The organism is Pseudotamlana haliotis (assembly GCF_008806375.1).
GTDB lineage: Bacteria > Bacteroidota > Bacteroidia > Flavobacteriales > Flavobacteriaceae > Pseudotamlana > Pseudotamlana haliotis.
Genome location: NZ_WAAT01000050.1, coordinates 265,378 through 323,048 on the forward strand (window position 1 = coordinate 265,378; position 57,671 = coordinate 323,048).

56 protein-coding genes and 1 tRNA gene (1 of these 57 running past the window's edge) are annotated in these 57,671 nt (G+C 34.3%); 29 read left to right on the forward strand and 28 right to left on the reverse strand.

The window, feature by feature from the left end; genetic code table 11:
* Window positions 1-59 precede the first annotated feature (59 nt).
* Window positions 60-326 (reverse strand): DUF1456 family protein, encoded by a 267-nt coding sequence (locus tag F6U93_RS12465; RefSeq protein ID WP_150940308.1) that lies wholly within the window; start codon window positions 324-326, stop codon window positions 60-62.
* A 359-nt stretch (window positions 327-685) separates the two neighbouring features.
* Between F6U93_RS12465 and F6U93_RS12470 the strand changes: the two genes are divergently transcribed.
* On the forward strand, window positions 686-1,099 hold the full coding sequence (locus tag F6U93_RS12470) for a TerB family tellurite resistance protein (protein ID WP_150940311.1): 414 nt from the start codon (window positions 686-688) through the stop codon (window positions 1,097-1,099).
* A 57-nt stretch (window positions 1,100-1,156) separates the two neighbouring features.
* Here the strand turns inward: F6U93_RS12470 and uvrB are convergent, their stop codons facing one another.
* The 5 genes from uvrB to F6U93_RS12495 form a co-directional block, all read right to left on the reverse strand.
* On the reverse strand, window positions 1,157-3,160 hold the full coding sequence (gene uvrB, locus F6U93_RS12475) for an excinuclease ABC subunit UvrB (RefSeq protein WP_150940313.1): 2,004 nt from the start codon (window positions 3,158-3,160) through the stop codon (window positions 1,157-1,159).
* 77 nt (window positions 3,161-3,237) lie between these two features.
* Window positions 3,238-8,139, reverse strand: a complete 4,902-nt coding sequence (locus tag F6U93_RS12480; protein ID WP_150940315.1) for a T9SS type B sorting domain-containing protein — start codon at window positions 8,137-8,139, stop codon at window positions 3,238-3,240.
* Window positions 8,140-8,273: 134 nt separating this feature from the next.
* A complete protein-coding gene (locus tag F6U93_RS12485) occupies window positions 8,274-10,973 on the reverse strand; it encodes a T9SS type B sorting domain-containing protein (protein ID WP_150940317.1) in 2,700 nt (899 codons plus the stop codon).
* Between the two features lie 28 nt (window positions 10,974-11,001).
* Window positions 11,002-11,826: an ABC transporter permease gene (locus F6U93_RS12490; RefSeq protein ID WP_150940319.1), complete on the reverse strand. Its 825-nt coding sequence runs from the start codon at window positions 11,824-11,826 to the stop codon at window positions 11,002-11,004.
* Between the two features lie 20 nt (window positions 11,827-11,846).
* A complete protein-coding gene (locus F6U93_RS12495; RefSeq protein ID WP_150940321.1) occupies window positions 11,847-12,743 on the reverse strand; it encodes an ABC transporter ATP-binding protein in 897 nt (298 codons plus the stop codon).
* Window positions 12,744-12,867: 124 nt separating this feature from the next.
* Here F6U93_RS12495 and F6U93_RS12500 point away from each other — a divergent pair, with 124 nt between their 5' ends.
* On the forward strand, window positions 12,868-13,941 hold the full coding sequence (locus tag F6U93_RS12500) for a hypothetical protein (RefSeq protein WP_150940323.1): 1,074 nt from the start codon (window positions 12,868-12,870) through the stop codon (window positions 13,939-13,941).
* On the opposite strand, the gene F6U93_RS12505 is transcribed toward F6U93_RS12500, so the two are convergent.
* From F6U93_RS12505 to F6U93_RS12525, 5 genes are all read right to left on the reverse strand, one after another.
* Window positions 13,938-14,453 carry an IS1096 element passenger TnpR family protein gene (locus F6U93_RS12505; protein ID WP_150940325.1) on the reverse strand — a complete coding sequence of 172 codons (516 nt, stop codon included), beginning with the start codon at window positions 14,451-14,453 and terminating at the stop codon, window positions 13,938-13,940. The genes F6U93_RS12500 and F6U93_RS12505 overlap by 4 nt on opposite strands.
* Window positions 14,454-14,492: 39 nt before the next feature.
* Window positions 14,493-15,506, reverse strand: a complete 1,014-nt coding sequence (locus tag F6U93_RS12510) for a COX15/CtaA family protein (RefSeq protein WP_150940327.1) — start codon at window positions 15,504-15,506, stop codon at window positions 14,493-14,495.
* A gap of 243 nt (window positions 15,507-15,749) precedes the next feature.
* Entirely contained in the window at window positions 15,750-17,171 is a 1,422-nt protein-coding gene (locus F6U93_RS12515; protein ID WP_150940330.1) for a CCA tRNA nucleotidyltransferase, read from the reverse strand.
* 111 nt (window positions 17,172-17,282) lie between these two features.
* Window positions 17,283-17,843 (reverse strand): L-threonylcarbamoyladenylate synthase, encoded by a 561-nt coding sequence (locus F6U93_RS12520; RefSeq protein WP_150940332.1) that lies wholly within the window; start codon window positions 17,841-17,843, stop codon window positions 17,283-17,285.
* 4 nt (window positions 17,844-17,847) lie between these two features.
* Entirely contained in the window at window positions 17,848-18,804 is a 957-nt protein-coding gene (locus F6U93_RS12525) for a hypothetical protein (RefSeq protein WP_150940334.1), read from the reverse strand.
* 118 nt (window positions 18,805-18,922) lie between these two features.
* On the opposite strand from F6U93_RS12525, the gene F6U93_RS12530 reads away from it, so the two are divergent.
* Window positions 18,923-19,675, forward strand: coding sequence for a glycosyltransferase domain-containing protein (locus F6U93_RS12530; RefSeq protein ID WP_150940336.1), 753 nt, complete (start codon window positions 18,923-18,925; stop codon window positions 19,673-19,675).
* Window positions 19,676-20,079: 404 nt separating this feature from the next.
* Complete coding sequence (locus F6U93_RS12535) at window positions 20,080-20,955, forward strand: hypothetical protein (protein ID WP_150940338.1); 876 nt, start codon at window positions 20,080-20,082, stop codon at window positions 20,953-20,955.
* A 128-nt stretch (window positions 20,956-21,083) separates the two neighbouring features.
* Here F6U93_RS12535 and F6U93_RS12540 read toward each other — a convergent pair whose 3' ends face one another.
* On the reverse strand, window positions 21,084-22,199 hold the full coding sequence (locus F6U93_RS12540) for a glycosyltransferase family 4 protein (protein ID WP_150940340.1): 1,116 nt from the start codon (window positions 22,197-22,199) through the stop codon (window positions 21,084-21,086).
* 94 nt (window positions 22,200-22,293) lie between these two features.
* Here F6U93_RS12540 and F6U93_RS12545 point away from each other — a divergent pair, with 94 nt between their 5' ends.
* The gene (locus F6U93_RS12545) at window positions 22,294-23,058 is read left to right on the forward strand and encodes a Kdo domain containing protein (protein WP_150940342.1); all 765 of its coding nucleotides are present in this window, start codon (window positions 22,294-22,296) and stop codon (window positions 23,056-23,058) included.
* On the opposite strand, the gene F6U93_RS12550 is transcribed toward F6U93_RS12545, so the two are convergent.
* The 3 genes from F6U93_RS12550 to F6U93_RS12560 are packed head-to-tail and all read right to left on the reverse strand — an operon-like array spanning window position 23,055 to window position 25,714.
* A complete protein-coding gene (locus tag F6U93_RS12550) occupies window positions 23,055-23,813 on the reverse strand; it encodes a glycosyltransferase family 2 protein (RefSeq protein ID WP_150940344.1) in 759 nt (252 codons plus the stop codon). The two genes, F6U93_RS12545 and F6U93_RS12550, sit on opposite strands and share 4 nt — an antisense overlap.
* 28 nt (window positions 23,814-23,841) lie before the next feature.
* Window positions 23,842-24,885, reverse strand: coding sequence for a glycosyltransferase family 9 protein (locus F6U93_RS12555; RefSeq protein WP_150940346.1), 1,044 nt, complete (start codon window positions 24,883-24,885; stop codon window positions 23,842-23,844).
* A 13-nt stretch (window positions 24,886-24,898) separates the two neighbouring features.
* Window positions 24,899-25,714, reverse strand: a complete 816-nt coding sequence (locus F6U93_RS12560; protein WP_150940348.1) for a 2,3,4,5-tetrahydropyridine-2,6-dicarboxylate N-succinyltransferase — start codon at window positions 25,712-25,714, stop codon at window positions 24,899-24,901.
* A 333-nt stretch (window positions 25,715-26,047) separates the two neighbouring features.
* Here F6U93_RS12560 and F6U93_RS12565 point away from each other — a divergent pair, with 333 nt between their 5' ends.
* The 5 genes from F6U93_RS12565 to F6U93_RS12585 all read left to right on the forward strand — a co-directional run bounded on the left by F6U93_RS12565 (window position 26,048) and on the right by F6U93_RS12585 (window position 28,888).
* On the forward strand, window positions 26,048-26,359 hold the full coding sequence (locus tag F6U93_RS12565) for a hypothetical protein (RefSeq protein WP_150940351.1): 312 nt from the start codon (window positions 26,048-26,050) through the stop codon (window positions 26,357-26,359).
* Between the two features lie 87 nt (window positions 26,360-26,446).
* Window positions 26,447-26,857 (forward strand): Holliday junction resolvase RuvX, encoded by a 411-nt coding sequence (ruvX, locus tag F6U93_RS12570; protein ID WP_150940353.1) that lies wholly within the window; start codon window positions 26,447-26,449, stop codon window positions 26,855-26,857.
* A gap of 122 nt (window positions 26,858-26,979) precedes the next feature.
* Window positions 26,980-27,570, forward strand: coding sequence for a peptide deformylase (gene def / locus F6U93_RS12575; protein WP_150940355.1), 591 nt, complete (start codon window positions 26,980-26,982; stop codon window positions 27,568-27,570).
* 54 nt (window positions 27,571-27,624) lie between these two features.
* Entirely contained in the window at window positions 27,625-28,053 is a 429-nt protein-coding gene (locus tag F6U93_RS12580; protein ID WP_150940357.1) for a DUF5606 family protein, read from the forward strand.
* Between the two features lie 268 nt (window positions 28,054-28,321).
* Window positions 28,322-28,888 carry a TlpA family protein disulfide reductase gene (locus F6U93_RS12585; protein WP_225312692.1) on the forward strand — a complete coding sequence of 189 codons (567 nt, stop codon included), beginning with the start codon at window positions 28,322-28,324 and terminating at the stop codon, window positions 28,886-28,888.
* Between the two features lie 15 nt (window positions 28,889-28,903).
* Here the strand turns inward: F6U93_RS12585 and F6U93_RS12590 are convergent.
* The 4 genes from F6U93_RS12590 to F6U93_RS12605 all read right to left on the reverse strand — a co-directional run bounded on the left by F6U93_RS12590 (window position 28,904) and on the right by F6U93_RS12605 (window position 33,037).
* Window positions 28,904-28,988: transfer RNA gene (locus tag F6U93_RS12590), tRNA-Leu, on the reverse strand.
* Between the two features lie 320 nt (window positions 28,989-29,308).
* Window positions 29,309-29,911 carry a tRNA (guanine-N1)-methyltransferase gene (locus F6U93_RS12595; protein WP_150940359.1) on the reverse strand — a complete coding sequence of 201 codons (603 nt, stop codon included), beginning with the start codon at window positions 29,909-29,911 and terminating at the stop codon, window positions 29,309-29,311.
* A 141-nt stretch (window positions 29,912-30,052) separates the two neighbouring features.
* Window positions 30,053-31,501 carry a glyceraldehyde-3-phosphate dehydrogenase gene (locus tag F6U93_RS12600; RefSeq protein ID WP_150940361.1) on the reverse strand — a complete coding sequence of 483 codons (1,449 nt, stop codon included), beginning with the start codon at window positions 31,499-31,501 and terminating at the stop codon, window positions 30,053-30,055.
* 132 nt (window positions 31,502-31,633) lie between these two features.
* Window positions 31,634-33,037 carry a trypsin-like peptidase domain-containing protein gene (locus F6U93_RS12605; RefSeq protein WP_150940363.1) on the reverse strand — a complete coding sequence of 468 codons (1,404 nt, stop codon included), beginning with the start codon at window positions 33,035-33,037 and terminating at the stop codon, window positions 31,634-31,636.
* A gap of 194 nt (window positions 33,038-33,231) precedes the next feature.
* Between F6U93_RS12605 and dapF the strand changes: the two genes are divergently transcribed.
* The 4 genes from dapF to F6U93_RS12625 all read left to right on the forward strand — a co-directional run bounded on the left by dapF (window position 33,232) and on the right by F6U93_RS12625 (window position 36,849).
* Entirely contained in the window at window positions 33,232-34,005 is a 774-nt protein-coding gene (dapF, locus tag F6U93_RS12610) for a diaminopimelate epimerase (protein WP_150940365.1), read from the forward strand.
* The gene (locus F6U93_RS12615; RefSeq protein WP_150940367.1) at window positions 34,002-34,526 is read left to right on the forward strand and encodes a GNAT family N-acetyltransferase; all 525 of its coding nucleotides are present in this window, start codon (window positions 34,002-34,004) and stop codon (window positions 34,524-34,526) included. The genes dapF and F6U93_RS12615 overlap by 4 nt, the downstream gene beginning before the upstream one ends.
* Window positions 34,527-35,570, forward strand: coding sequence for an endolytic transglycosylase MltG (mltG, locus tag F6U93_RS12620; protein ID WP_150940369.1), 1,044 nt, complete (start codon window positions 34,527-34,529; stop codon window positions 35,568-35,570).
* A gap of 622 nt (window positions 35,571-36,192) precedes the next feature.
* The gene (locus tag F6U93_RS12625; protein ID WP_150940371.1) at window positions 36,193-36,849 is read left to right on the forward strand and encodes a peptidoglycan-binding protein LysM; all 657 of its coding nucleotides are present in this window, start codon (window positions 36,193-36,195) and stop codon (window positions 36,847-36,849) included.
* 7 nt (window positions 36,850-36,856) lie between these two features.
* Here the strand turns inward: F6U93_RS12625 and F6U93_RS12630 are convergent, their stop codons facing one another.
* The 3 genes from F6U93_RS12630 to dnaA form a co-directional block, all read right to left on the reverse strand.
* Window positions 36,857-37,567 (reverse strand): SAM-dependent methyltransferase, encoded by a 711-nt coding sequence (locus F6U93_RS12630; protein WP_150940373.1) that lies wholly within the window; start codon window positions 37,565-37,567, stop codon window positions 36,857-36,859.
* A gap of 104 nt (window positions 37,568-37,671) precedes the next feature.
* Entirely contained in the window at window positions 37,672-38,130 is a 459-nt protein-coding gene (locus F6U93_RS12635) for a low molecular weight protein-tyrosine-phosphatase (RefSeq protein WP_225312693.1), read from the reverse strand.
* A gap of 12 nt (window positions 38,131-38,142) precedes the next feature.
* Window positions 38,143-39,570, reverse strand: a complete 1,428-nt coding sequence (gene dnaA, locus F6U93_RS12640) for a chromosomal replication initiator protein DnaA (protein ID WP_150940375.1) — start codon at window positions 39,568-39,570, stop codon at window positions 38,143-38,145.
* 191 nt (window positions 39,571-39,761) lie between these two features.
* Between dnaA and F6U93_RS12645 the strand changes: the two genes are divergently transcribed.
* Window positions 39,762-40,163, forward strand: a complete 402-nt coding sequence (locus F6U93_RS12645) for an acyl-CoA thioesterase (protein WP_150940496.1) — start codon at window positions 39,762-39,764, stop codon at window positions 40,161-40,163.
* Window positions 40,164-40,290: 127 nt separating this feature from the next.
* Here F6U93_RS12645 and F6U93_RS12650 read toward each other — a convergent pair whose 3' ends face one another.
* The 4 genes from F6U93_RS12650 to F6U93_RS12665 are packed head-to-tail and all read right to left on the reverse strand — an operon-like array spanning window position 40,291 to window position 42,987.
* Entirely contained in the window at window positions 40,291-40,911 is a 621-nt protein-coding gene (locus tag F6U93_RS12650; protein ID WP_150940377.1) for an IMPACT family protein, read from the reverse strand.
* 9 nt (window positions 40,912-40,920) lie between these two features.
* Window positions 40,921-41,532: an HAD family hydrolase gene (locus tag F6U93_RS12655; protein WP_150940379.1), complete on the reverse strand. Its 612-nt coding sequence runs from the start codon at window positions 41,530-41,532 to the stop codon at window positions 40,921-40,923.
* A complete protein-coding gene (ribD, locus tag F6U93_RS12660; RefSeq protein WP_150940381.1) occupies window positions 41,525-42,529 on the reverse strand; it encodes a bifunctional diaminohydroxyphosphoribosylaminopyrimidine deaminase/5-amino-6-(5-phosphoribosylamino)uracil reductase RibD in 1,005 nt (334 codons plus the stop codon). The genes F6U93_RS12655 and ribD overlap by 8 nt, the downstream gene beginning before the upstream one ends.
* A gap of 2 nt (window positions 42,530-42,531) precedes the next feature.
* Window positions 42,532-42,987: a hypothetical protein gene (locus F6U93_RS12665; RefSeq protein ID WP_150940383.1), complete on the reverse strand. Its 456-nt coding sequence runs from the start codon at window positions 42,985-42,987 to the stop codon at window positions 42,532-42,534.
* A gap of 53 nt (window positions 42,988-43,040) precedes the next feature.
* Between F6U93_RS12665 and F6U93_RS12670 the strand changes: the two genes are divergently transcribed.
* The 4 genes from F6U93_RS12670 to F6U93_RS12685 all read left to right on the forward strand — a co-directional run bounded on the left by F6U93_RS12670 (window position 43,041) and on the right by F6U93_RS12685 (window position 47,175).
* A complete protein-coding gene (locus tag F6U93_RS12670; protein WP_150940385.1) occupies window positions 43,041-43,532 on the forward strand; it encodes a GNAT family N-acetyltransferase in 492 nt (163 codons plus the stop codon).
* Window positions 43,529-44,374, forward strand: a complete 846-nt coding sequence (prmC, locus tag F6U93_RS12675) for a peptide chain release factor N(5)-glutamine methyltransferase (protein ID WP_150940387.1) — start codon at window positions 43,529-43,531, stop codon at window positions 44,372-44,374. Before F6U93_RS12670 ends, prmC begins: the two co-directional genes overlap by 4 nt.
* Complete coding sequence (gene ligA / locus F6U93_RS12680; protein WP_150940389.1) at window positions 44,374-46,374, forward strand: NAD-dependent DNA ligase LigA; 2,001 nt, start codon at window positions 44,374-44,376, stop codon at window positions 46,372-46,374. The genes prmC and ligA overlap by 1 nt, the downstream gene beginning before the upstream one ends.
* An 84-nt stretch (window positions 46,375-46,458) precedes the next feature.
* Window positions 46,459-47,175, forward strand: a complete 717-nt coding sequence (locus F6U93_RS12685) for a hypothetical protein (RefSeq protein WP_150940391.1) — start codon at window positions 46,459-46,461, stop codon at window positions 47,173-47,175.
* Between the two features lie 31 nt (window positions 47,176-47,206).
* Here the strand turns inward: F6U93_RS12685 and F6U93_RS12690 are convergent, their stop codons facing one another.
* On the reverse strand, window positions 47,207-48,124 hold the full coding sequence (locus tag F6U93_RS12690; RefSeq protein WP_150940393.1) for a bifunctional metallophosphatase/5'-nucleotidase: 918 nt from the start codon (window positions 48,122-48,124) through the stop codon (window positions 47,207-47,209).
* Window positions 48,125-48,127: 3 nt separating this feature from the next.
* Window positions 48,128-48,754 carry a 5'-nucleotidase C-terminal domain-containing protein gene (locus tag F6U93_RS12695; RefSeq protein WP_225312694.1) on the reverse strand — a complete coding sequence of 209 codons (627 nt, stop codon included), beginning with the start codon at window positions 48,752-48,754 and terminating at the stop codon, window positions 48,128-48,130.
* Between the two features lie 190 nt (window positions 48,755-48,944).
* Here F6U93_RS12695 and F6U93_RS12700 point away from each other — a divergent pair, with 190 nt between their 5' ends.
* The 10 genes from F6U93_RS12700 to F6U93_RS12745 form a co-directional block, all read left to right on the forward strand.
* Window positions 48,945-49,466: a DUF6913 domain-containing protein gene (locus tag F6U93_RS12700; protein ID WP_150940397.1), complete on the forward strand. Its 522-nt coding sequence runs from the start codon at window positions 48,945-48,947 to the stop codon at window positions 49,464-49,466.
* Between the two features lie 3 nt (window positions 49,467-49,469).
* Window positions 49,470-50,348, forward strand: a complete 879-nt coding sequence (gene dapA / locus F6U93_RS12705; RefSeq protein ID WP_150940399.1) for a 4-hydroxy-tetrahydrodipicolinate synthase — start codon at window positions 49,470-49,472, stop codon at window positions 50,346-50,348.
* Window positions 50,349-50,466: 118 nt separating this feature from the next.
* Window positions 50,467-51,267: an outer membrane protein assembly factor BamD gene (locus tag F6U93_RS12710; RefSeq protein ID WP_150940401.1), complete on the forward strand. Its 801-nt coding sequence runs from the start codon at window positions 50,467-50,469 to the stop codon at window positions 51,265-51,267.
* Between the two features lie 12 nt (window positions 51,268-51,279).
* Window positions 51,280-51,609, forward strand: a complete 330-nt coding sequence (locus F6U93_RS12715) for a DNA-directed RNA polymerase subunit omega (protein WP_150940403.1) — start codon at window positions 51,280-51,282, stop codon at window positions 51,607-51,609.
* 9 nt (window positions 51,610-51,618) lie between these two features.
* Window positions 51,619-52,824 carry a bifunctional phosphopantothenoylcysteine decarboxylase/phosphopantothenate--cysteine ligase CoaBC gene (gene coaBC / locus F6U93_RS12720; protein WP_150940404.1) on the forward strand — a complete coding sequence of 402 codons (1,206 nt, stop codon included), beginning with the start codon at window positions 51,619-51,621 and terminating at the stop codon, window positions 52,822-52,824.
* A complete protein-coding gene (porD, locus tag F6U93_RS12725; protein ID WP_150940407.1) occupies window positions 52,824-53,711 on the forward strand; it encodes a type IX secretion system protein PorD in 888 nt (295 codons plus the stop codon). Before coaBC ends, porD begins: the two co-directional genes overlap by 1 nt.
* Window positions 53,712-53,776: 65 nt before the next feature.
* Entirely contained in the window at window positions 53,777-55,429 is a 1,653-nt protein-coding gene (gene recN, locus F6U93_RS12730; RefSeq protein WP_150940408.1) for a DNA repair protein RecN, read from the forward strand.
* 60 nt (window positions 55,430-55,489) lie between these two features.
* Window positions 55,490-56,311: an enoyl-ACP reductase FabI gene (locus F6U93_RS12735; protein WP_150940411.1), complete on the forward strand. Its 822-nt coding sequence runs from the start codon at window positions 55,490-55,492 to the stop codon at window positions 56,309-56,311.
* A gap of 146 nt (window positions 56,312-56,457) precedes the next feature.
* Window positions 56,458-57,459, forward strand: coding sequence for a glycosyltransferase (locus tag F6U93_RS12740; protein WP_150940413.1), 1,002 nt, complete (start codon window positions 56,458-56,460; stop codon window positions 57,457-57,459).
* A 2-nt stretch (window positions 57,460-57,461) separates the two neighbouring features.
* Window positions 57,462-57,671 carry the beginning of a YbbR-like domain-containing protein gene (locus F6U93_RS12745; protein ID WP_150940415.1) on the forward strand. Its footprint extends 750 nt past the window's final position, so the window shows 210 of its 960 coding nt (coding positions 1-210); it begins with the start codon at window positions 57,462-57,464; the stop codon falls past the right edge of the window.

Consider the following 57,671-nt stretch of genomic DNA (forward strand, 5'->3'; position numbering starts at 1 on the left):
ACCTGAAATAAATTCAGAATGACGAATTTCAACACTTTTTAGACAGCCAATTTTTTTTTTTATTTCGATACTTTAGGGTTTTTAGGATTTGGTTTTTCGCCTTTTTTAGGCATAGGACCACGCATATGAATGACTAAACCATTTAAAAAATTACGTAGTATTTGGTCTCCACATTCCATATATTTTGGGTGATCCTCTCTTCTGAAAAATGCACCGAGTTCGCTTTTAGAAATTCTAAAATCAACTAACTCTAAAATCTTTACAATGTCATCATCTCTAAGTTTAAGGGCTACACGTAATTTCTTAAGGACATCGTTATTGGTCATGTTTATGAGGTTTTAATTGCTTTTTCGATGTATTTCATCGATTTTACTGTAAAAAAATGAGTTTTTCGCATTTTAATGATGCTGTAAAGATACTTTATTTATTTATGGTTTAGAATTTAAATTAAAACACATGTAAACACCTGTTTGTTAACGTGTTATGGTTTTTGTTTTTTGTGGTTTTTAAGTGTGTTAGTAAGATAAGATGCAAAAATAATAGATGTATTAATTGCTATCATTGATGAAACCATAATTTTAACGATTAAATACAATTCATTTTTCGATAAGTGGTGCTAAAACCACGATTAATTTTAAGTTTTTCTGCTTAAATTTATAATGTAACGCTTTAACTCCCTCAAAATATGATTAATAAGCTCGAAAAGTTAAGCCTTCTCTCTGAGATGATTGCTTTTGCTAAGTACGATAATGACATCAAAAGAATTGAATATAATTTTTTATTAGGTGTTGCCAAGCAGTTAGATATAACTCGTGAAGATTTTGATTATTTGTTAGATAATCCTATAAATTACACGCACTTAAAATCACACAGTGAACGTATCGTTCAATTTCACAGACTGGTGTTACTACTTAATATTGAACAAAAATTTGGAGATAACAACAACTCAAAAGGGGCTATTAAGTTATATAATTTTGGGTTACGAATGGGCTTAAGTCATGAGTCGATTACTAAAGTGCTTTACTTAATGGAGAGTTTTCCAAATAAAATCGTTCCGCCAGATGTTTTAATTGATATTTTTAAAACCCAGTATAATTAATCTCTCTACTCCTTCCTTAATAAACTTCATTATGAAGTCCATGACAAAGCTAAAAGTTTACACTTTTAGCTTTTCTAGTTTATCTTGATAATTCTTAATATCATCACGGAGTTGTGCAGCAACTAAGAAGTCTAAGGCTTTGGCTGCAGCTTCCATAAGCTTTCTTTTCTCGCGAATTTTCCTTTCAAGCTCCCCTTTGTTTAAATATTCACTTTCTGGTTCTGCGGCTCTGGCAGCTTCTAATTCGTAGCTGTATGTGCTCACCGAGTTTTTAGAAAGGGCACTATCTAAACTTTTGTTTAAAGCACGTGGTTTTAAATTGTGCTTCGTGTTATAATTGATTTGCTTTTGCCTTCTGTAATTGGTTTCATCTATAGTTTTTTGCATGCTTTTGGTGATTTTATCAGCATACATAATAGCTTTACCATTTAAATTTCTTGCGGCACGACCAACCGTTTGGGTTAATGAACGCGCCGAACGTAAAAAGCCTTCCTTGTCTGCATCTATAATAGCCACCAAAGAAACTTCTGGTAAATCTAAACCTTCACGAAGCAGGTTGACTCCAACAAGTACATCAAAAAGACCTTTTCGTAGATCTTGCATGATTTCAACACGTTCTAAGGTGTCCACATCACTATGAATATAACGGCAACGAATTTGAATACGGTCAAGGTACTTGGTTAATTCTTCAGCCATACGCTTGGTTAAAGTCGTAACCAAAGTACGTTCATCTTTTTCTACACGTTGCTGTATTTCTTCAATTAAATCATCGATTTGATTTAAACTAGGGCGTACTTCAATAATCGGGTCTAATAAGCCCGTAGGTCGAATCACTTGTTCCACATAGACACCATCAGATTTTTCCAATTCATAATCGGCTGGCGTAGCACTCACATAAATCACTTGATTTTGAAGCGCTTCAAACTCTTCAAATTTTAAAGGACGGTTGTCCATAGCAGCAGGCAGTCTGAAACCATATTCTACTAAGTTTTCTTTTCTACTTTTATCACCGCCATACATGGCATGTACCTGAGAAACTGTCACGTGACTTTCATCAATAACCATTAAATAATCATCTGGAAAATAATCCAATAAGCAGAAAGGGCGTGTGCCCGGTTGTCTACCATCCAAGTAACGGGAATAGTTTTCAATACCAGAACAGTAACCCAGCTCGCGAATCATTTCAAGATCAAATTCAGTACGTTCTTTTAGACGTTTGGCTTCTAAATGTTTGCCTATTTCTTTGAAATAATCATGTTGCTCAACCAGATCATCCTGTATGTTTTTTATAGCACCTTGCAAAACATCTTGAGAAGTTACAAACATGTTAGCGGGGTAAATGGTTAATCGGTCGTATTTTTCAACGACTTTATTGGTTTGAATATCAAAAGATTCGATGTCTTCAATTTCATCTCCAAAAAAGTGGATTCTAAAGGCATCATCGGCATAGCTTGGAAAAATATCAACGGTATCACCTTTAATTCTGAAGTTACCATGTTTAAAATCGGCTTCGGTACGCGCATAAAGGCTTTGAACCAATTTATGTAGAAGTTCAGTTCTAGAAATGACTTGGTCACGCTCTAGGGTGATGACGTTTTTTTGAAACTCCACAGGGTTACCAATACCGTACAAGCAAGACACAGACGCCACTACAAGCACGTCTCGTCTTCCAGAAAGCAGAGAAGAGGTCGTGCTTAAACGCATTTTTTCAATTTCTTCGTTTATAGACAAGTCCTTTTCTATATAAACACCAGAAACAGGAATGTAAGCTTCAGGTTGATAATAATCGTAGTAAGACACAAAATATTCCACCGCATTATTCGGAAAAAACTGTTTAAACTCAGAGTACAGTTGAGCAGCCAATGTTTTATTGTGTGCTAAAACTAAAGTAGGGCGTTGTACTTCTTCAATAACATTGGCAACGGTAAAGGTTTTTCCTGAACCCGTAACACCTAATAAGGTTTGAAACTGTTCATTTCCATCGATGCCTTCAACAAGCTGTTTAATGGCTTGTGGCTGATCTCCTGTAGGATTAAATTCTGATTCAACTTTAAATTGCATCTTGCAAAAATAAAGAATTTCTAGTCCAAAGCTTCAATTAGAATAGGCATAGCTGTTTTTAGTTTGCCAATTTGTGACTAACGCTTCAAAGTAAAATGGCCTTTTATTTCGTTTTCACTATTATTTTGTACAATTTTAGCAACAAACCAATAGTCATCTGTAGGCATGTTTTCGCCGTTGTAAGTGCCATCCCAGCCTGGCGAACTGTGGTGTAATGTTTTTAAGAGTTTACCTTGTCGGTTATAGATATTAACTAAACTACCAGGGAGTTGATCGGCGCCAATAATATGCCAGGTATCGTAATAACTGTCGTTGTTAGGCGTAAAGAATTTAGGAATATCAAATACAAAAACGTCTTGAGTCACATCTGTACAACCGTTTAAATCGCGTACGGTAACCACATGATTACCAAAACTTACATTTTCAAAAACGTTAGAATTTTGAGGCGTACCACCATCTAAGATATAAACATAATCACCAATACGGTTCATATTTATATCTACTGAAATGCTATTAGGGTCTGAAAAATCTACAGTAGAGGTAAAGGTGATTTCGGCTTGTTCAGATTCTATGACCGTAAAATTTTTGGTATAACTACAGTTGTTTGGTGTAGTCACGGTTACAGTATATGAACCTAATTGGCTAGGGGTTACAGCAATTTCTGAAAGCGTAGAATTATTAGCAGAAGCATTTACTGCTGTACTCCACAGATAGGTGTCGCCTGGATCACCCGTGTAGGCATCAATATAAAGTGGGTACGAATCCAGACAAAGGGTTACTGTATCTTCAATAGGAATAATAGGTAGCGGGTAAACGATGGTGTTGAATTGTGTGGTACTAAAACAGCCCGTTGTATTGTTTTCTATTCTTGCATAGATCGTTTCTCCATCATAAGCCGAATAATTTAAATTTAAAGCTTCAGTATTGGTTTCGGCATCATTTAAAGTTGTGTAATAACTAACTTTAAATTGGGTCGGGTCCTGGGCGCCTAAAATAGGTGTTGTATTTTCTGAAAGGTCAAAAGCTAAGACACCATCAAAATCATCATCACAATACATTAAGTTAGGAGGCGTATGGGCTATAGGATTTGGGTTGATAATCAAATCGAAAGATTGGATATAAAAACAACCTGTAGCCGAATTAGAAACCTTTGCAAAAATGGTATGGCTATTCGTTGTATAATTATAGGTTGTATTTAGTGCATTACTATTATTTTCCGCGTCAGCGAAAGTGTTATAATAAGCAATATTCACTGTGGAAGGATCGTCTACAATTACCGGATCAATACTATTTAAATCGAAGGTTTTGGTAGCATTATCGCAAATAGGGTAACTACCTATATTATTTGTTGGAGGTGGTAAATTAACAATAAGCTCTACAGGTATTATACTGAAACACTTCGTTAAGATATTGGCTACTTTAATATAAACCGTTTTAGTGCTAGAACTAAAGTTTGAAGGATTAGGTATTTCATTCGTATTGTCTAAACCATCGTCATGATTAATATCTGATAGCTCGTTAAAATAGTTGATAATTAAGTTCGTTTCAAAACGGTCTAAAATGTCAAAATCTGCGGTGGTTAGATCGAAGTTGGTGATACCGTCATAGTCAATGTCACAGTTGGTTATCGGTAAGGCATCAGTAACCTCGGGAGCAGGAGTAATAGTGATACCAATTTCTTCTATAACATAGCATAAAGAGTCATCACTTTCTATTCTAACATATATCTTTTGATTGGAGTCTTTATTAGTATATTTTGAAGGTAAGACATTGCTATTGTTTTCTGCATCAACTCTAGTTTCATGAAAGGAAATGTTTAAAACATCGGTAAGACCAGCTCTGATTTCATTTGCTTTTTCATCGAGGTTAAATTCATGAATACCGTCATTAGATTTATCATCACAAACTAAATAATCTTCAATAGGATTGTAAATAGGGTCTGGTGATACTTGTAAAATAAAAGTTGTTTCCCCAAAGCAAGTAGGGTCTGTAATGTTTTCAACCCTAACATATATTGTTTGCATTCTTGATTTGTTTTGATACACATTATATTTGGGTATAACTATAGTGTGGGCGGCATCTTCAAAGTAAAAGACTTCCTTGCCTGTTTGTTCGTTTAAGATTTCACTATCCTTTTCATGAAGGTAAAAATCAGAAACACTCGCTCCAGAAGATTCACAAATTTGGTAATTGCTTATCACAGGGAAAATAGGTAAGGTATTCACTATAGCTTCAAAGCTTTCTATGGCAAAACAACCTGTAGAGCTTACAATATCTTCAATACGTACAAAAATGGTTTGCGTATCTGTATTAAAGGCGTTGCGTTCAGCCTCAGGAATTTCATTGGTTTTATTTTGGGCATCATTTAATGATGTAAAAAAATCAATATCTAGACCAGAGGTATCTGAGACGATTTCAGGTATTTTACCATTTAAATCAATGATAGAAAAGCCATCTTGATCATTATCACAAATAATAACATCGTTAGGCTCATTTGTTGAAGGGGCGGTGATCACTGCAATTTGAAATTCATTGACAGTAGAGCAGCCCGTAGACCCCACAGTTGCAATTCGTGCATATAAGGTCGTGATTGGAATTGTATTGGTATAAAATTGTGGCAAGCGTTGTGAGGTGTCGTTATTCTCGGCAGATATTTCATCTTTAAAGTAAGTGACAGTGAAATTCGGATTGCTATTAGTGAGTGTTTCGTTTAATGATTGCAAATCGATACTTACAAAACCATCATCGTCATCGTCACAATAAGTTAGGGGGGTAAGGTTGTCAAAAAGAAGAATAGGATTTACTCTAAGGTTGATTTCAGCTTCTTCAGCACAGCCTCCATCTGAAATTTTTATAAAAAGCTTATGAGGACTCGTAGCTTCAAAAAATTGATTTTTGTCTATACTGTTTCCATTGGTTCTGTCTTCTTCAGTTTCGTAAAATTCTACTGTAATCGGATAAGGTAAATCGTTTGCAATAAAAGTTTCCACAGAAAGCAGATTAAATTCAGCGGTATTCGTATCGTCATCATCTTCATCACAGATGGCAAAATCTCCGGTGTCAGTTCCTGTTAGTAGTAAATTGGTGTGAATTTCAAAAGGCACGACAGAAGCACAGCCTGTTGAAGGGTCTTCAACTCTAAGAAACATGAGGGTAAACCCAGGTTCGTCCAGTCCGTTGGTGAATTCATAATTTGTTTCGTCGGCAACTGGGTTCGTACCACTTTGGGCATCAGTATAACTAGCATGAAAGGTTGTAGTAACTCCTGTTAATCCGTTTAAAATATTCGGAAGCACCTCGGTTAAGTCGAAAAAAGCATGACCATCTAAATCGGTGTCGCAAGCATTAATATATTGCGGATCGGTACGGTTTACCACAGGGCTAATTTGAATGTTTATATCAAGAGATGTGGTACTCACGCATCGGGTGTTGCGATTCACAACTCTGGCAAAAACTTGTTCATAAGGCGTCGTAGTATTTTGGTATGGAGTAGGGATGGTGTTTATGCCTGCTATAGCATCACTCTCACTATAATGGTAAGTGATGTATAAGTCGTCATTTCCATTTTTGATTTCATCAGTTTTTGTGTGTAAATCGATAACCGCAAAACCGTCAGGTGTGTCATCACTATCACAAATTTCTAAAGGTGTTGGCTTGACAAAAGTAGGTAAGGGGTTCACAACAATATTAAAGCTAGAATAGGCATAGCAATTACCATCAATATCAAATACTCTAATATAAATGGGTTGTGATGGGCTGGTGTTAGTTATAGGAGAAGTAATGGGATTCCTGTTGTTTCGAGCATCGGTCTCTGATAAATGGTAACTGAAATCGAAATTAACAAACGGACTATTAGCAGCGACTTCTGAATCTTTATTAGACAAGTCGAATTCTTGAGTACCATGACCACCAATGTTGTCGCATAGCGCATAATCAGAAAGGTTATTCATAGGTTCTACGGTATTCAGAACAATTTCAATTTCATCTTGTTCTATACAAATAGAACCGTTAACTTGAACAGCTACTTCTACACGATAAGTACCATTTTGGGTGGCATTGTGTATTGGTTTTACCGACCCCGGAATGAGGTTGTTATTTAAATACCAAGCATAGGAAGCTGCAGGGTTATTTATATTGGCGTCAATGTCTACAGATGCTTCACAGGTAGAAATGTCATCCCCTAAATCTAAAACTCTAAAACTATCACCTTCAATGAATACCGCCGAATCGAATTCGTTATTCTGTTGATCGGCAATAATGAGTTTGATGCGGTAGTTAACATTAGGCTTAATTGTGCCAGAGGCCGTTAAAACAGTAGTTCTTCCGTTGTAATTGGTGTCTCCAACATTATAACCTTCAAAATATTGGCTGTTTTCTGCAGGGCAAACCCCAAAAATTTCATCATGAACGGTTTGGGTGTTTACTGGAATATTGCTGTTTGGAATTAAGGCAATGTTTTGAAAAGGGTCTGAGGTTCCGGCTTCTTTGATTAGGAATACAAAACCATCTGAAACTTGACAAGGAAAGGTGTCGAAATACTCTTCGGAAGCTAAGAGGTAATTAAATTGAAATTGATTAGAAATGGAGACAAAATCAAACTCTATAGCCGTAGCGTTTAAATGTGTGTTATTAGTGCCTAGTGCGGCTTCTAAATCAGGGTCTGTACCCCAAGCTGTAGACCCTTCGCTAAGCGTAGGAGTTATTTCAGAATTCCCTCCAGAAGCAGCCCCACCGGTGCTAAGCATGATACCGTGAGAAAAAGGGAAATTAGAGCTACCTCTCTCAAAATAAGCATAACTAGAGAAACCACTAGTTGTACCGTTTACCGGTGAATTAATGTTACTAATGTCTACACAGCCATCTACAAAGTTATCTTTAATCAGGGTGGTTAAGTCTACGGTGTCATCAACTGTTATGCGTTGTGAAAACATATAATTGGAGCACAATAGAGTGAATAAAATAAGGTGAGTAAATCTCATTTTTGGGATATTTCGGTTGATTTAGTTGGTTAATAATTAAATCAATAACGTTTAAGTTGCCCTGAAATGTAATTTATAATTGATTAGAAATAAAAAACATTAGCTGAAATACCAGATAATTTGGTTTTTAAGTTCTAATACTTTAATGTGAAGTGGTTTTTGTAGATCCTTCCATCAGCTAATTCTACTGAGAACCAATAATCGTCGCTAGGCATTTTTTCACCTTTATAGGTGCCATCCCAACCTTCACTTTGCGGATGAAGCCCTTTGAGTAGTTTTCCAAAACGATCGTAAATTAAAATTTTGGTATCACTTTTATACACGCCAGAAAGTCCGAAAACTTGCCAGGTATCATTAAAACCATCGTTGTTTGGTGTGAAAAATTTAGGGAAACCTATTACTGAAACAGCCTCGTTCACTATACCACAGTTGTTTTTGGTGTCTTTTACTGCAACTGTATAATGGCCAGGGACAACTCCTTCAAAAGTATTACTGTCCTGATAGTCATAAGTAATTTGATTATTGACATCATTGAGTTGATATTGATAAGTGCCTTCGCCAACAACCGAAACTGTTATAGTATTGTTGTTAGAAGCATCCAACACTTCAATAGCATTAAAAGTAGCTATGTTTGAAGGAAGTACTGTTATGGTTCTGTTTTTATAACAACCATAAATATCAGTTATATCAACGGTGTATGTGCCTACTTCATTAACTTGAATACTTTCGGTAATCGCACCCGTACTCCAACTGTAAATGTAGTGACTTGGCGAATCATTTAAGACTCCAGCTTCTAAAGTTATGGTTTCGGGGTATGTGTTTAGGCAGAAAAAAACCTGATTGTTTGATGAAACTTCAAAGGCTTTCCTTACGTTAAGTTTTACATTACTTATTCCGAAGCAGTTGTTATCACCTTCAGCACGGGCGAAAATAGTTTGTGTATAGGCCGTAGAGTTGGTGTAAAAATCGCCTAATGGATGCTGCTCTAAAAGCGCATCTTCATAAGTTTCGTAATATTGAAGTTCTAAATTCACTGATGTGCCGTTTAGTATGTCAGTATCCGCTTGTTTTAAATTAAACTCGTAAAAACCATCTTCAAGTCCGTCAATATCACAAACTTCTATGGAAGCGTCATTCACATCGCTAGTACTAACTTTAAGTGTTAGTTCAGAAAAGGAAAAACAAGATGTGTTATCATCAATAACCGTGGTGTAAATGGTTTGCGGGTTTTGAGTGTTAGTATAAGCTTCAGCAATGATTTCCTGTGTTCTTCCTGAATCTGAATAGAATTTAACGGTTTTATCGGCTTCACCTGCAGTAATAGTTGAAACAGCTTCGTTGAGGTTGAAAATGGTTTTTCCATCTAAAACAGCATCTTCTTCACATTGAAACAACGTGTGATTTGCAGCGGTGGGGTTTTGATTAAATAGTACATAAGCTTCCCCTTCACTTAAACACTCCCCGTTATTGGGGTCAATAATGACTTCATAGTGGCCAGAATCTGTAATTAATAAGTTGGTTCCGGTTTCTGCCAAAGTCACCCTATTTTTAGACCAGGTATAAGTGGCTCCCCGTATAACGTCTGCTGTAAGGTTGTATTGGTCGCCTTCACAAAGGCTTAAGTTATTGCTGTTTTTTCCATTTTTAATAATATCAATTTGCTTGTTGAAAAAAGAGGCAATAAATGGTGGGAGTCCTTGTGTAGAAAATGATGGTGCTAAGTTGATTCCTTCATGTACATAGTCACAGTTAATACCCCTTTGGTTAGGAGCATTGATAATACCCAAATATGGTATACCTTGATTATATGCAGCACTTAAGGCACGATATATTTTACCGTTAGGGCCAAGTTGTAAGGCGCCTCTGTAAAGCTGACGGTCATCTATGGTTATGGCAGTCGATTGAACATTTGTAGTGTAAAGGTGGTATTGAATGAGTTTTGAATAATGATTATCGGGGTCATTAATATTGGCGTTATCTGGCAGAACATTAGATGTTTGAACATAAAGTAATCTGCTGTCAGGAGAAAATTCTACTCCATAGGGTGAAGCCTCAAGAGGTTGAAAAATCGTATTTTGGTTAGATACTTTTCCTGTTGCAACATCAAAATCATAAATATCAAGCCCATCATAAGAATTCGCACAGGCCACTTTTAAACCGTCTGGTGATAGTTTTAAATAACCCCGTCGATCTACGGTTTGCTTGGCAAATGTTGATTTGACTGATGTCATCTTTACGCCGGTTTGAGTGACTTCAAAAGCATGGAAGGTATCAAAAACATCTAAAGTGCCATCTTGAGAAGCGTAGGCGAGTACCCAAAAAGATTTGCTAACACAGTCTTTTAAAACGGCGGTTATTTTTTCTGCTGAATCTTTAAGCAGGTTGATGTTTTTATTAGTGACCTCGCCAAGTCCACCACCTAAAGTGAGGTCGACTTCAGAATAGTTCAAACCATGTCGCGGCTCAGAATCACCGCCATGATCATCTACAGTAAAGACGTAAAAAACCATATCGTTATTTGGTTTTGGAACTATGATGGCAGACTGAGTACTTGATGGATCACCAAGAAGTCCATAGCCATTGGTCATAACGCTGTGGTTTTTATTCCATATGGTTATGCCATCGGTATAAAAAAGGAGGTTTCCAGAATCATCAGATATGGATGTACAGCCTTCAATGGTTCTTAATTCTCCGTCATGAACAGCTGTAACGGTATTGTTGTTAGCGTCAAAACGAATTCCACTTTTACTTCCAAAATACCAGTTGGCTGCTTGGTTTTGAGCCAAGACATGCATAGAAATAAAGCAAATTACTAAAAGTAGGTTTCTTTTCATTTTTGAAAGACAAGTACTTTCAAAGATATCATAAATCCCGATTTTTTAATAGTTTATAAGATAAAAACACGAAAAGGGCTGTCCAGCATAAGACGATAATGATTTCATACGAATGCACGGCGTAGTCGTAGGTCATAGCGCTTTTATCCGGAAACTTAGACATGGTAATACGTTGAAACGGCTGGTCTATAAGTTTATACATGGATTTAAGCGGAAAGAAATTCTGAATACGTTCAGCCATATCACTGTTAATATTTGAAGACAGGATAGCATAAAGAATCCATTCTACAATAAATAAGATAAAAAGAAACGCCAAAGCAAAGGCAGAACGTTTTACAAGCATACCAAAAAACAAACACAAGCTGAAGAAGCCTACTAACTTCACAAAATAAGCCATGATATACGAGATATCGGTAAAAATAATCGAAGCTTCAGTATAACTAGAATAGTACAGCCCAATACTTAGCGTGATGAAGAAAATAAGTACAGTTGAAATCAGCGAGAAGAAAACAATAGTATAAAATTTAGACATTATGAATTCCTTTTTACTCAAGCCATCAATTAGGTTTTGTTTGATGGTTTTGTTACTGTATTCATTACCAATCATACTCACCACCACTATGGCAAAAAAGAACTTAAATTGCGATGCAAAAAAAGTAGTCAAATGCCAAATGATCGGAAAATTAAAAACGCCCAATTCGCCTAATTCTAATGTGAATAAGCCAAAAACATTTATTTTTAACGAGGATAAAAGGATGACAAAAAAAGGCAGTACAAAAGATATGAAAATCAAGACTCGACTGCTGCGGTTAAGGAGCAATTTTTGGAGCTCTAAGTTTAAAAGTCTAAGCATTTAAGTGGAATTTATGGCGGTTATTGATGGTCTGTTAACTGTAAAAATTGTTCTTCTAAACTTTCTTTACGCTGCACGAGATGGGTTAAGATAATATTGTTTTCAAACATAAGTTTGTTGAAGTCTTCAGATTTCATAGGCTCCTTTAAGAAGGCAGTCACGAGATTATTCTGAACTTTGATGTCTCCAAAAGAAGGATTATTTTCTAACAGTTTAATCATTTCAGTATCGTCGTTAGATTGTACTTCAAAAAAGCCATGGCTAGAGGTTATCGCATCTACACGACCAGCATAGAGTTTTACGCCTTTTCTTAAAACCACAACATGTGAGCATACTTTTTCAACTTCATCTAACAAATGTGAAGCCAGTAAAATGGTTGTACCATTCACGGCAATCTGTTTAATAATTTCTCTAATTTGATGAATTCCTTTAGGGTCTAAGCCGTTGGTAGGTTCATCTAAAATTAAAATTTCAGGATCGTTTAAAAGGGCAGAAGCAATAGCTAAGCGTTGTTTCATTCCTAATGAAAAGGCACTGAATTTGCTGTCTTTTCGGTCTAAAAGTCCAACAATTTCTAGTTTTTCATCAATTTTATTGAAACTGACGCCTTTTATTTTACAAACCAATTTTAAATTTTGTACGGCGGTCATATAGGGGTAGAAGTTGGGACGCTCAATAATGGCGCCTACTTTTTTTAGGGCCTCATGAGTACTTACGCTTCCGTTGAACCAACTAAATTCACCTTCTGTTTTATTCACAACGTTTAAAACGATACCTAAGGTGGTTGATTTTCCGCTGCCATTTGGGCCCAAAATGCCGTAAACATGACCTTTTTCTATGGTGAAGGATAAGTTTTTAACAGCCGTTAAGCTGCCATATTTTTTGGTAATGTTTTTAATATTAAGTATGGTTTCCAAAAGTTTTCGTTTTAAAGGTTAATTACAAAAAATGAACTTGGATGCTTTGAATACGACGAGTAAGGTAGCACATTGTTACAATTTATAGCTGTAAAAGCGTTAAATTTGGGTAAGATTTCAAAATATGCAAGATTTAAAAATTTCTAAGAGAAAGCCTTCCTATCCAATAACCTCGAAATTAAATGCTTATTTATCGAGATACAACAGAAATGTAGAAATTCCTATTTTTTATGATGATTTGCTGAGGTTTCAGGGTTCTATTGTGGTTTATGACAAAGATGATAATGACACGCTTTGGATTCGTGTATATTATAATGAATTTGAGCGGGAGGAAATCGAATCGTCTTTAAAAAAGGTCTATACTATTTTTCATTCTGATGGAAACGAAAATATTTTACCTTTCTTAAGTGTTGATGCTATTGATTATTGCACGTTTGGAAACTCTAAACCTTTCAGAATAAAAATTAGAAATGTTTTAAACGATAATTCTACTTATTTCTACATTAAAACAGCCGATGCTTCTCGTGTATATGGTTTGGAACTAGAGCACATGCTATCACCGTATAATTTGAACTTTTTGGTTTATGAAAACACCCTAATTGAAGAGCATATTGCGGGGATTCCAGGTGATGAGTTTATTAAAAATATGTTGCCAAATTGTACCAAATCTGAAAAAGCACAAATTGCTAAAGAATTCGTGAAGTTTAATGAACGCTGTATGATTCGCTTGTTGGGTGATATGCGTTCGTATAACTACGTGATTGTGCCCACACATGATTTTGATAAGGTGGTTTATAAAATTAGAGCCATTGATTTTGATCAGCAGTCTTACGAGGGGAAGTTTAATATTTACAGACCTCAGTTTTTTAAAGAAAACTATGAAATGGTACAATTGGTATCTAATATCATTCAAAAGTTATCCATAGATCAGTATAAAACCGAGGAACGTTCTATTTTAGTTAAGCGTCTAAAAAGCTCACATGTGCGTGTTGAAATGTTGCTAGACTGTATGGAAAACGATGAAATTTCTACAGAAGAAAACATCGAATTATTAAAAACAACTATTTTTAATTATACACACGATGTGAATTTTAAGAAAAGTAAAAACATGGGTGAAATCCTTAGGTTTTCCTTGGAGTTTTTAACACGAAATTACGAGAATGTGAATTTAGAACTTTTGAAAAAGAAGAAATATTAATTCCAGTGTTCGTCAAAATCTAGATTATCGTAATCTTCAGGGTCGAAATCATCTTCAAATTCATTAAAATCATCAAGAGGATCAGCTTCAAAAGATTTTTCAGGAGCTGATTCTGGCACTTGACCTTGCACAAACATGAGGTTTGGGTAATCATGACCTTCAATTTCCTCAACAATTTCAGCAAGTTCCACGAAGAAAGTCCACATGCTTAAAAAGTCGTAAACATAAATCAGTTTGGTTTGATCTTCATCTAAAAGACCATCTAAAGACGTTTCGTGCATTAAGCGCGCTGTAGCTTCTTCACTTAAATCGAATAAAGAAATTTCTTCACCTTGTTCCCAGACATCATTACTCACGTAAAACGAAGCCATTTCACTGCCGTCAAAACCAAAGGACTGGGTAATGATATTATGTAGGTCTTCAAGCGTATCTGTATCACGAATTTCTAAATCGCGAAAAACGTCTTCGTCTTGGGTATCATTGTCTAAAATAACTCTAAATCTGTAAACCATTAGTGAGAAAATTTAAAGTGCAAAGGTATGTTATTTAAATTATTTGGTAAAACGATGTAATGCAAAAGTCATGCCCGTTAATAAGAAAAACGCACCCACCTGATGAGCAACACCTAACCATAAGGGTACTTGGTAAATAAGGGTAAGAACACCTAAAGAAAATTGTAAAAACACTAAAAACACTAAAGAATTGACACCTTGTTTTTGAAGAGACGTTAAGGTGAGTTTTTGTGATTTCTTCCAAATGATAAGGATGAAGATAACAACGATATATGCTAAAATACGGTGCACAAACTGTATCCCGCTCGGATTTTCAATAAGGTTTCTGTAGAACGGCTCTAAAACATAAACTGTGTGGTGCATAAATTTACTTTCATTCATTAGTGGCCAGTGGTTATGTAATAGTCCAGCTTTTAGTCCAGCAATAAAAGCCCCATAAATAATTTGAACGATTAAAATAAGGTAGCCCCAAATAATGAGGTTTCGTATGTATTTGTTAGCAGGTTTTTTATTGGGGTACTTTAAATCTAAAGCAACCCAAAGTGTGGCTGCAAAGGTTAAAAAGGCGGTTACTAAATGGGCGGCCAACCTATAATGACTCACGTCAGGCATATCTACTAGGCCACTTTTTACCATATACCAACCCAGAAAGCCTTGAAATGCTCCAAGACCAAGTAAAATAAGGCATTTTTTTATGGTGCTTTTTGATAGTTGTTTACGTATTAAGAAATAGATAAACGGAATAATAAACACCATACCAATAGAGCGCCCAATCACGCGGTGTAGCCATTCCCAGAAGTAAATACTCTTGAAATCTTCAATGTTGAAGTGCTGGTTGTAGGCATTAAATTCAGGGTGTTGTTTATATAAATCAAAGGCTTCTTGCCATTCTTGATCGCCTATCGGCGGAATGGTTCCTGTAATTAACCGGTAGTTTGAAATAGACAAACCAGAATCTGTTAATCGGGTGATACCACCAATGACCACCATGATAAAAATTAGAAAGCAGCCTGTTAATAGCCAGTTGATTACGTGTTTATTGTTTTTTTTCATTGTTGTTATTCCTCGTAAAATAGGAATTTTAAAATTGAACTTTTATTTTTTAGTTTCAAAATTTATTGGTATCTCATGCGATTTTGGGTCGAGCGCAGTTGAAATTTGGTTTTGAAAAATTGCCGTTTAAATACTTCTCGACTCCGCTCGAAGCCCGTTGTTAGATGTCAAATATCAATGGAAACGGTCTTAGAGCGGAGTTGAGAACGTTTTTTCAGTGATGCTTTTTCTTAAAATAAAAAACTACTTTCCTCCAACCGTAAGCCCTAACTTTTTACCTTTCTCCAGCATCAAATTATAAGCGGCTTCGTATTCGTTAGGAATTTCACCCTCTAAAATCGCTTCTTTGATGGCTTCTTTGATAATGCCAATTTCCCTAGAAGGTTTTAAGTTGAACGTGGCTATAATTTCTTCGCCTGAAATTGGTGGTTGAAAATTACGCACATGATCGCGCGCTTCAACTTCAACAATTTTTTCACGTACAATTTTAAAGTTGTTGTGGTATTTGTTGAATTTCTTAGGGTTTTTAGTCGTAATATCAGCTTCGCAAAGCGTCATTAAATCTTCAACATAATCACCAGCATCAAAGACCAAACGACGCACGGCAGAATCGGTCACCATATCCTGAGCCAAAACAATTGGGCGCGAGCTCATAAATACCATTTTTTGAACAAATTTCATCTTATCATTCAAAGGCATTTTTAAGCGTTTGAATAAGTGATAAACCATTTTAGACCCTTCAAATTCATGGGCATGAAAAGTCCACCCCACTTTTTTACTGAATTTTTTAGTAGGCGCTTTTCCGATGTCATGTAAAAGTGCTGCCCAACGTAACCAGAGGTTATCGGTGTTTTCGGCAATATTGTCAACCACCTCTAAAGTGTGGTAAAAATTATCTTTGTGACGTTGGCCTTCAACTTCATCAATGCCTTTTAATGCAGTTATTTCAGGAAGAAAATGTTTTAAAAGCCCCGTTTGTTCTAGAAGTAGAAATCCAATAGACGGTTTTTTACTTTCTAAAATTTTATTGATTTCTGTGACAATACGTTCATTTGTAATAATCTTGATACGAGCACTGTTTTTAGTAATGGCATCTAGAGATTTTTTTTCGATTTCGAAATTCAATTGCGTAGCAAATCGAATGGCTCTTAACATACGAAGCGGATCATCACTGTAAGTAATATCAGGATCTAAAGGTGTGCGAATGATTTTATCTTCTAAATCTTGAATCCCGTTAAACGGATCTAAAAGTTCACCAAAGTTAGATTCACTTAGGTTTAAGGCTAAAGCGTTTATGGTAAAATCACGGCGGTTTTGATCATCGCTAAGTGAGCCGTTTTCTACAGCCGGATTTCTACTGTCTTTGGTGTATGATTCTTTTCTAGCACCAACAAATTCAATTTCAATATCATCATGGCGTAGCATGGCCGTACCATAAGTTTTAAAAACTTGAACTTTAGGTTTGTTATGCAAGTTTTTAGCGACTTGTTTGGCAAGTTTGATGCCGTCACCAATGGCAACCACATCAATGTCTTTTGCGGTACCTCGTTTTAAAATAAAATCACGTACAAAGCCACCAATCACATAAGCATCTAGATTAAGTTCTTTTGCCGATTGTGAGATGATTTTAAAAACGGGATGTTGTAATGCTTCTTTGTAATTCATATTTATTTACCGCCAGCAAATTACAAGCAATTAATTAATAGTAAATATTTTAGATTTAGTCCTCAATAGTTAATATTAAATAGTTAATAATCAATGTAAGTTGCGGTTATATTATTCTCGAATAATCTTTACAAGACCACTATTACTCAACTTGATAATTGACGAAGGTTTAGCGCAGATTTTTTCGTGGTGCAAATTTACAACATAGTCTACACCTTTTAAAATCGCAGCGTCTATTTCTTTATAAGATTTCGGGGTGGGTTGGCCGCTAATATTCGCCGAAGTAGAGACAAGCGCGCCGTTAAGTTTTCTAGAGAGTTGGTAGCAAAATTCATCATCAGGAATTCTAATGGCAATGGTGCCGTCTTCAGCAATTAAATTTTGAGCCAAATTTTGAGCCTCATCATAAATGATGGTTGTTGGTTTATCGGTGACTTCTAGAATGTTTAAAGCTGCAAACGGAATTTCTTTTACATATTTTTTTAGCATTCTATCGTCTGCAACCAAACAAATTAGAGCTTTGCTGTCTACGCGTTCTTTGAGGTCATAAACTTTTTTAACGGCTTCAGGATTTGTGGCATCACAGCCAATACCCCAAACGGTATCGGTAGGGTAGAGTATGAGTCCGCCATTTTTTAAAACCTCAATGGCGTTTTTTATTTCTTTTTGCATGATTTTAGCTTAAAATGGTTTTAATCCAACTCGTGTAATGGTATTTTTGATAAATGTCTTCAGGTACTTTTTCATAAGGGGTGTTAAAGAAATCTTCAGGAATACTAATTTCAGATTCTGGATTTAGCACAAAAATATTATTTGGGTTATAAAAATCATAGCTTTTAATATCAGCATTTGTCGTGATGAGCTTTTTTTCAAAATACAAGCTTTCAAAAATACGAAATGTTAAGCCGTCTTGAATACCATACTTATGAATGTCTACAATCACTTTGGTCTGTTTTAAATACTCTAAAACCTGTTTGTTGTTTTTTCTTTCTTTAATGTAGTGAATGTTTTTGGTAGGTTCTTTTTTATCAGATTGCACTAAAAATTCAAAACGAATCTCCTGCTTATTTAAGTGTTCAGCTAACTTTTCTAAAGTTTTAAGTCGGTAATCATCAGACATGATGGTAAAAGCATCATACTTAATTGCTCCGCTTTCAACAGGTTGATCTAAATAAATGAAGTTAGATAAGAATTCTAAATTATAATCAAGAACATCTTTTTTCTCGTAAGAATAGACAGTGTCAAAAAAATGAATCACTTCTTTTTTGCGTTTTATATTATTGATAGAATCATGATAATATGCGATAAAATGATTTGAAGCATTTTTTAGAATGTCTAGCTGATCATCAAAAAATAAATCAGGTCTTACAAGGACCGTATAATCATATTTTTGTGTACTTATTTTTTCAACTAAAGGCTGTAACTGATAGTAGTTTTTTAGCTTTTTTTTAAAGGCTATTTTATAGAAAGCTGCATAAATTTTCTGAAAAACATGTTTGTATTTGTGTTTATCAATTGAAGCTATATTATAGCAGTCTACATGCTGAAATTGACATTTAAGTTCTTCAGCTATGAGGTTATAATAGCCGCTTAAATCAAATGTTATAAAAAGTATTTTCTTATCCTTCTTCATTAGAACAAAAGTATTACTTTATTTCTTAATGCTTAAGATGTGAATTTAAGTTTCGGAACAATGATTGTCGTATTTTAGCAGAATATTTAGTCTAGAAAAAGACACAAATAGATAAATCATGAAAGATAGAATAGTTGTGTATACGGCAGTTTTTGGAGAATATAGCGGACTCATTACCCCTCCAAAAATGAAGAATGTTGATTATATATGTTATACCGATCAAGATGTAAAATCAAAACGATGGAAGGTTATTAAAGTAAAACCTCCGGTTGAAAACGACAATACACGAAGCAATCGTTTTTACAAAATTCTACCTCATAAACATTTACCTGATCACTATAAAGTGAGTGTTTATATAGATGCAAATATTTGGGTTTTAATAGATATTAATCGACTAGTTGAAGAGAAAATGAAACTAGCAAAAATGGCTTGTTTTGACCATAATCAAAATGCCTTTGGAAAACGTGACTGTATTTATGATGAGTATCAGGCTATTTTAGATTTCGCTAAACGAAACGATTTCCAAAAAGATGACCCAGAAGTAATGAAAATGCAAATGGAGCGTTTTAAAAATGAGGGGTACCCTGAACATAACGGACTCATAACAGCGCCTATTTTGATTCGTCAGCATTTTGACCCAGAAGTGATTGATCTCATGGAAACCTGGTGGAATATTGTATTAAACGAAAGTAAGCGGGATCAACTAAGTTTTAATTATGCGGCTTGGAAAAATAACTTTACAAGTTTAAGTTTAATTGACGGCGATGTAAGAGAAGGAAACCCTTGGTTTTATACCATAAGGCATCGAAAAAGTTATAAGTCGAAGATTTTTAAAATGAAAATTAAAAAAGCCTTGGGTTTAATGAAATAGATTATTTGTTGTGTTGGTGCTGGGGATTTAATCAAATATTATGAAGCAACAAGCTTCATGAAGCTTTAGTTATATTGGTTCGTTTACTTTAGTTTGAAACGAAAATATTATTGAAGGAACAGTAATACAAATAGGAATATTATTATTCGATATTTTTAATTGTCCTGAAAAAACACGTATCATATTTTAAGGGTTCATAAGATACTTGGTTATGGCGTCTTTTAATATGTTTTTAACAAGGTAGATATGAAGTTGAGGGGTGATTTAATTTATTGGGTTGTAAGTAAAAATTATTCTGATTAGATGAAAACACCTGAAAATTTTAAGATTTTAACATATCCTTAACTTAATTATTTATACTATCTTTACTTAACATTGAATCTAAAAATTTAAATATTATAGTTATGAACACAAAAAAGTTATGTGCGATTGCAGCATTTTTTATTTTAAACACGGTACTTGTTTTTGGACAAGCTGAAGCTTATGAACTCAGGGAAGCTATAGGCATGAAAGGAAGCTCTGCTGAAAATTATTTTAAAGATGAGGGCTATCACTTAGAAAAAGTAAACAAATCTAATGCAGGAATCTACCAAAATTGGTGGAACGGCAGAAAAAGAAAGTGTATTACTGTTCGTTTAGATGATGGCAGAGTAGAATCTGTAGTGAACTCACAAGGAGATTGTGGATCAGTAGAGTCTAGTCACTCTAGCAATTCTCATCATTCTTCTTCTCGTAATAACGGTAAACTTAACCTATATAGTTTAAGCGGTATGTCAGAATCAAGTGCTTTTTCAGAATTACAAGATCACGGGTATAGAGTGAAGAATCAATATGGTACATCAATACTTTCTATGTACTGGCACAAAAAAAGTAACGACAAATGTTTGTTGATGATGGTTAAGAATGGCAGAGTTACTTCTGTAACTAAAATGTCAGATAGCAGAATGTGTAAAGGGAATTCTAATAGCGGTTCAAGCTACAACAACAACAATAGACATCATGGAAATAATAAGTATGATGATGATAATGGTGTTACTTTATACGGAGACTGTAGTTTTAAAGGAAGTCATAGAACTTTAAGAGTTGGTCGCTACGATCATGATGAACTAGGTGTTGGTAACGATAAAGTGTCTTCTATTAGAGTTCCTAGAGGTTATAGAATCATCATTTACCAAGACGGTGGATGGAGAGGCGGAAGCAAAACCTTATATGAAGATAACGGTTGTTTAGAGCATGGTTGGAATGATCATATTTCTAGTGTGAAAGTTGAAAGAGATTAATCCCTTATTTTAAAATGCTATTCAGAATTTAGTTACTGAATATCCTATTATAAAAAAACCAAGACTTGAATTTTTCAGGTCTTGGTTTTTTTTTATGACAAATATGTTTTGACAAGGGCCGATTAAATTTATCTCTTATAGCGCTTTACTACATTTAACAGTTCATCGTACATTTTTTTAGAAATCACATCTTTAGTGAAATTGTCTAAAAGGTACTGATAACCGTTTTTAGTTAGCTTTTCTTTTAATGGTTCGTTATCGATTAAATATTCAACCTTGTTGGCGAAATCCGTTGGGTTTCCTACTTCAGCCAAAAGACCGGTTTCATTGTTTACAATAACTTCAGGAATACCACCAGCATTGGCAGCGACAATAGGAACTCTACAGGCGTAAGATTCCAGTAAAACACCTCCCGTAGGCTCGTTATTTGAGGTAAACATAAATAAATCAAATTCAGGTAATACCTCTGGAATATCCTTCCTAAATCCAGAAAAAATAATATGCTCGTTAAGATTTTTATCAGATACATATTGTTTGATATCAGCTTCCAGTTCGCCTTCACCAATAAGTAGGTATTTGGCCTTAATCGTGTTTCTTTTTACTAAAATTTCAACGGCATCAACCCAAGTGTAATGATCTTTAAATTCTGAAAAAGCCGCGATGTTTCCAATGATTTTATAGTCACTAGGGATGTTGTATTCACGGTGTAATAGGCCATTCTTTTCTTTTTTCGTGAATTTATTGACGTCGGTTACACTACCCACCACACACATTTTACTGTGGTCTTTTACGGCTGGTTTTAAAATTTCAACCACCGGATGTGATACACAAATGATTTTACGAATACCAGAATAATCATATTTCCATTTGCGCAGGGCATTAGAATCTACACGTTTTATTAGCGTTCTACATAACACTAAAGGCGCTGGTAACTTGTATAGTAAATGTGAAATCACAGCCAAAGTATGAGCCTTACTATTATGAATAAAAACCACATCAATTTGCTTGTCTTTTACAATTTGAGCCAGTCTCTTTGCAAAACCTAAATCGTACTCACTTTTATAATCAAAGCCAATAACTTGCATGTTTTTTGACTGAGCCACCTCATAAATAGGGGTGTTGTTTGCACAAACAATGTATTGGTCTTCTACATAGCCTTTGGCTTTAAAAGCTTCATACAGGTAAATGATTTTTTGTTCGTGACCTCGCCAAACTCCCGAAGCCGTAATTTGTAGTAAACGCATAGTATCTTAAAAACGTCAAAGGTAAAACAAGTTTTAAAAAAGAACCCATAAATAAGGGATTATACTGTAAACATAAAATTCGTAATTTCGCTTCATGAAAAAGAAAGTGTTTACACCTGCCTACAAAAAAGACAAAAAACAACTTAAAAAGTTTGTTAAAAAGTTTAATAAATTAGGTGAGAATTTCGTTGATGGCGATAGAAATAAAATAAAATTATTTGATTTTAAGGGTGAAAAAATCAGCATAAAAGCTTTTAAAATACCAAACCTTGTCAATCAAATTGCTTATAATTATATAAGAAAAAGCAAAGCACAACGGTCTTTTGAGTTCGCTACTAGATTATTAGAATTGGGGATTGGAACTCCTGAACCTATTGCATATTTTGAAAAATCAACGCCTTACTTATTCAAGAAAAGTTATTATATAAGTAGATATGTAGATTATGATATTACTTACCGTGAACTGACTACCGATTTCAATATTCCTAACTACGATGATATCTTGCGTGCCTTCACGCGATTTACGTTTAAATTACACGAAAACGGGATTCACTTTCTAGATCATTCGCCAGGAAATACTTTAATACAATTCAATAATGGCGATTATAAATTCTATTTGGTAGATTTAAATAGAATGGAGTTTGGTACACTTGATTTTGAAACTCGAATTAAAAATTTTTCACGATTAACCATACACAAATCTATGGTTGAAACCATGAGTGAGGAGTACGCTAAATGTTCAGGTGAAGATTATCAAGTTATATTTGATTTAATGTGGGGGGAAACTGAAGCTTTTCAAGAAAAGTATCATAAAAAAAAGCGTTTAAAGAAAAAGCTGAAGTTTTGGAAAAAGGACTAGTCTTTTCCTTTCTGCAACTCGTAAAGTTTTAAATATTTAAGTAGGGTAACGTTAAAGGTTTGTACACAAATAACAAAGCCGTTTAACCCGTCCAGAAAACCTAATCGTAAAATATAAGCCTTAAAAAAGGCCCATGAAGGTCTGAAAACGATTTTAAATAGAGACGATTTTTTACCTAACTTAAAATAAGCATGTGCTGCGATGGTTGAAAACCGCTCTACTTTTTGGTTGTGTTCTTGGTAGTCTCTATAAATCCAATGCAATAAGTCGCCTTTTAGAAAACCGGCTCTGTAACCTTTTTTTAGGGTATAGCAATCGTGTGGATTAATACCTTTCCACTCACCATTATCTTTCTTAAATAGACGTAGTTTCTTATCGGGATACCAATCGGAATGTTTAATCCATTGTCCACAATAATTGTTCAAACGGTTGCTGTAGTAGCCGTCGTTAGTCCAATTAAGCTTGACTTCTTTTATGCTTTTTTTTAGAGTTTCAGAAAGAGCTTCATCACCATCTAAAGATAAAATGTAGTCGTATTTTGCTTGAGAAACGGCAAAATTTTTCTGCTCAATATAACCTTCAAATTGATGTTGAATTAAGTTTACATGGTATTTTTTACAAATTTCAGTTGTTTTATCGGTAGAAAATGAATCCACTACAACAATTTCATCTACAATGCCATGAAGTGATTGTAGGCATTTTTCTAAATGTTCTTCTTCATTGTAAGTTATAATCACTCCCGAAAGTTTAATCATTTGATGTTTTGATTTTTTGTGAAAATAATTAATTCAAAAACGTTCTAAGTTTCCTTTCGAACAATTCAGGTTTAAACAGTTTGTAAAGTACTTCAGATTGGGCTTTAAATTTCTTTTCTTCCTGATTGTAAATTTCTGTCTTAAAGTCTTTTAAATGAACACTCTCATGATTTTCGTTTTCAAATAAACTCCAAGTGTTCTTATCAATCCACGGTGAAAAAATAGCAAATGTTTTAATTTGCAAGGCTTTGGCCATGTTTATGGCGCCACCTTCGTTACCTATTAACGCTTCGCAGTGTTTTGTAATGGCTATAAACTGACGTAAACTTTTACCAAATACTTCAAAATATATCTGTTTTTGAGTTTCAGGTGCGCACAATTCATAAATCGCTCTTGCGTCTTTTTCTTGATTTGGTATGTAATTAAAAAGTAATTGAGCTTGCGGTTTTTCTGAAACAACAGTATCAATTACTTGAGCCATATACTCAAACGGATAAGTTTTATTGTCACCGCTTCCTAAAACGCTAATCATGAATAAAGGCCGGGTTAAGTTAATGCCGTTTTCTTCTAAAAACTGTTTACTATTGCTAAGCTCTTCTTCTGTTAAATATATTTTCGGACTAATGCTAGAGGTTATAATACCTAAAGGTTGTAACAGTTGCAACCGGTGTGTAATGGCTAAATTACCATCATGAGCTTTATTTTCTCTCTTTATATTATAATCATATAAAAAAGTACTGTAAGCTTTATGATATGAGATTTTAGTTTTGGCTTTAGAAAATGCCGAAATGATATTACTGGAGATTTTTGAATAGACATCAATAAGCACATCATATTGCTCACTTTGTAAGCGTTTAGCAAATTGAAATAAGGCTTTTTTACTTGATTCCTCTTGTTTAGTAAAAAAGATAAATTGATCTATAAACGGATTGTTCTCTACAACAGGGTAGGTGTGCTCGTTAATTAGGTAGTGTAATTGAGCCTTTGGATATTTATGACGAAGTGCTTCAAACAGAATACTGCTTGTAAGCACGTCGCCAATCATTTTTTGTTGAATAACAAGTATTTTCAAACGCTTCGATTGATTATACTGCTACACTATGCTCACGAAGGGCATCGTTAAGCGATGTTTTCTTGTTAGTACTTTCTTTGCGCTTTCCAATAATTAAAGCACAAGGTACATTATAAGTTCCAGAAGGGAATTCTTTAGCATAGCTTCCAGGGATTACTACAGAACGTGCAGGTACTACACCTTTATATTCTACAGGTTCATCACCAGTAACATCAATAATTTTAGTACTCATAGTTAGTGTGACACCGGCACCTAAAACCGCTTCAGTTTCTACACGAACACCTTCAACTACAATACATCTACTTCCTATAAAAGCATTATCCTCAATAACCACAGGAGCAGCTTGTAATGGCTCTAAAACACCACCAATACCAACACCACCAGATAAGTGTACGTTTTTACCAATTTGCGCACAGCTTCCAACAGTCGCCCAAGTATCAACCATTGTACCTTCATCAACATAGGCACCAATGTTTACATAACTAGGCATTAAAATAGTTCCTGCAGAAATATAAGCACCATGACGCGCAACAGCATGAGGTACTACACGAATGCCTTTTTCAGCATAACCTGTTTTTAACGGAATTTTGTCATGAAATTCTAATGGACCACATTCAATAGTTTCCATTTTTTGAATTGGGAAATATAAAACAACACCTTTTTTAACCCATTCGTTAACTTGCCATCCGCCTTCTACAGGTTCTGCAACACGTAATTCGCCTGCGTCTAATAAATCGACAACTTTTCTAATTGCCGCGATTGTCTTCTCGTCACTTAAAAGCGCTCTATCATTCCAAGCGTTTTCTATGATTTGTTGTAATTCTTTCATTAGTATAATTATTTTGAGCAAATATACTAGCTATCATTTAAAAAAAGGGAAGGATTTTAGCAAATTAATAGATATGTTTTGCTTGAAATTGTTTTTTTTATGAATCTCATATTTTTTAATGCAATACATCGGTTTTTAAGAGTTGAATTTTAGTTTTTAAGAAAATTTTAGTAATTTTACTTCGTTGATCGATGAAAAATTGTGTTTTAACGAACAGTAAATAGCCTATTTGTAAACGTTATAGCTCTCAAATTTTATTTTTTTTTACTTATTTTTTTACATTTAGAATCGATTCCAAATCTTAATTTCAAGTAATCATTTAATCAGAAACCAATGAAAAACAATTTTTACTTCATTTTAATATTATTATGTTTTGGTTCCGTTGTTAATGCCCAAAATTCAGAAGCAATCGAAAGTGTTATCTCAAAAGTAGCTATATCGGAGTTGCAACCAGTGCAATATGCGGCAAACCAACTTAAGTCAAGAAACATCATACTAAAAGATGAATTAAAAATTGAAACCAGTATAGTACGTTTAGAAAGTGATATTAGAATGTATTATAAACGTCAGAAAAAAATTAGCAATATTAGCCTTGTGTTTCCTAAAATGAATTTAGAGGCTTTAGCTTATAATATATTAGATTAAAAAATATAATTGTATTTATAATTAAAGAAAAGGCTGCTCGGTTGAGTAGCCTTTCTTTTTTGTAGTATTTTTGCAAAAAAGAAAAATATGGCGCGTATTCTAGCATTAGATTTTGGAACCAAACGAACGGGTGTTGCAGTAACCGATACATTACAAATTATTGCTTCAGGGTTAACTACGGTCAATACCAAAGAATTATTGACTTTCCTTAAAGATTACACTCAAAAAGAAGAGGTCGAACTTTTTTTGGTGGGTGAGCCTAAGCAAATGGATAATACGGCTTCAGAAAGTGAGGCTTATATTATTCCTTTCCTCTCTAAATTAGAAAAAGCTTTCCCTAAAATTCCAATAAAACGCGTTGATGAGCGTTTTACTTCAAAAATGGCTTTTCAAACGATGATTGATAGTGGTTTAAGTAAGAAACAACGCCAAAATAAAGCCCTAATTGATGAAATTAGTGCCACTATTATTTTACAAGATTATCTACATTCTAAATAGTTTTGCATGAAATTTCACGTTTAAAAGGACTTTTTTAGAGGCTTTTTCATGAATAAATCCTGTTAAATGCAAAACATATTTAATAAGAGTTGTATTTTTGCAAACCTTAATAAAAACACAGTATGATTTTACCTATTGTAGCCTATGGCGATCCTGTTTTAAAAAAAATAGCGAAAGACATCTCTAAAGATTATCCGAAATTTGATGATCTCCTTGAAAACATGTTTGAAACCATGTATAACGCTTATGGTGTTGGTTTAGCGGCACCACAAATAGGGCTTCCAATTCGATTATTTATTATTGATACCACACCTTTTTCAGAAGATGAAGATTTATCTGAAGAAGAACAAAAAGTGTTAAACGGGTTTAGACGTGTGTTTATTAATGCTAAAATTGTTGAAGAAACAGGTGATGAGTGGGCGTTTAATGAAGGCTGTTTGAGTATTCCAGATGTTAGGGAAGATGTTTTTAGAAAACCAAACATCGTTATGGAGTATTTAGATGAAAATTTTGAACCTCAAAAAGAAGCTTTTGATGGTTTGGTCGCTCGTGTTATTCAACATGAATACGATCATATTGATGGTGTTTTATTCACAGATAAGCTATCTAGCTTAAAGAAAAGATTAATAAAAGGAAAGCTGACAAATATCTCAAAAGGGAAGATAAATGTAGATTATAGAATGCGCTTCCCTGATCAAAAAAAGAAACGATAATTTTTGCAAAGCATCAATAAACATTTGATATTTGCGACCTTTAAAAAGTAAAATATGAGTTTAGAAAAAGTTATATCAATTTCAGGTAAACCAGGATTGTATAAGTTAATCACCCAAACACGCGGTGGGTTTGTAGCAGAATCTCTAGTAGATAACAAGCGTATTTCTGTAAGCGTACAGAATAACGTGAGTGTTTTAAGTGAAATTGCTATCTATACCCTAACGGAAGAAGTGCCATTAGCACAGGTTTTTGAGAGTATTAAGCAGAAAGAAAACGGTGAACAAACTTCGGTAAAACCTAAAGATAGCAAGGATAAACTTGAGGAGTATTTCTTCGGAATTTTACCTGAATACGATGAAGATCGTGTTTATGCTAGTGATATTAAGAAAGTGATCCAATGGTATAATTTACTGCAACAGCACAATTTATTAGATAATTTAGTTGAAGATGAAGCTGCTGAGTCTACTGAAGAAGAAAAATAATAACAAATTATATTTTTATAAAAAGCCTCCTCATCAGGAGGTTTTTTTATGCCTTTTCATTAATTTGTTTTGCTTGATTAGTACCAATTATGATTTAAAAGGAGCACTAAATAATTTGGAATATATTGCATTCATATGAAATACAAAATCAAAGCATAGCAGCGCTACGGTTTTATTTTTTATTGAAATATGAGTTTAATAGAAACAAATTATAGAGCTTATTTTAGCTTATAATTGGTATAAAACAACATGATTGTAATTAGAACTTATGAAATCAAATTTGAATTTTAAAAATATAATTTTTGTTATCTTCATTGTGGTAATGCTCGTTCCGCAAACGCGCAAGCCTATTCAAATTTGGCTAAACAAAGGGCTTGCTTTATTTAGTCCGTCAACCATAGACGAAAACGAGCAACAAGTTTTAACCGATTACCATTGGGTGTTGAAATCAACTTCAGGAGGGCTTGTTAACTTAGAAAATTATAAAGGCCAAGTGATTTTAGTTAATTTTTGGGCCACTTGGTGTCCGCCATGTATTGCTGAAATGCCTAGTATGCAAGCTTTATATAAGGATTATAAAGACAAAGTAACGTTTGTGTTTGTCTCTAATGAATCACCAGCCGACGTTCAGAAATTTTTAAATGAAAAAGGATACACTTTTGAAAGCTATAGGCCAACAACAGCAAGTCCAGAAGTTTTTGACGTGACAAGTATTCCTAGAACCTTTTTAATAGATAAATCTGGGCATGTGATTATTGATAAAACTGGAGCAGCCAATTGGAGTAGTAAGGAGGTTAGAAAAACTCTAGATGAAATATTAGGGGAGGAAATTTAAGGAGATAAATTAAAGTGCGCACGAGAAGATTCGAACTTCCACATCCTAAACGGATACTGGCCCCTCAAGCCAGCGCGTCTACCAATTCCGCCACGTGCGCTTAATTTAGTCCGCAAATATACAGAAGTTTTGAATGTTTGTTCTTATTGTTTTTAATTTTTTGTAGAATTTTGATTGAAATATATCTTTTAGATTTATCAGACTTTTATTTTTATGAGTCAGCCATGTTCTCGACTGCTCGATCATCGAAAATTTTCTAGACACAAATTACAATGATTTCTACTGATTTTCACCTAGTTCATTTTGCAACTCAGCGGCTTTGTGAGAAATTTTTTCTTTTCATAAAAAAGGCTAAACAATTAGAGGTTTTCTATTTGTTTAGCCTTTTACAGTTTATTAAGAAACTTGCTTTCTAAATACTTATTTATGTTTGTTTAACTCATCTTGCAATTGACGACGCACTTTTTGCTCGCGCTCTAAGGCCGAACGACGGTGTTCTTCAAATTCTTCTTCAATTTCAGATAAATTGTGCTTGGCTTCTTTGGTTACTGCATTACTGTTATTGTACTTGTAAATGAAGAAAAGTAAAAGTGCTAAAAGCGCTCCAATGATAGACCACATGAGTATATTGTAGTTTGACTTTCCTAGTTGTAAACCAAACAAAGACATGTTGTCTTTTTCAAGGTTGGTTTGATCTAAATCAATTTGGGTGCTGTTTAATTTTTCTTTTAGACCTGAAATTTCTTGTTCTTGATTACTCACTACATTTTGAGTGGCCACTAAATCCTTTCTAACGGCACTTAAAGAATCTAAAGTGTGAGACTTTAAGGTGTATAGCCAAGCTTTTTTTACAACTTTATAATCTTGGTATTTGTTTGATTTCTGAATAATATATTCAAATTGACTGTCAATTGTTCCGCTGTTTAAGGATAATTTATCATCGTCATCATTTGATTGGGAGAAAGATTGGCTTGCTAATAGGCAGGTGAAAATGATTAAAACTGATGATTTGAAAAGTTTCATTTGTGGCATGTTGTTTAGTAATTTTTCTAATTTTTGCAATTTATAAAATAATGTTTACTAATAAATAGTAAATACTTAAAAAGCCTCAACAAGTGAGGCTGGTATAAATACGAGTTAAAACTTAATTTAGATTATAATCTTTTAATAATATGTATAACGTCTTACCTTGGCAATATATTTTGCAAGTCTAACAACTTGATGGCTATATCCATATTCATTGTCGTACCATATATACAGGATGATGTTTTTACCATCTTTTCTAACAATGCTGGCTTTACTATCAAAAATAGCTGGGGCCGAACAACCTACAATATCGCTTGACACGAGTTCATCGCTTAGTTCGTATTTTATTTGTTCTACCAAATCACCTTCAAGGGCATATTTTTTAATAATGCTATTGACATCATCTACGGTAGTTTGAGTTTCAATTTCTAAATTTAATATCGCTAAAGAACCATTAGGTACTGGTACTCGAATGGCATTAGAGGTAAGTTTTCCTTCTAAGCTAGGAAGCGCTTTCGCGACGGCACTTCCTGCACCAGTTTCTGTAATGACCATGTTTAAGGCTGCTGCGCGTCCGCGACGGTACTTTTTATGGAAATTATCAACAAGGTTTTGGTCGTTAGTATAAGCATGAATGGTTTCCAGATGTCCGCTTTTTACGCTAAAAGAGTCTTCAATAACTTTTAAAATAGGGGTGATAGCATTCGTGGTGCATGAGGCAGCTGAAAAGATATCGATTTCATCGGGATTATAGTCTTTATGGTTGACGCCATGAACAATATTAGGAACTTCTTTTCCTGGAGCGGTGAGTAGTACCTTATGAATGCCTTTAGATTGAAGGTGTTTACTTAAAGCTGTTTTATCTCTAAAGGCGCCGGTGTTGTCAATAACTAAGGCGTTGTTGATATGGTATTTTGTATAATCGATGGTGTCTGGTGAATCGGCAGAAATAATATGTACGGTCGTTCCATTGATGATAAGGGCTTCGTTTTGTACATCAACAGAAACGGTTCCAGGAAAATCACCATGAACCGAATCATTACGTAACATGGCGGCACGTTTTTCAAGTATTTTAGCATCTATAGTGCCTCGAGTAACAATGGCTCTTAAGCGCAACTGACTTCCTTTACCTGTGCGCAGCATGAGTTCACGAGCTACAAGACGACCAATGCGACCAAAACCGTATAAAACGACATCTTTAGGTTTTATATTTCCGTTTTTATGAGCATCTTTCAGTTTGCCTAACACAAACGATTTAGCACTAGTAGATGCATCGGCTTCCATATGAAATTCATAGGTGAGTTTACCAATATCAAGTTTCGCTGGTGGAACGTCTAAAGCGTTAATAGCTTCAGCTATTTCTACGGTGTCAAAAATAGCTATGGGTTTTTGAACAAATTTTCCAGCGTACTCATGAAGGCTTAAAATTTGACTTACATTTCGGTCTATCAATTGGTTTCTAAAAAGGACCAATTCAATAGATTTATCATACCATAGGTCGCTTACAATTTTAATAAAGGCAACGGTGGCTTTTCTGCGATCGGCTTGGAATGCTAATTCCTTCTCGTAATTTTTATTCGTAGTCATACCTTAAAAGTTGTTTAGTTGGGTATTAGAAAACCACAATTTGAGTGGTTTCCTTAAAAAGGTATGACAAAAAAATAACCCTTCAAAATTTAGTCGATTATGAAGGGTTATTTGCTTTATAGCGTAAATATTTTATCTGAAATTAAAACGTTCACGCTCACCATTGGTGTTTATGAGCTCGATACGTAAGGACTCATAAGGCGATCTTTGTTTTAAAATTCTTTGAACATCCTCAATGGTGTTCACTGTTATATCATTAATAGTGGTGATGATACTACCTTCAGAAATACCGTTGTTTTTCCAGTAATTGGCATATTCTTCATCTAATTGAATGATTTTAACCCCATTTTTTAAGTTGAAGGGTTTCAAATCTGATTTAGAAGTATTTTTAAGGCGCCCTACTAAAGGCATATTATAAGTGTCGTTTTTAGCCAAAGTTACAGCAACTCTTTCCGTAGAACCATCTCTTAAAAGTTTTAAATGCACGATATCACCCGGACGTTTAGCGCTTAAATGTCCTGTTAAATCTGAAAATTTTGAAACTTTAATATGGTCAATTTCCTTGATGATATCACCTTTTTGAAGTCCAGCATTATCAGCTCCAGAACCTTCAACCACACCATCAATATAAACACCTTCGGTTTCTTCGATACCAATTTTTCCAGCCACTTCACTATTTAAAGCGCCGCCTTGAATCCCTAAAATACCGTTTTGAACATTGCCGTATTCAAGAATATCTTCAATAACTTTTCTTGCAATATTACTAGGTACAGCAAAAGAGTAGCCAATATAAGAACCTGTTTGTGATGAAATAGCTGTGTTAATACCAACCAATTCACCGTTAGTATTTACCAGTGCACCACCAGAATTCCCAGGATTTACGGCAGCATCGGTTTGAATGAAAGATTGCGTGCTTGCACCAGAAAGATCTCTAGATTTTGCACTCACAATTCCAGCGGTTACCGTTGATGTTAAATTAAAAGGATTACCTACGGCTAAAACCCAATCACCAATTTTCACATTATCTGAATCAGCAAATGTCACAAAAGGTAGTACTTCTTCAGCGTCAATTTTTAATAGGGCAATGTCGTTTTTAGAATCGGCGCCTACCAATTCTGCAGTATAAGTTTTGTTATTATTCATGGTTACAGAAAGCTCTTGAGCGTTCTTAATCACGTGGTTGTTGGTAATAATATAACCATCAGCATTAATAATAACGCCCGAGCCAGTACCTACTTGGGTGCGTGGTGTGCTTCTTCCGTAGAAAAAATCTTGGAAAGTCATTTGTCCAGAACTTAAGGTCACGTTTTTAACGTGAACTACTGCATTAACGGTGTTTTCCGCGGCATGCGTGAGATTAGGAACCACATAGGCATCATAAGTATTATTAACTTTTGTGGTAGGAATAGAAACGGGTTGAGTTTGGGTCGTTGTTACTAAATCTGAAGGGGTATCTTCTACGAAAATTTTGTAAGCGCTCAAGGTAAAAACACCACCTAAAGCCGAAACGAGTACCATTGATAAAATCTTCTTCATAATTTCGTTTAAGTATTATTTTAAATTTATTTGTTAATGTAAAGTTTTTGACTTTCAGTTCGTTTCGTGTATGTAACGAAAAAGAAAACCATTAATTTTGATTAAAATTAATTATTTAATGAATTTTGAATTCAACTTTAACTGCGATTTAACAATCAAAAAAACCGTATAAAATCATATCTTTGCGGCCTATTATGCAACAGACTTTTTATAAATACCAAGGAACAGGAAACGATTTTGTGATGATTGATAATCGTCAACAAACATTCGACAAAAATAATACCAAACAGGTGGCTTTTTTATGTGACCGACGTTTTGGCATAGGGGCAGACGGACTTATTTTATTAGAAAATCATCCCGATTATGACTTTAAAATGGTCTATTACAATGCCGACGGCAATGAAAGTACCATGTGTGGTAATGGCGGACGATGTTTAGTGGCTTTTGCTAAACAAATGGGGGTAATTACGGATAAAGCCATTTTTGAAGCCATTGATGGTTTACATCATGCTACGATTGAAAATGGTATCGTGCATTTACAAATGCTAGATGTTGATGTGGTTGAAAAATACGAAAACCATGTGTTTTTAAATACAGGTTCTCCTCACCATGTGCAGTTTGAATCGCAAATTGAAGATTTTGATATTAAAACTAAAGGGGCTGGTATTCGTTACGGTGCACCTTATAATGAAGCGGGTACAAATGTGAATTTTGTTCAAAAAGTTTCAGATGCAGTTTTTAGAGTAAGAACTTATGAGCGCGGTGTTGAAGACGAAACCTTATCTTGCGGAACTGGAGTAACAGCTGTGGCTATAGCGATGCATGCCACTGGTGAAACTCAGGATAATCATGTGACTTTAAATGTTGAAGGCGGTAAACTTGAGGTGCGTTTTAATGCTGAAAATGGCGTTTACAATGATGTTTGGTTAATAGGACCGGCAACTTATGTTTTTGAAGGAACAATATGATCACTTTAAAAGGGGATACCGTTTACTTACGTGCCTTGGAGCCTGAAGATTTGGACTTTATTCATGACATTGAAAATGATGAATCCATTTGGGAATTGAGCTGTACGCAAACCCCTTATTCAAAATATCTTATTAAACAATACCTAGAAAACGCCCATATAGACATTTATGAGGCTAAACAATTACGTTTAGTGATTTCAAATTATAAAGATGAAGCGCTAGGTTTGATTGATTTGTTTGATTTTGATTTTAAAAACAAACGCGCTGGCGTTGGTATTTTAGTTAAAAAGCCAAATCATAGATCGAAAGGTTTTGGTAGTGAAGCTTTAGAATTACTTATCGATTATTGTTTTACACAATTAGATTTACACCAGTTATTTTGTAATATTTCAGAAGATAACGAAGCCAGTATAAAATTATTTACCAATCAGGGGTTTGAGAACATCGGACTTAAAAAAGATTGGACTTTTATACATGGCGCTTATAAAAACGAATACTTATTTCAACTTATTAATAATTAAATGTACATAAAAAAGATACTTCTTACTATTGTTGGTTTAGGGCTGGTTGCCGCTGCTTTTTTTGCAAATTTTGTTTATAAAGCCATGCTAAAGCCCAATACGGCTTTTAATAACGAATCGGCTTATGTTTTCATTCCTTCAGGTGCAAACTATCAAGAGGTGAGAGCGCAATTAGAACCTTTATTGGTTGATATTGATGCTTTTGATGATTTAGCCAAACAGAAAAAATACATGGCTAACGTTAAAGCTGGTCGTTATGAGATAAAAAAAGGCATGAATAATAACGATATTATTAATTCGATAAGAAGCAAAAACCTGCCTATTCGTTTGTCGTTCAACAATCAAGAAAGTCTTGAAAAATTAGCAGGACGCGTGTCTGAACAAATTGAAGCTGATAGTTTGTCTTTAATAGAGGCCATGAAAGATTCTGAATTTTTAAAGCAGAATGATTTTAGTACGGCTACGGCTTTAGGAATGTATGTACCTAATAGTTATGAGTTCTTTTGGAATACTTCAGCAGAAGGCTTTAGAGAAAGAATGCTTAAAGAGTATAAAGCCTTTTGGAACCCATCACGACGTAAAAAGGCAAAAGACATTAATTTAAGTGTTGATCAGGTCATCGCTTTGGCCTCTATTGTTCATGAAGAATCTAAACAAGCTTCAGAGCTTCCTAGAGTGGCAGGCGTTTATATGAACCGCATAAGAGTTGGCATGCCTTTACAAGCAGACCCTACGCTTAAATATGCCGCTTATCAACTTCCAGAATATAAGGATACCGTGATTAAACGTGTTTTAAATGTACATAAGGAAATTGATTCACCATACAATACTTATATTCATCGTGGTTTGCCACCAGGATTAATTGCTATGCCTGATATTACGGCTATAGATGCTGTTCTTAATTACGAAAAGCACGATTACTTTTACTTTGTAGCTGATGCGAAACGTTTAGGCTTTCATAAATTCTCTAAAACACTAGCCCAACACAATAGATATGCTGCCGAATATTGGCGCTATTTATCTTCTCAGGGTATCAGAAAATAGGAATACAACTTTCATTTTTTTTCATTGATCAGATTAAAATCATCCATTTTAATCTAATGCAACGTATAAGACATTTAAATAGGAGTAGGGTGTTACTATGACACCCTATGTCGTATGTTTTTCTTCTTTTTGGTGGTAAATTTACATATAATTTGAAGCCGATTAGTTGCTAATTGACGTTTAAAAGTGATTTTAGATGGGTGAAATGCAGTTTTCGGACTAATAATTGCGCTATTGGCACGAGGTTTGCCATGTGAAATCATTGAAATTGAAGGATGGTTGTTTTAGTGCCATGAGTACTAAATGACCTACGTATTGAATCGTTTAATTTATATAATTCAATATGTTTTTTATTTGTAAAACATTGTTTTTTAGTTGATTATAAGTTTTAATTATAATCAATGTTTTATGAAAAAGAGGTTTTTAGTAACGATTAATAATTATTAATTGATTGAATTTAATGCTAAAAACTTAAGAAAAAAGAGTGTATTTCGTCTATTGTTCAATAAAATGAAACACTTAAACGAAAAGTTTTGAGGTTGTTAATAAAAAGATTAATTTTGCAGGCTCAAATTTCAAGGGTGGTTTTTTTATGAAAACCACGCCAAAAAAATTTAAAATTATGGTAAAAAATATTGGAAGTTTAGGAGTAATCGCACTTACAATATCAACACTATTGTATTTTTCGTTTCAAACAAACGAAACTTTTGATTCTAGTAAATATTCTACTGAGGGTTTAGATTTAGATTATACTGTCAGTTTAGATGTTATAGATGAAAGTACGGCTCCAGAAAAATACGATGAAGAAATTTTTACACCGTATTTAGGAAAATCTTTTGTTGGTTTTAAAGAGGCTTTAGCTTTTAAAGAATCACGAGGAAAATATTCAGTGGTGAATACTTATGGGTATTTAGGTAAGTATCAATTTGGTAAAGGGACATTAAAATTAATAGGGGTTCATAATCCCGATGAATTTTTAAATAGCCCGAGATTACAGGAAAATGCTTTTATTGCGAATACAGCGCGTAACAAATGGATTTTAAGACGTGATATCAAGAACTTCGTTGGAAAACGTGTGAATGGTGTTTTAGTTACAGAATCTGGTATTTTAGCTGCTGCGCACTTAGCGGGTCCTGGAAGTGTAAAAAAATATTTAAGAAGTTACGGTATTGATAACTTTTCAGATGGCTACGGAACAACAGTTGGTCACTATATGAAACGTTTTTCAGGTTACGATACCTCATTTATTAAACCTAATAAAAAAGCAAAGGCGATTTAAAAAGCGCTTAGTTTTTATGAATTATAAATATGGTAGGTCTTTTATGAAGGTCTACCTTATTTTTTTTCCATTGTTCTGCAGTTTGAGTTTTAATGAATTCAGTAGGCAGTGTAATGTCGCAAGCCACGCATACATGAGTGTTACGTTCTAAAATAGTGGCTAAATCTTCAACCATTTTGTTATTGCGGTAAGGTGTCTCAATAAACAATTGAGATTGGTTGTGCTCAAAAGATAAGCGCTCTAAACGTTTAATTTCACTTTTTCGCTGTGCTTTGTCAATAGGAAGGTAGCCGTTAAAAGCAAAACTTTGTCCGTTCATGCCTGAACTCATAATAGCCATCAATATAGATGAAGGTCCTACTAAAGGAATTACTTTAATATTGTTGTCATGAGCTATTTTAACTACATCTGCACCAGGGTCGGCTACGCCAGGACAACCTGCTTCCGATAGTAAACCTACAGAAACACCCTCTTCACAAGGCTTTAAAAAACTAGGAAGTTCGCTTATATCTGTGTGTTTATTAAGTAGAAATAACTTTAATGAAGGTTGTGATTTTCCCGGACAGATTTTCTTAATAAATCGTCGTGCTGTTTTCTCGTTTTCTACTATAAATGTGTCCGTTTGCTCTATGATATTTTTTACCGTTATAGGAAGTACTTCCATCGGGTCGTTCTCGCCTAGAGTTGTTGGAATTAAATAGAGTTTACCGGGTATCATCTTGTTAAGGAGTTAAGTGAGTTGTGTAGTGGTTAAGTAGTTAAGTAGTGGAGGAGTTAAGGAGTTAAGTGGGGGGCACTTCGCTAGCTCAGCACCTTGAACGGTTAAGTTGTTGTCAAATCCTTTGCTATTTTTGTGCATGCCTCGTTGAGCATGTCATATACGTTCTGAAAACCATCGTCTCCACCATAATAAGGGTCTGGGACATCAAAGTTTTCATTTGGATAGACTTTATTTAGGATAAAGTTTACCTTGGCTCGGTCTTCATCGTTTCTCGCTAAATCCATTACGTTTTGGTAATTTGAAGCGTCCATCACATAAATATAATCAAATTGGTCAAAATCTGAAACTACAAATTGTCGGCCTTTTAGGTTTGAAATATTTAAGCCGTGCTTTTTTGCTACGGCAACAGAACGTCTGTCTGGAGCAGAACCGATATGATAGCTGGCAGTGCCTGCAGAATCTATAGTAAAATCTTCAGAAGGTAATTTTGACTTTAGGATACCTTCAGCTAGGGGAGAACGGCAAATGTTTCCCAAGCAAACCATCAGTATATGTGTCATGATGAAAAAGTTTTAAACAGAAAGTTTTTTTGTAATGTCTTCAACATATTTCTTAAACTGTTTATCTGTTGAAGATAAGTTGTCAACTGTTTTACAAGCATGTAGAACAGTGGCGTGGTCACGTTTTCCTATTTGTGAACCAATACTTGCTAGCGAAGCTTTGGTATATTTCTTAGCGAAAAACATAGCTAATTGTCTGGCTTGTACAATATGACGTTTTCTAGTCTTAGACTGTAAAGTGTCAATATCCATTTGGAAATAATCAGAGACTACTTTTTGAATGTAATCTATAGAAACTTCGCGTTTGGTATTTTTCACAAACTTCTCTACAATCACGCGTGCTAAATCAATGGTGATTTCTTTCTTGTTGAAAGAAGACTGTGCAATTAATGAAATTATAGCACCTTCCAGTTCACGAACGTTTGATTTGATGTTTTTAGCAACGTAGTCAATAATATCTTCTGGCATTTCAACACCATCGCGATATAATTTATTTTTCAGAATAGAAACACGGGTTTCAAAATCCGGGTTTTGTAACTCTGCTGATAATCCCCATTTAAAACGAGATAATAAGCGTTGCTCAATATCTTGCATGTCAACCGGTGCTTTATCACTGGTTAAAATAACTTGTTTTCCGTTTTGGTGTAAATGGTTGAATATATGGAAGAAAACATCTTGAGTTCCCGTTTTTCCTGAAAGGAATTGCACGTCGTCAATGATTAAAACATCAATAATTTGATAAAAATGAATAAAATCATTTCTGTTATTCTTCTTTACAGCATCAATATATTGTTGCGTGAATTTTTCAGCTGAAATATAAAGAACCGTTTTTTCTGGATATTTATCTTTGATGTCTACACCAATAGCATGTGCTAAGTGTGTTTTTCCTAAGCCAACACCACCAAAAATCAATAAAGGATTGAAAGATGTGCCTCCTGGTTTTGCGGCTACCGCTAATCCTGCACTACGAGCTAAACGGTTTGAGTCGCCTTCAAGGAAATTATCGAAACTGTAATTCGGGTTCAGTTGTGATTCAATCTTTACATTTCTAATCCCTGGAATTACAAATGGATTGCGTAATTCTGGACTTTTGTTGTTAAGTGGAATATCAACATTTTGTGATTTTACAGCTGATCGATTTGAACTTGGAATTTTTTCTGTAAAAGGTTGTTTGTTGCCATAGGTGTTTTCCATTTTAATAATGTAAACCAATTTGGCAGTTTCTCCTAACTCTTTAGTGAGTGATACCTTAAGGATTTTTACATAATGCTCTTCAAGCCATTCGTAGAAAAATTTACTTGGTACTTGAATACTTAATGCAGTGCCTGTTAACTTTACTGCTACAATAGGTTCAAACCATGTTTTGTAAGCTTGCGGTTGGATGTTATCCTTTATAAAATCAAGACAGTTATTCCATACCGATTGCGCAGTTACACTCATTTTTGTTAAAATAGTTTTTAATTGTTAGTTTAGAAAAAAGCGAAAAACGAACTTTTCGCACCCCCTTTAATAGTGCAGCAAATATGTGAACAAAAATCTTAAAAAAAAAATCAATTACTATTGAATATTTAGATTTTTTTCCTCATGTTTAACCTCTAGCCGAAGCTACAAAAAAATATTTAATTATGGTGATGAAATTCGATGAAATACAAATAAGAGTGCGATATGGCGAAACAGATCAGATGGGGGTGGTGTATCACGGAAACTACCCATTATACCTAGAAATGGGGCGTATTGAGTGGCTTCGCAAGATTGGCGTGTCTTATAAAAAAATGGAAGAAGATGGTGTGATGCTCCCTGTTGTTTCTATGGCTTTAAACTATAAAAAATCAGCGTGTTATGACGATGTAATTCATGTTAAAACTCAACTAAACAAAAGGCCTTCTGTCAAGATTGAATTTGACTATGAAATTACCAATGAACAAGGTGAAATTTTAACAACGGCAAGTACTGTTTTGGTGTTCATAGATAAAAAAACAAATAAACCAACGCGACCACCAAAATATATTTTAGATGCTATTGATGCATTTTAATTTTTTTAAAGAAAAACTATTTAAAGAAAGTTTTTAAATCGAATTATAAATGGATAGGATTTGAAATCGAGCGCATTTGAGTTTTTTTATAATGAAACATTCTCAACTGTGATCGAACGGTCAATATTTACTTGTCAACCTCCATTTCTTTTATTTCTATTTCATAAAGATTGTTGAAAATCTCAAAAATTGCACCAGCTTCCTTTTTTCTAATCGAAATGGTGATTTGGCAATTCATTTCCAACTTTTGATTCGTGATGTTCAAGCGCTTCTCTTTAATGATCCGCATTACTGTATTCATGTTTTTGTAATCAAAAGTGATGAGATAATCAATATTGATGGTTTTCTTAACAATTTTTGAAGCCTCTAGGGTGAGTTGGGCAGAAGTTCTGTAAGAGCTTATTAATCCGCCAACACCTAATTTAACACCACCAAAATAACGAACTACTATAATTAAGATGTTAGTGACATCAAAAGATTGTATTTGTCCGTAAATGGGCATGCCAGCCGAATTACTGGGTTCGCCGTCATCATTTGCACGATAAGAAATAGTTTCGGTGCCTAGTTGGTAAGCGTAACACCAGTGTCTGGCCGAATGATGTTCTTTTTTGACTTCAGCTAAACAGTCTTTAACATCGTCTTCCGTTTTAACATGAAAGGCGTAACCAAAAAACTTGCTGTTTTTCTCTTTGAATAATGTAGGCTCAGGAGATTCGGTAATGGTTTGGTATGTGTCGTTTTCTATCAAAAATGGTTTTTAAAATAAGTTGCTTTTGGTTTCGAACAGTGTGCAAACGTCTTCAGTTTCTGGATTGATGTGCCAAGTTTTAAAGTTTAAAGCTTTTGCACTAATGATATTGTCTTTATTGTCATCTATAAAAAGGCACTCTTCAGCATTAAGGTTGTTTTCTTCTAAAACAAATTCAAAAATATCGTAGTTGGGTTTTGCTAAGTTGATTTCGTGTGACAGGTAAAATTTATCAAAACAATTTTTAAATTCATCAAAAAAGTTAACCTGTCCTTTAATATAATCGATATGAAGTTCGTTGGTATTACTTAGTAAGATGAGTTTATATTTACCGGAATCTTTAAGAGTTTTGATAAACTCTAAACGCTTTGGCGGAAAATGTTTCAGCATGTGATTCCAAACGTCTTTAAGGTCTTCTCTAGAAAGCTTCGGGAAGTTTTCAGCATAAAAATCTAAAAATTCATCGGTAGAAATAAGTCCTTGTTCATAGAAGCTATTAAATCCCATGATTTCTTCGGAAAAAGAATCAATTTCAAGGGTTTCAAAAGCGTATTGTTGTGCTCCAGGAATATCTAAATTGATGAATACGTTTCCAAAATCGAATATAATCGTTTTAATCATTGCTGTAAATTTTAAGGGTGTTGGTCATTATTTTTTCTTCGGAAGTTAATTTTCCGTCAAGTTTTGGTGCTTTCGTTCCGCTAATAAAGCTAACAGGGCCTTTGAAAATTCGGGCTTCATCCCAAATGTTTTCGTCAATAAAGGTTTGAAGCGTTTTAGCACCGCCTTCAATAATGACGGAGTTAATTTGGTTTTCAAAAAGAACTTTACAAATTTGCTGAGCTAAAGGTTTTGAAAAGTCTATGTTTTTATTTGAAATGCTAATCGTTTCTGCTTGATTATTAAAAACGGCCAGTGTCTTTGGGAGTTTCTCTTCGCGGTCAATAACAATACGAGTCGGGTTGTTTCCTGTCCAATCTCTTACCGTTAAACTCGGATTATCATCTAGAGCGGTTTTAGTACCGATTAAAATGGCTTGTTCTTCGGTACGCCATTTATGAACCAGTTGCCTGGAATAGGTATTTGTAATCCAAACAGGTTTTTGTTCATCTTTTTTCTCTGGTGACAAATAACCATTTTGGGTTTCTGCCCATTTTAAAATGATATATGGACGCCTTTTGTTATGAAACGTAAAAAAGCGTTTGTGGTGTTTTTTGCAAGCTTCTTCTAAAATCCCAACAGTAACCTTGCAACCGGCGTTTTTGAGTTTTGCAATGCCTTTGCCAGCAACTTGTTCGTTGTCATCAATACAACCAATAACTACATTCGGAATTTGATTTTTAATAATCAAATCACTACAAGGTGGTGTTTTTCCGTAATGAGAGCAAGGCTCTAAGGTGACGTAAATGGTAGATGTTTTTAAAAGCGCTTTGTTTTCTACTGAATTTATGGCATTAACTTCGGCGTGATTTCCGCCATACGGACTCGTAAAACCTTCACCTATGATTTTGTGGTTGTTTACAATCACGGCGCCTACCATGGGGTTCGGCCTAGTATTTCCTAAACCATTTTTAGCAATTTCAATACAGCGTTTTATGTAATGTTCGTGCGTGTGCAAGCTTATAGTTTGATTTTAATGTTTTCGGTTTTATCGATATCATAGCTTTTTGAAAAGCCAAAAACTTTATATTTTATATCACCTTTATATTGCACTTTAATGGTTTTGCTTAATAAGCTTCCGATGAGGCTAGTTATATTTCTACTCGTTAATAAACTATCTGTAGGTATTTTTGAAGTTAAGGGAATGCTAAATTCTTTATGCGCAGGCACATCAAAGGTTGCAGCATTAATAGTGGCTATGTCGTTGTCGTTTACATAAACTTTTAGTCCGTTTGTAATAAGCTTACCACCAATATCATTTGGGTTTTTAAAAAGGGCCTCGGCGTTTATGGTGATGTATTCTGAGTTATGTTCTGAGATTTCAATGTTTTTTACGCCAAGAAATTCAGGCTTCTCTCTAACGGCGCAGCTTATTACTGTGAGAAATATTGTTGATAAGATTATAAGCTTTTTCATTTCAATTTTTTGTGATTTGGCGTATCTTCACTAATTCAAAATTAGTCATTAAAGTGGGTAAAGATACTATAGTTATTCGAGAAATTGAAGTTCAGGATGATGCTCAAATCGAGCAAGTTATTCGAAACTGTTTCTATGAATTTGAAATTCCGCTAGAAGGCACGGCTTATACCGATCCTGAAACTTCACAAATGTTTAAAGGCTATCAAGGCGAGAGTAATATTTATTATGTGATAGAATATGATGGTGAAGTATGTGGAGGCTGCGGCTTAAAACCCTTACCCGGTTATGAAAATGAGATATGTGAAATTCAAAAAATGTATTTTACGCCAAAAATTAGAGGCAAAGGTCTGGGGCGTACTTTAATTCAAAACTGTATCAAAAAAGCTCGTGAATTTGGTTATAAAAAATGTTATATTGAATCAGCACCTCAATTAAAAGCCGCTATTCGTATTTATGAAGATAATGGCTTTCAGCATTTAGAATCGGCACTAGGAAATACCGGACACCATGCTTGTGGTATTTGGATGATAAAAGAATTATGAGACTAAAAGATATACAAAAACAATTTCATAAGGAATTGGATGCGTTTTATGCTACAGAAGAAGTTAATAGTTTCTTTTACATGCTAATTGATGTGTTTTATAAAGTGTCACGTATAGATTTGGCTATGGACACAGAGCTAGAAATTGAAGATGATTCGGCTATTCAAAAGGCTTTAAAACAGCTTAAAAATCAAAAACCTATTCAGTATATTATTGGGGAAACTGAATTCTACGGTTTACCGTTTAAGGTGAATAAGAATGTATTAATTCCGCGTCCGGAAACCGAAGAGTTGGTGGAGTGGATTTTAAAACATAATACTGAAACTGACAAAATCAATATTTTAGACATTGGCACGGGTAGTGGTTGTATAGCGATTTCATTAGCTAAATACTTTAAAAATGCTTCAGTTTATGCTTTAGATGTGAGTTCGTTAGCGCTTGAGGTGGCTAAGGAAAACGCAAGATTAAATGACGTTAACGTCTCCTTTATTGAAGCTGATATCTTAAAAACAGAAGCGGTTAAGGATGTGAAATTTGATATCATAGTTTCTAATCCGCCTTATGTTAGGGAAAAGGAGCAGGTACTCATGAAGCCTAATGTGCTTGAAAATGAACCGCACTTAGCACTTTTTGTGAAAGACGACAATGCGCTTCAATTTTATAAGGCTATTACTGAATTTTCTGTACATAATTTAGTGGATAAAGGGAAGCTATTATTTGAAATTAATGAGTTTTTAGGAAATGAAATGATTCGATTATTACAGAAACATCAATTTTCTAATATAGAATTAAAACAAGATATCTTTAGAAAAGATAGAATGATAAAAGGGGTAAAGAATTAATGAATACAGTGGAACAAGAATTGCAAAAACTGCGTGATGAATTAAACGCATATAATTATAGTTATTACGTATTAGATCAAAAGGAAATTTCAGATTACGATTTTGATTTAAAACTGAAAACACTTCAAGAATTAGAATTAAAACACCCAGAGTATTTTGACCCCAATTCACCAACGCAACGTGTAGGTGGCGAGGTAACTAAGAATTTTGATACCATAGTGCATGAGCATCGTATGTATTCTTTAGATAACTCGTATTCTAAAGAAGATTTGCAAGATTGGGAGGCTCGTGTTAAAAAAATGGTTGATGGTGCTATTCAATATACCTGTGAATTAAAATACGACGGTGCTTCTATAAGTTTAACATATGAAAATGGTATGCTTGTCAAAGCAGTAACTCGAGGAGATGGATTCCAAGGCGATGATGTGACGGCTAATATTAAAACCATTAAATCGGTGCCTTTAAAGTTAACGGGTGATTACCCGCCTAAATTTGATATTCGAGGTGAAATTGTGCTGCCTTTTGAAGGCTTTATCAAAATGAATGAAGAACGTGTGGAAATAGGTGAAGAGCCATATCGTAATCCTAGAAATACGGCTTCGGGAAGTTTAAAACTTCAAGATAGTGCTGAAGTTGCTAAGCGTCCGTTAGAGTGTTTGCTTTATAATATTACAGGTTCAAAGCTTAATATCGAGACTCAAATGCAAAGTTTAGAAAAAGCCAGGGCTTGGGGATTTAAAGTGCCAGATGCTGCTAAATTGGCTCATTCAATTGACGAAGTTTTAGAGTTTGTAAACTACTGGGATGAGCACCGTCATAATTTACCTTATGAAACAGACGGGGTGGTTGTTAAAGTGAATAATTTACAACACCAAGAGGAATTAGGGTATACCGCCAAAGCACCACGTTGGGCTATGGCTTATAAGTTTAAGGCAGAGCAGGTGTCAACAAAATTAAATAGCATTAGCTATCAAGTTGGTCGAACAGGTGCCATTACGCCTGTGGCGAATTTAGAACCTGTGGAACTTGCTGGAACAAGAGTTAAAAGAGCATCTTTACATAATGCAGACCAGATTGAAAAATTAGACATTCGTGTTGGTGATGAAGTGTATGTGGAAAAAGGAGGGGAAATTATTCCTAAAATATTAGGAGTTGATTTAACCAAACGCCCGTTAGACTCAGAACCAACAATTTATATTACCCATTGCCCAGAGTGTGATACTGAACTCATACGCCAAGAAGGGGAGGCGCAGCATTATTGTCCGAATTATAATGGTTGTAAACCACAAGTTATAGGCCGTATTCAGCATTATATTTCTAGAAAAGCCATGGATATTGATGGCTTAGGAGGTGAAACGGTAGCGCTTTTAGTAAATGAAGGCTTGATTTCAAATTATGCCGATTTATACGAATTAACTAAGGAACAAGTTATTCCGTTGGAACGTATGGCTGAAAAGAGCGCGGCGAAATTAGTTGAAGGTATAGAGCAATCTAAAAATATTCCTTTTGAACGTGTTTTGTTTGCTTTAGGAATTCGCTATGTTGGTGAAACGGTGGCTAAGAAATTGGCTAAACACTACAAAAATATTGATGCTATTATCGAAGCTTCTCAAGAAGAATTAGTTGCGGTTGATGAAATTGGTATTAAAATAGCTGAAAGTGTGTGTTTGTTTTTTGCTTCCGAAGAAAATATTGAAACGATAAACCGTTTGAAAGCTTTTGGTGTGCAATTACAGATGTCTGAAGCGCAACTAGAAGGACAAACCGAATTACTTCAAGGAGATATCATTGTGGTAACAGGAGTTTTTGAGCAAGTTTCAAGAAACGAACTCAAAAAACTGATTGAAGATAACGGCGGAAAGGTGAGTAGTTCTATTTCATCAAAAACTAGCTACATTGTTGCTGGCGCTAATATGGGGCCGAGTAAAAAAGATAAAGCTGAAAAACTAGGTGTTGAAATTCTTAGTGAGGAAGAATTCTTGCGAAAAATCAATTTTTAGTGTAAAATTATCATTAAAAATGTGTTTTTTGTAGATTTAATGTATTGAAATCAGTTATATTTGTTTAAGATATAATTGCGTTTTATGTGGAAATCTGGGGTTTTAGCGGTTATTATTACTATAGTTTATCTTTTATTTGGCTATTTTCAAATCATTGAACAAGATACAGAGCGAGCTCATGAATTAGGAGTTTTTTTAGTGCCCTTAGTAGCGCTGGGTTATTTTGTTTTTGAGGAAAAAAAAACCATATATTTTACAGGTTTTATCCTGCTGTTTGCGTTATCCGATTTATTAGACTTGTTCGTAGGAGCCATGGATTACAGGCTATATTATCACTTGGGTAATTTTCTATATATACTAGCTTACATTTTCTTGCTGTTAGAAATTATAAAGATTGGTGATTTTAATTATTTGATAAAACGGTTTAAAATTTATTTTACTATTTTAATAGTTTTGGATATCTACCTAGTTTATGTATTACAGGCTACTGTTGAACCTTTTGTTGAAACTAGTTATGAATACGGTGTTGAGCTAGTGTATAATATTGTCATGGTCGCACTCTTGTCTTTAGCGCTCTTAAACTATATCCATAAGGAAAATAATAAGGCGATGTATCTTTTTTTAGGGGCACTGCTAATAGTTTGTTCAGAAGTTATTTGGGTTGCGCATACTTACATTGTTGAAAAAGATGTTCTTAATATTTTATCAATGACTTTAAACTTATCGGCATTCTTTTGTTTTTATAAACAAGTGCAGTTCTCTAATGAAGAAGGGGTCGAAGCCCGGTTCAAATTAGATTAAAAGATATTTAACTTATACAATTAAATTGGCATTAAACTGATATGGAAACGCCATTGGCAGATTTGTTTTTATCTGTATCAAAATAAAAGTCAATGCGTCCTACATTAATACCGTAGCAGCCTACCTGATTGACAAGTGTGTTTTTGCCTTCTATATTCTCTACAACTGTTGGTTTAGATAAAAAGGTATGGGTATGTCCGCCAATAATTAAATCGATGTCTTTGGTAGCTTTGGCTAGTTTTAAATCTGATATTTTACTGGAGTTTTCCCCATAATCATACCCTAAATGTGATAAACAAATAATAAGGTCGCAGCCTTTTTCTTCTTTTAGGATTCTAGTCATTTCCTGAGACATTTCAATGGGATCTAGGTATTTTGTTTCTTTGAAATTTGCGGGAGTAACTAAACCATTCAATTCTACACCTAAACCAAATACCCCAATGCTTATACCGTCCTTCTTAAAAACTCTATAAGGTTTGGTGTGGGTGTCCATAATCGTGTTAGAGAAATCGTAATTGGATGAAATAAAATCAAATTCAGCATGAGGTAATTGAGCGTAAAGTCCCTCAATACCATTATCATAATCGTGATTTCCAATTGTGGCAGCATCGTATTTGAGTTTACTCATGAGTTTGAATTCCAGTTCACCACCGTAATAATTAAAATATGGTGTGCCTTGAAAAATATCACCAGCATCTAATAATAGCGTGTTCGGGTTCTCTTTTCTAATCGATTCAATTAAAGTAGCGCGTCTTGCTACACCACCTTTGTTTGCATTTCTTGGGTCATCATCTGGAAAAGCATCAATATGACTATGTACATCATTAGTGTGTAAGATGGTGATTTTTTTAGCCTGATTTATGGTTGAAAAAGATTGTAATCCAAAAGTTCCTAATGAAACTAAAGCGGTTCCTGCCGTGGCTTGCTGTATAAAATTTCTACGTTTCATAATTTATTTGATTTGAGTGAATCTGTCGTCACGAACAGGATTAATGGTGTCTGTTTTCATAAAATAATCAATAAGTGTATTTCTTATCTTATAGTCTAAAGTATAATGGCTATCATTGGGTTGGAAAAAAGTCATGTCATCACCACCTTGATATAAATAATCATTGGTAGCGACATAATACGTTTTGTTAGCGTCAATATTTTCTCCTTTGATTTTAGATTCAAGTAGTGACCCGTCTTTATCAAGTGTAATTTTGAGTTTAGCAATAGGGTGTGCTTTTTTAGCTTTCACCAAATAGTTTACTAAATCATTAATTTGGTTCCCTTTTATGGCTGCCACAACAAGACTGTTTTCAAAAGGCATGAGTTTGTATGCTGTTCCTTTAGTGACATCACCTTTGGGTAATATGGAGCGAATACCGCCATAATTAAGGAGTACCATATCAATGTCATGGCCGCTTCTTTTTAAGAAAATAGGATTGGCTTGTTCGTATGCTATATCGGCCATTAAATTGCCAACAGCTGTATTTAATGCACCGTCATTTTTAGAATAGGTTTCAGCTGCATAGGCAATAGCACTGTCTAAATCCTTTTTAATATGTTCACGATAAGGCGCAATAAAAGTTTCCACGGAAGTGTCAACATTTAGAGTGTCAGTGATTTGAATTTGAGAACCTTCTATTTTTGAAAGTTCAACTTTACTGTTTTTACAATTTAGAAAAACGAAAAAATATAACAAATAAATTAAATGTGTAAACCTCATTCTTAAATCTTAAATATTGAACGTACTTTTGCTACCTTTGCGCAAATTATAAAGATAAATGATTTTAAAGGTTTTTAAGGAAAAATCTATAAAAAAGCGAATTAATAATATGTTATCAGAGCGTGTTGTGACCTCTAATAACCTTGTCGCAAAATCATTTGGGGTACTCATTAATCTAGATGAATTTGATGAACTCGCTTTATTTGAAAGCATAGCTAAAGAAGCAGGTGTACAGCCTAATAATTTTAAAATCATAACCTTTTCAGAACAAAAAAAGGATGATTTAGGTGTTTTTGATAATTGTTATTCTTCAGCGGATTTCAGTAGAAACGGACAAGTGAAAAATGCAGAATTACAAGGTTTTTTAGACACTGATTTTGATGTGCTGATTAGCTATTATACGGAAGATATTTTAGAGTTGAAATTGTTAACGGTAGCCTCTAGAGCAAAATTTAAAATAGGTGTTTTGCAAAGTGATGAGCGTTTAAACGATTTAATAATTAAAACTGAATTAAAAGAATTTGGCGTGTTTAAAACCGAACTTTTTAAATACCTAAGGATATTAAATAAAATTAAGTAAAGCATGAATAGTAAGTTTCTAGGAACTGGAGTGGCATTGGTAACCCCATTTAATGCCGATTTAAGTATAGACCGTGATGCCTTAACCAATATTGTAAACTATAATATTGATAATGGTACAGATTACCTTGTAATTTGTGGTACAACCGCTGAAAGCGCTACCTTAACTAAAGAAGAAAAAAAGGAAGTTACAGCGATTATTTCTGAAGCAAATAACGGACGCTTACCTTTGGTTTTAGGTATTGGAGGAAACAACACCACTACAGTTATCGATGAAATTAAAAATACAGATTTAAGTGGAATCGATGCTATTTTATCTGTTGCACCTTATTATAGCAAACCTACGCAAGAAGGAATTTACCAGCACTTTAAAGCGATTTCAGCAGTTTGCCCTATAAATATTATTTTATATAATGTTCCAGGAAGAACTTCAAAAAATATTGAAGCCGAAACAACCATTAGACTAGCAAACGATTTTGAAAATATTATTGGTGTTAAAGAGGCTGGAAATAGCATGTCTCAGTATTATGAGTTGATTAAAAATAAACCAGAAGATTTTTTAATTATCTCAGGAGATGATGATTTGGCTCTTGGTGTTGTTTTAGCCGGTGGAGCGGGTGTTATTTCGGTAATCGGACAAGGATTTCCAAAGGAGTTTTCAGAAATGATTCGTTTAGGTTTGAAAGGCGAAGCTAAAGAAGCTTTTAAACTTCACTTTAAATTGATTGACGTTATCGGACTTATCTTTGAAGAGAATAATCCGGCCGGAATTAAAGGTGTTTTTGAAGCTTTAAACTTATGTAGAGATACTGTGAGATTACCACTTGTTCCTGCATCAAACGCTTTAAAATCGAAGATTGCAACATTTGTTGAGAACCATTAGTATTGTTAAATATAACTTAAACCTTATAGTTGCTGAGGTTAAGCAATTACTTTAGCTTTGAAATTATATTTTTAAAATCCATATTAATCACTTAATTTTGCATTCTGTTTAAAAATTTATGAACAAGCTTTTTTATTTATTACTAGTAGTCACAGTTTTAACGAGTTGTAGCGAGTATCAAAAGACATTGAAGGCGGAAGATATTTCCGATAAATTCAAAATGGGAGAAACGCTATATAATGAGGGCGAATATGGGAAGGCCAATACGCTTTTTGCTCAAATCGTTCCAAATTATAGAGGAAAACCTCAGGCTGAAAAATTGATGTATTTGTATGCTAAATCGTTTTATGAAATGGGCGATTACTACGTTGCAGGTTATCAGTTAGAACGATTTGCTTCGAGTTACCCTAAAAGTGAAAAAAAAGAAGAGGCTTCTTATTTAAGTGCAAAAAGCTATTATGAGCTGTCGCCAGTTTATAGTAAGGACCAAAGCCAGACAACTGAGGCTATTGATAAACTTCAGGAGTTTATCAATTTATTCCCAGAATCGGATTATGTGGAAGAAGCTAATGCGCTAACAAAAGAACTGTCTGTTAAATTAGAAAAGAAAGCATTTGAAATTGCTAAACAGTATAATACCATTTCAGATTATGAAGCGGCTATAAAGTCGTTTGATAATTTTATATTTGAACATCCAGGGTCTTCCTTTCAAGAAGAGGCTCATTTTTATAGGTTAGATTCAGCTTATAAATTAGCTATTAATAGTATTGAGAGAAAGAAAAAGATGCGTTTAGAAGCGGCAAAAGATTTTTATATCGAGTTTAAAGAAGAATATGCCGATTCAGAACATATCGAGGATGTTGAAGACATTGCTATAGAATTAGAAGAAGAATTACAAAATTACAGCTCACAAAGTTAAATACAAATGACAATGGATTTAAAAAAAACCAACGCTCCAGTTAATACAATTACGTACGACAGAAATCAAATAGATGAGCCTACAGAGAACATCTACGAATCGATTTCAATTATCGCAAGACGTGCAGAGCAAATTAACACAGAGATTAAAAAAGAACTTATCGATAAGTTAGAAGAATTTGCTACTTACAATGATAGTCTTGAAGAAATCTTTGAAAACAAAGAGCAAATTGAGGTTTCTAAATTTTACGAAAAATTACCTAAGCCTCATGCGTTAGCTGTTCAAGAATGGTTAACTGATAAAATTTATTTTAGAAATACTGAGGAAGACTCTCAGGAATAATTTCTTTATATGAGTATTTTAAGCGGCAAAAACATACTGTTAGGCATTACGGGTGGTATTGCCGCTTATAAAACAGCTTCACTAGTTAGATTGTTCGTGAAATCTGGTGCCAACGTAAAAGTGGTCATGACTCCGGCATCTAAAGAGTTTATTACCCCTCTTACATTATCTACACTATCTAAAAATCCAGTTTATTCGTCTTTTACTAATGAATATGAAGATTCTGAGGTTTGGAATAATCACGTCGATTTAGGACTCTGGGCAGACCTGCTGGTCGTTGCACCTGCCACAGCCAATACACTTTCTAAAATGGCCAACGGGGTATGCGATAATTTTTTATTAGCAACCTATTTATCAGCTAAATGTCCGGTGTATTATGCGCCTGCGATGGACTTAGATATGTATAAGCACCCTACAACAGCACATTCCTTTGAGCAATTAAATAGTTTTGGGAATATTATGATTCCTGCTACTAGTGGCGAGCTTGCTAGTGGTTTAGTAGGCGAGGGCAGAATGGCAGAACCTGAAGATATCATTGCTTTTATTGAACAAGATGTTTTAGGGAAATTACCCTTAAGAAATAAAAAAGTACTTATCACAGCTGGCCCAACTTATGAGGCCATTGATCCTGTACGTTTTATTGGAAACCATTCCAGCGGTAAAATGGGCTTTGAAATTGCTAAAGCCGCAGCAAACCTTGGAGCAGAAGTGATTCTAGTTACGGGTCCAACATCTCAAAAAGTATCACACAGTTTAATAGATGTTATTCAGGTGGTTAGCGCTCAAGATATGTACGATGCAGTTCATGAGTATTTTGAATCTACTGATATCGCTATTTTATCTGCCGCAGTTGCCGATTATAAACCTAAAAATGTTGAGCTACAGAAAATAAAAAAGAACACCGCGTCGTTAACATTAGAGCTGGAGAAAACTAAAGATATTTTAGCTTCCTTAGGTGAGATCAAGAAACAACAGTATTTAGTTGGTTTTGCATTAGAAACTCAAGATGAACTTGAAAATGCAAAAGGAAAACTAAAAAGAAAGAATTTAAATTTAATTGTTTTAAATTCGTTGAATGATAAAGGCGCTGGATTTAAAGGCGATACCAATAAAGTGACTTTTATTGATGAAGAACAAAATATTACAGCCTTTGATTTGAAAACTAAGGCAGAAGTGGCTTCAGATTTATTAAGCAAAATAATATCACACATTTAATGCGTAACCTATTTATTTTACTATTACTTTTTCTCGGAATTCAAGGTTTTTCACAAGAACTTAATTGTAACGTTGTTGTTAATGCACAACAAACAGGAAATGAAAACTTTCCTATTTTTAATACTTTAGAAAAGCAAGTTACCGAGTTTGTTAATAATACAAAGTGGACAAGCAAGGTTTTTAAACCACAGGAACGTATTAATTGCAGTATGGTGATAAACCTGAGCAATTATGTGGGAGAATCTTTTCAGGGCACCATTCAAGTACAGTCTTCACGTCCTATTTACGGGTCTTCCTACAGCACACCTGTATATAATTTTAATGACAAAGATTTTAATTTCACCTATTTAGAATATCAAAACTTAATATACAATCCAACGCAGTATGAATCTAATTTGATTTCTGTAATCGCGTTTCATGTGTATATGATTTTGGCGCTAGATGCGGATACGTTTTCTATGGAGGGCGGACAAGAATATTACAAACAAGCCCAAGTGATTACCAACTATTCCCAGCAAGGTAACCATAAAGGTTGGAGGGTTGAAGACGGCTTACAAAGTAGATTTGCGTTAATTGATAATATTTTATCTACTACGTATAAAGAATTTAGATCAGTATTATACGATTACCACAGAAAAGGTTTAGATGAAATGCATACCAACGTAAGAGCTGGGAAAGAAGCGATTGCTTCTAGTATTCTTGAATTTAATGCGATGAATAACCGTCGCCCGAATTCATTCTTATTACGTGTGTTCTTCGATGCTAAATCTGATGAAATTGAAGATATATTTACTGAAGGGCCAAATGTAAATATTACCGAACTTAAGGAAACCCTTCAAAAAGTGGCGCCTATTTACAGTAGCAAATGGCAAAATATTAAGTACTAAAACCTAAGGTCGTTCTTAGCTCTATTCACTAGATTTATTTTTTATTTTAAAAAATTTTATACGCTTTGCTGACATCTCTTTCTATAAAAAATTATGCTTTAATCGACACGATGCAAGTCGATTTTAATAACGGATTTTCCATCATAACTGGTGAAACTGGAGCTGGAAAATCGATACTTTTAGGTGGTTTATCGCTTATTTTAGGTAAACGAGCCGATTTGAGTAGTCTTAAAAATGCTTCAGAAAAATGTGTTATTGAGGCCGTTTTTGATGTGTCTCAGTATAAACTACAAGCCCTTTTTGAAGCTGAAGATTTTGACTATGATGCGAGTACCATCATCAGAAGAGAAATTTTGCCTTCAGGGAAATCTAGAGCTTTCGTGAATGATTCACCAGTAAATTTAGCCGGTCTACAAGTACTTGGTGAGCGTTTAATTGATATTCACTCCCAGCATCAAACCATGCAATTAACCAGTAACGATTTTCAGTTTCAGGTAATTGATGCGTTGGCAAATAATGAGGAAGATTTACAGCAATATAAAGTAGAGCTAAAAGCCTATAAAAAGCTTCAAAAAGAAATTGATGAACTCCTAGTTTTTAAAGCGGAAGCCATTAAGGAACACGATTATAATTCATTTTTACTGAATGAATTGGTAGAAGCGAAGTTGGTTGACGGTGAGTTAGAGACTTTAGAAGAAGAATACGAAACCTTAAACAATGTTGAAGGGGTTAAGGAAAATCTCGCAGAAGCTTATCAATTATTAGAAGATGAGCAAATAGGCGTGATTTCATCATTAACCGCATTAAAAAATGTATTTCAAAAACTTTCGGGGTTTTCTTCAAAATATAATGGTTTATTTGAACGTGCCAACAGCAGTTTAATTGAAATGGACGATTTGTTTGCTGAAGTGAATGATTTTCAGGAAAGTTTAGAGGCTGATCCAAACCGATTAGAAGTTGTAGATGCTAAACTGAAAATGCTTCATAGTTTGATGCAGAAACACGCGTCATCAACGGTTTCAGAGTTAATAGAAATTAGAGATACTCTTGAAAAAAAGGTTTCAGTGACTGAAAATTTAGATGAAACCATTCAGAAAAAAGAAAAAGAAATTAGCGCACAAGAGGCCATTCTAAATAAAATAGCCAAAAATATTCATAAGAAACGTACTGAGGTGATTCCAGAATTGAAATCGCAATTAGAAACGATTTTAACTAGTTTAGGAATGCCTAATGCCCAGTTTAAAATTGAAGCTAAATCAGGTAACGAATTTTATGCTAATGGGAAGGATGTATTAGACTTTCTGTTTTCAGCCAATAAAGGTGGAAATTTTAATGAATTGAAAAAGGCAGCTTCCGGTGGTGAGTTATCACGTATTATGTTAGCTATTAAATCGGTTTTAGCCAAGTATATTCAATTACCAACTATGATGTTTGATGAAATTGATACTGGTGTTTCTGGTGAAATTTCCAATAAAATGGGTGATATCATGCTGCAAATGAGTAAAACCATGCAAGTGTTTTCTATCACGCATTTACCTCAAATTGCAGCCAAAGGCCATTCACATTTCAAAGTGTATAAAGAGGATGTTGATAACCAAACGCAAACTAATTTGATTCGTTTAAATCACGACGAACGTATTGTTGAAATCGCACAAATGTTAGGCGGTAAAGAAATGTCGTCATCAGCCATTGCTCATGCTAAAGAATTACTCAATTAATTACTATTAATTAGTATCTTTGTCGGCAAAATAAATTTATAAAATATAGAAACTAGATATATGTACAACTTATTAAAAGGAAAGAAAGGAATCATTTTTGGAGCATTAGACTCGAATTCAATTGCTTGGAAAACTGCAGAACGCGTTCATGAAGAAGGCGGTGAGTTTGTATTAACCAATGCGCCAGTTGCTATGCGTATGGGGCAAATTAATGAATTAGCTGAAAAAACAGGAGCTCAAGTTATTCCTGCTGATGCAACCAACCTTGAAGATTTACAAAATCTAGTAGATAAATCTATGGAAATCCTAGGCGGTAAAATAGATTTCGTTTTACACTCTATTGGAATGTCTATTAACGTACGTAAAGGAAATCATTATACCAATCAAAATTATGATTTCACACAAAAGGGAACTGATGTTTCTGCCATGTCCTTCCATAAAGTAATGCAAACACTTTATAAGTCTGATGCTATGAATGAGTGGGGAAGTATTGTTGCTTTAAGCTATATGGCGGCACAACGTGTGTTTCCTGATTATAATGATATGGCTGATAATAAAGCATATTTAGAAAGTATTGCACGTAGTTTTGGGTATTTCTTCGGAAAGGATAAAAATGTAAGAGTAAATACGATTTCTCAATCACCAACACCTACAACGGCAGGTAGTGGGGTTAAAGGTTTTGATGGTTTTATTTCTTATGCAGATAAAATGTCACCACTAGGTAACGCAACAGCTTTAGATTGTGCAAACTATACCGTGTCACTTTTTAGTGATTTAACAAAACGAGTGACTTTACAAAACCTTTATAATGATGGAGGTTTTAGTAATATGGGAGTTAGTACTGCGGTAATGAGTGCTTTTGTTGAAAACGAACAAGAGTAACAATATATAATTTTAATTAAAAAGCCACCGTTAATGGTGGCTTTTTTGTTTATGAACCTGCCCTGATAGTATTATTTTCTTAAACTTAAGATGAAGTTATCTTGCTATAAATATTTATTTGCTGAAGCTTTCTTTATTTTTGTAATATGACCTTAGCCTATTCATTTATTATACCGGTTTATAATCGTCCCGATGAAATTCAAGAGCTTTTAGAAAGTTTTGAAGCCTTAGAAGGAAATATACCTTTTGAAATTGTTATTGTTGAAGATGGCTCGACATTATCATCTGAGCCCGTGGTGAAGGCTTTTCAAAGTAAATTGAACATTGCCTATTATTTTAAGCCAAACTCTGGGCCTGGTGATTCTAGAAATTACGGCATGCAAAAGGCTAAAGGGAATTACTTTATCATTTTGGATTCCGATTGTATTCTGCCTAAACACTATATTATTGAAGTTGAAAAGAGCTTGAAAACAGAATATGTAGATTGTTTTGGAGGTCCTGATGCCGCTCATGAGTCTTTTTCAAACCTTCAGAAAGCGATAAACTTCTCAATGACTTCTTTTATTACAACCGGAGGAATTAGAGGAGGAAAGGGGAGTGTTGATAAATTTCAACCTCGAAGCTTTAATATGGGCTTATCAAAAAAAGCTTTTGAAAGTTCTAAAGGGTTTGGGAACATCCACCCTGGAGAAGACCCTGATTTGTCTATTCGATTATGGAACCTGGGCTACAAAACAAAACTTATTTCTGAAGCCTTCGTATATCATAAACGCAGGATTTCTTGGGAAAAATTCTATATTCAGGTGAATAAATTTGGGTTAGTACGGCCTATTTTGAATACCTGGCATCCTGAAACTAAAAAGTTAACTTATTGGTTTCCGTCAGTGTTTAGTATCGGGTTATTACTAGCACTTTGTTTTTGGATTTTTAATATAAAATTCTTCTTTATAGCCTATATGTTGTACTTTGTTACAGCCTTCGTTTTAGCACTTGTTAATTCTAAAAGTTTAGTAGTTGCTTTGTTAGCTATCCCCGCAATTTTGATTCAATTCTTTGGTTATGGCTATGGGTTTCTCAAATCTACTTGGGTGGTTTCAGTTCAGAAAAAAAATCCAAAAACGTATTTTCCTAAATTATTTTTTAAATAAATATGCTTGACCAGATAAAATCTAAAATATTAAGCTCCATAAAGAATAAACGAATTAATGTGTTTCTTGTATTCTTATTGTCATCTTTTGTCATCTTAATTATTTCTAAACTTTCTAAAAGTTACACAGATACCATTCCTTTTAAAATAGAAAAGGTTAATATTCCTCAAGAATATGTGATCTTAGATGATTCGGTGACCATGGATATTACT

Bases quoted from the DNA above. Each gene is read 5' to 3' on its own strand.
- F6U93_RS12645 (WP_150940496.1), top strand. From the start codon at position 39,762: ATGAAATTCGATGAAATACAAATAAGAGTGCGATATGGCGAAACAGAT.
- dnaA (WP_150940375.1), bottom strand. From the start codon at position 39,570: ATGAGTGTAACTGCGCAATCGGTATGGAATAACTGTCTTGATTTTATA.
- F6U93_RS12515 (WP_150940330.1), bottom strand. From the start codon at position 17,171: ATGAATTACAAAGAAGCATTACAACATCCCGTTTTTAAAATCATCTCA.
- F6U93_RS12605 (WP_150940363.1), bottom strand. From the start codon at position 33,037: ATGAAGAAGATTTTATCAATGGTACTCGTTTCGGCTTTAGGTGGTGTT.
- F6U93_RS12630 (WP_150940373.1), bottom strand. From the start codon at position 37,567: ATGATACCCGGTAAACTCTATTTAATTCCAACAACTCTAGGCGAGAAC.
- F6U93_RS12550 (WP_150940344.1), bottom strand. From the start codon at position 23,813: ATGATTAAACTTTCGGGAGTGATTATAACTTACAATGAAGAAGAACAT.
- F6U93_RS12505 (WP_150940325.1), bottom strand. From the start codon at position 14,453: ATGGTTTACAGATTTAGAGTTATTTTAGACAATGATACCCAAGACGAA.
- uvrB (WP_150940313.1), bottom strand. From the start codon at position 3,160: ATGCAATTTAAAGTTGAATCAGAATTTAATCCTACAGGAGATCAGCCA.
- F6U93_RS12525 (WP_150940334.1), bottom strand. From the start codon at position 18,804: ATGAAGAAGGATAAGAAAATACTTTTTATAACATTTGATTTAAGCGGC.
- coaBC (WP_150940404.1), top strand. From the start codon at position 51,619: ATGAGTATTTTAAGCGGCAAAAACATACTGTTAGGCATTACGGGTGGT.
- F6U93_RS12520 (WP_150940332.1), bottom strand. From the start codon at position 17,843: ATGCAAAAAGAAATAAAAAACGCCATTGAGGTTTTAAAAAATGGCGGA.
- F6U93_RS12655 (WP_150940379.1), bottom strand. From the start codon at position 41,532: ATGATTAAAACGATTATATTCGATTTTGGAAACGTATTCATCAATTTA.
- ligA (WP_150940389.1), top strand. From the start codon at position 44,374: ATGAATACAGTGGAACAAGAATTGCAAAAACTGCGTGATGAATTAAAC.
- dapA (WP_150940399.1), top strand. From the start codon at position 49,470: ATGAATAGTAAGTTTCTAGGAACTGGAGTGGCATTGGTAACCCCATTT.
- ruvX (WP_150940353.1), top strand. From the start codon at position 26,447: ATGGCGCGTATTCTAGCATTAGATTTTGGAACCAAACGAACGGGTGTT.
- F6U93_RS12480 (WP_150940315.1), bottom strand. From the start codon at position 8,139: ATGAGATTTACTCACCTTATTTTATTCACTCTATTGTGCTCCAATTAT.
- F6U93_RS12530 (WP_150940336.1), top strand. From the start codon at position 18,923: ATGAAAGATAGAATAGTTGTGTATACGGCAGTTTTTGGAGAATATAGC.
- F6U93_RS12700 (WP_150940397.1), top strand. From the start codon at position 48,945: ATGATTTTAAAGGTTTTTAAGGAAAAATCTATAAAAAAGCGAATTAAT.
- F6U93_RS12715 (WP_150940403.1), top strand. From the start codon at position 51,280: ATGGATTTAAAAAAAACCAACGCTCCAGTTAATACAATTACGTACGAC.
- porD (WP_150940407.1), top strand. From the start codon at position 52,824: ATGCGTAACCTATTTATTTTACTATTACTTTTTCTCGGAATTCAAGGT.
- F6U93_RS12615 (WP_150940367.1), top strand. From the start codon at position 34,002: ATGATCACTTTAAAAGGGGATACCGTTTACTTACGTGCCTTGGAGCCT.
- F6U93_RS12580 (WP_150940357.1), top strand. From the start codon at position 27,625: ATGAGTTTAGAAAAAGTTATATCAATTTCAGGTAAACCAGGATTGTAT.
- F6U93_RS12585 (WP_225312692.1), top strand. From the start codon at position 28,322: ATGAAATCAAATTTGAATTTTAAAAATATAATTTTTGTTATCTTCATT.
- F6U93_RS12690 (WP_150940393.1), bottom strand. From the start codon at position 48,124: ATGAAACGTAGAAATTTTATACAGCAAGCCACGGCAGGAACCGCTTTA.
- def (WP_150940355.1), top strand. From the start codon at position 26,980: ATGATTTTACCTATTGTAGCCTATGGCGATCCTGTTTTAAAAAAAATA.
- F6U93_RS12740 (WP_150940413.1), top strand. From the start codon at position 56,458: ATGACCTTAGCCTATTCATTTATTATACCGGTTTATAATCGTCCCGAT.
- mltG (WP_150940369.1), top strand. From the start codon at position 34,527: ATGTACATAAAAAAGATACTTCTTACTATTGTTGGTTTAGGGCTGGTT.
- F6U93_RS12565 (WP_150940351.1), top strand. From the start codon at position 26,048: ATGAAAAACAATTTTTACTTCATTTTAATATTATTATGTTTTGGTTCC.
- F6U93_RS12635 (WP_225312693.1), bottom strand. From the start codon at position 38,130: ATGACACATATACTGATGGTTTGCTTGGGAAACATTTGCCGTTCTCCC.
- F6U93_RS12735 (WP_150940411.1), top strand. From the start codon at position 55,490: ATGTACAACTTATTAAAAGGAAAGAAAGGAATCATTTTTGGAGCATTA.
- F6U93_RS12490 (WP_150940319.1), bottom strand. From the start codon at position 11,826: ATGCTTAGACTTTTAAACTTAGAGCTCCAAAAATTGCTCCTTAACCGC.
- F6U93_RS12595 (WP_150940359.1), bottom strand. From the start codon at position 29,911: ATGAAACTTTTCAAATCATCAGTTTTAATCATTTTCACCTGCCTATTA.
- F6U93_RS12665 (WP_150940383.1), bottom strand. From the start codon at position 42,987: ATGAAAAAGCTTATAATCTTATCAACAATATTTCTCACAGTAATAAGC.
- F6U93_RS12545 (WP_150940342.1), top strand. From the start codon at position 22,294: ATGAAAAAGAAAGTGTTTACACCTGCCTACAAAAAAGACAAAAAACAA.
- F6U93_RS12710 (WP_150940401.1), top strand. From the start codon at position 50,467: ATGAACAAGCTTTTTTATTTATTACTAGTAGTCACAGTTTTAACGAGT.
- F6U93_RS12470 (WP_150940311.1), top strand. From the start codon at position 686: ATGATTAATAAGCTCGAAAAGTTAAGCCTTCTCTCTGAGATGATTGCT.
- F6U93_RS12600 (WP_150940361.1), bottom strand. From the start codon at position 31,501: ATGACTACGAATAAAAATTACGAGAAGGAATTAGCATTCCAAGCCGAT.
- F6U93_RS12625 (WP_150940371.1), top strand. From the start codon at position 36,193: ATGGTAAAAAATATTGGAAGTTTAGGAGTAATCGCACTTACAATATCA.
- F6U93_RS12485 (WP_150940317.1), bottom strand. From the start codon at position 10,973: ATGAAAAGAAACCTACTTTTAGTAATTTGCTTTATTTCTATGCATGTC.
- F6U93_RS12465 (WP_150940308.1), bottom strand. From the start codon at position 326: ATGACCAATAACGATGTCCTTAAGAAATTACGTGTAGCCCTTAAACTT.
- prmC (WP_150940387.1), top strand. From the start codon at position 43,529: ATGAGACTAAAAGATATACAAAAACAATTTCATAAGGAATTGGATGCG.
- F6U93_RS12535 (WP_150940338.1), top strand. From the start codon at position 20,080: ATGAACACAAAAAAGTTATGTGCGATTGCAGCATTTTTTATTTTAAAC.
- F6U93_RS12540 (WP_150940340.1), bottom strand. From the start codon at position 22,199: ATGCGTTTACTACAAATTACGGCTTCGGGAGTTTGGCGAGGTCACGAA.
- F6U93_RS12560 (WP_150940348.1), bottom strand. From the start codon at position 25,714: ATGAAAGAATTACAACAAATCATAGAAAACGCTTGGAATGATAGAGCG.
- F6U93_RS12510 (WP_150940327.1), bottom strand. From the start codon at position 15,506: ATGAAAAAAAACAATAAACACGTAATCAACTGGCTATTAACAGGCTGC.
- F6U93_RS12685 (WP_150940391.1), top strand. From the start codon at position 46,459: ATGTGGAAATCTGGGGTTTTAGCGGTTATTATTACTATAGTTTATCTT.
- F6U93_RS12500 (WP_150940323.1), top strand. From the start codon at position 12,868: ATGCAAGATTTAAAAATTTCTAAGAGAAAGCCTTCCTATCCAATAACC.
- dapF (WP_150940365.1), top strand. From the start codon at position 33,232: ATGCAACAGACTTTTTATAAATACCAAGGAACAGGAAACGATTTTGTG.